Here is a 56,566-nt window from a genome sequence, read left to right as displayed (position 1 = left end):
CGGGAGATTCTGCTGGAGACCTTTATCCTGTTCGAGGACAAGGTGGGCCATGAGCTGCAGCGCATCCTGATCGAGGCGGCGCAGCGCGGTGTAAAGGTGGTGGCCAGCCTGGATGGCTTTGGCTGCGGCGAGCTGCGCCCATCGTTTCTCGGCGAATTGGCCGACGCGGGGGTGACGGTGCAGATGTTCGACCCGGCGTCCAAGACCCTGGGCTTTCGCACCAACTGGTTCCGGCGCCTGCACCGCAAGATCGTGGTGGTGGATGCAGCCGTGGCGTTTATCGGCGGGATCAATTTCTCGGCCGACCATTTGGGCGATTTCGGCCCCGAGGCCAAGCAGGATTATGCGGTGCAAGTGACGGGCCCGGCAGTGGCCGACCTGCACCATTTTGCCCTCGCGCAAAGTGGCCGCCAGGTGCGCACGCGGCGTGGTTGGCGGCGGCGCCAGCAACGGCCATCGGCGTGGTCCACCGAAGGCGAAGGCCTGGTGCGTTTGATTTATCGCGACAACGTGCAACACCGCGATGATATCGAAGAGGCCTATATCCACGCCCTGAGCAAAGCGCAATCGCGTGTGGTGATCGCCAACGCTTACTTTTTCCCCGGCTATCGCCTGCTGCGGGAAATCCGCAACGCCGCGCGCCGTGGCGTAAAGGTGCAACTGATCATGCAGGGCCAGCCCGATGTGCTGCTGGCCAAGCTGGCGGCGCGCATGCTGTACGACTACCTGCTCAAGGACGGCGTGGTGATCCACGAATATTGCCAGCGCCCGCTGCACGGTAAAGTCGCGCTGGTGGATGACCAATGGAGCACCGTGGGGTCAAGCAACCTGGACCCCTTGAGCCTGTCGCTGAACCTGGAAGCCAATGTGCTGATTCGCGACCGCGCCTTCAACCAGCAACTCTACGAGCGCCTGCAAACACTCGCCCGCGATCACTGCCAGACCATGCCCGAAAACCGCAAGCCGCGCTTGTGGCTGTGGCGTTTGACCGTGGGTTTTCTGGTGTTTCATGTGATGCGCCACTTCCCAGCGATGACCGGATGGTTGCCCGCGCACAAACCCCGGTTGAAACCGTTCGAGGGCCAGGCCCATGACCACTGAATCGCGCTTCAAGCGTTGGAAGAAACCGCTGACGGTGGTGTTTTTTCTGGCGCTGATTGTGTTGTTCACCTTGCTCGCCCGGCGCATCGACTGGAGCGAAGTGCTGCAGACCCTGGGCGATTTCAAGGTGCGCACCCTGCTGATCGCAGGCGCGGTCACGCTGTGCAGTTTTCTCGTGTATGCCAGCTTTGACCTCATTGGCCGCACCTACATTCGCCAGGACCTGACCTGGAAGCAGATTTTGCCGGTGGGCATCATCAGCTATGCGTTCAACCTCAACCTGAGCGCGTGGGTAGGCGGCATCGCCATGCGGTATCGGCTGTATTCACGACTGGGGGTGAGCACCGGCAATATCGCCAAGATCCTGGGCTTGAGCCTGGCGACCAATTGGTTTGGCTATATGGCCCTGGCCGGGGTGATTTTCAGCAGTGGCCTGGTAACCATGCCTCCGGGATGGAAGGTCAGTACGGTTGCGTTGCAGGGTATTGGGGCGGTGTTGGTACTGCTGAGCCTCGGTTATCTGGCGGCCTGTCAGTTTTCGAAAAAGCGTGCGTGGTCGGTGCGCGGCATGGAGATCAACCTGCCGTCGGTGCGCATGGCCTGTTTGCAGTTGGCGTTGGGTGCGCTGAACTGGTCGCTGATGGCGGCGGTGATTTTTACGCTGCTGCCGGCCAAGCTGGATTATCCGTTGGTGCTGGGGGTGTTGCTGATCAGCGCCATTGCCGGGGTGATCACCCATATTCCGGCGGGTCTTGGGGTGTTGGAGGCGGTATTTATCGGGTTGCTGCAACATGAGGCGTCGCGGGGCAGCCTGCTGGCGGGGTTGATTGCGTATCGGGCGATCTACTTTATTTTGCCGTTGTTGATTGCGTTGGTGATGTACCTGGGGGTGGAGGCCAAGGCGAAGGCGCTTCGGGTGAAGAAGGCGCCGGCTTGAGATTGGGGTGACTGGTCTGGCTTGCCCCCTCCCACATTGACGGCATTCACACATTCAGATTTGTGAATACCGTCAGTGTGGGAGGAGGCTTGCCCCCGATAGCAATTTCAAGAACCGCCCAATCATCGAGCCTGGATGATGCTCAACCGCTCCCCCACCACCATCTCAGTTATCCAGTCCACCAAGATGGAGGTGTACGCCTGCTGCGACACCGGATCGCTCAGCGAATGATCAGCCCCATCGATAATCCGATGGGTCAGCGAGTGTGTCTGCTGGCACGCTGCGCGATAACTCATGATGGTGGCGTGGGGCACGTGGTCATCTGTCTCCGACTCGACGATCAACACATCCCCGGTAAATTTCGCACAGGCATGCAATGCCCGGTTGGTCTCGGCATGGACCAACGTACTGCGGTAATCCATCAGGTCGATCTTGTCCAAGTCACGCTTGGGCTTGAGCCATTCCTGGTCGCGATACAGCGCCGGCACCCGCAGCGCCAGCCAACGCACGGGGCGCAATGACGTGAGGATTGCCGCCAGGTAACCGCCGTAACTGGTCCCCACGACTGCAACCGCCGAGGTGTCGATGGCCGGGTGGGACAGCAGCCGGTCGTAGGCCGCCAGCAGGTCGCGCAAGTTGTCTTCGCGGGTCACGCGGGACAGCGGGATACCGGTGCCGGCATGGCCGCGCAGGTCGAACGTCAGGCATACACACCCCAGGCCTGCAATGCCTTTGGCGCGCTCAAGGTCACGTTCCTGGCTACCGCCCCAGCCGTGCACAAACAACACGCCCGGGACTTTGGATTTGGGGCTCAGGAAGGTGCCGCTCATTTGTTCATCGTCGATATCGATCGCAATGCTTTCACTTCTAGCCGTCATAAGATTGAACCGTCACGTACTTGAGAAGAAAGTCGCTGTTTTCCGCAGGCCCCCGGTATACCTCGATGGCATCGGCCGGCAGGGCTTGGTCCACGTAGGTTTCTACCGAGGACACATGAATCGCGCGCAGGCCAGGGTTGTTGATAAAACTCTGCAGCGCCGCGACTTCCGCGCTGCTGGCCCCGCCCATGCGCCAAGACTGTTCGAGCACGCCGCTGCGGCGCTGGCCGTTGCTGTCCAGGCCCTGGGCGATGTCGTAATTGCGCCGTGAGGCGTAGAAGCCGGGGTAGGCCTCGTCGGCGGCGTTGTCGAACACTTGGGCTTGTTGAATAGCCAGGCGCACGTCCTCGGGCAAGTTTAGCTTGAGCAGGTCTTCGTAATAGCCAGGCACCACCAAAAGGTTGGAGCCGCCGTAGACGTCTTCGCCCTGCCCGTCTTGCGTCAGGTACTGATCGCCGCAGTAGCTGATGATGTGATCGCCGATATAGCTTTGACCGACGCTGTGGGTGATCACATCGTGCAGGTCTTGCTCGAAAACCACGCCGTCGCGCAAAAGCTCTGCCGCACCCGGTCGTGCCAGCACGGCGTTCAGCTCGTCCAGGCTGTGGATAACTTCCTGACCCCGCCCAGCGCAGGCGTGTACCGGTTTCAGGCGGACAGGCCCTTTGTCGAGCAGGCACATGGCAGCAGGCTGGGCGTCTGCCAGGGCGAAGACACTCACGCCATCCAGTACGACGTTTCGCACACGCTGGCAGAACAGCGGCGACCAGCCTTCTGGAGCATGCGCGTCTGGGCCGAGCAGCCCATGGCTGATGGCTTTGGTGGCGATGAAGTCGTGGTCCACATAACCGCCCCATAAGTCTTCCGGGCCTTTGATGTGGAGGCTACGGGCTTGCCCAGGGCCAACCAGGGTTTGTGTTGGCAACAGGTACAGGTCACGGCCTGCGTGCTGGTCCAGGTCGTAGCTGCCACCAAACTTGAGCCCAAGAATCTGCGCCAGCCAGCGCGCCAGGGCCCGATTGGTTTCAACCTCGTGCAACGGCGCGCCCTCTCGCGTGGAGTGGGCCACCACCAACTTTTTGCGGTGAGTCGGGGTCATGCGTCCCCCTTGGCCATCAGGCCAGCTGTGTAGGGACGACGTTGCAGGGATCACGCCAACGGGCTGTGGATAAAAATCACCCGAGGATCAGACAGTTGTCGCAAAGATGATAGCAATGGGCCTGTTTGATTCTGCACGAAGCCGCCGCTGGTCGGCGGCGTTCTGCACGATTTATACGCCAAACCGGCTGCGGTAATCGCTGGGTGCCAGCCCGGTGATTTTCTTGAAGGTGGCGCGAAATGCGCTGGGGTCCTGATAGCCCACGGTCCAGGCGATGTGGTCAATGGTGCCGTTGGTGAACTCCAGCATCTGCCGGGCCTTGCCCACCCGCAGGTGCTGGCAATACTCGGTCGGTTTCAACCCTGTGGCATGGCGAAAGCGCCGCAGGAACGTGCGCGCCTCCAGCCCCGCCTCTTGGGCCATGGCCGCTACCGACACATCCACCGCCCCACTTGCCTGCAACCCGTGCTGCACCTTGAGGATCGCCGCGTCGCCATGTCCAAGGATCGGCGCAAAGTTGCTGCCGCACTGGCTGGCACTGTCACTGTGTTCGATCACCAGGAACCGCGCGGTATCGGCCGCAATGCTCGGCCCCATCAGGCGGTCCACAAGGCGCAAGCCCAGTTCGGACCAGGCCATCAGGCCAGCGGTGGTAATCAGGTCGCCGTCATCGACGATGGGTTTATCGGCCTCCAGCCGCACCGCCGGATAACGGCTGGCAAAGGACTGGGCAGACGACCAATGGGTGGTGGCGCTGCGCCCGTCCAACAGCCCACTGCGCGCCAGCATGATCGAGCCGATGCACACACCCCCCAGCACAGTGCCGGCCGCGTGTTGCTGGCGAAGCCATTCCAGCAACGTCGGCGGCGCTTGCTCTTCGGTGAACTCGCCAATGGAGGGCGGTACCAGCACGGCCATCATCGCTTGCGCAGGGCCGGGATGGCTGGCAAATACCCGCGCCGGTTGGCCCGTGGCGTCCACTTGCCAATGACTGACCCGCAGCAATGGCAGCTGTGCAGATTGATGCTCGGCGGCAATTCGGTTGGCCACCCCAAACAGGTCAGTCAGACCGTGCACAGCAGCCAGTTGCGCCCCCTGGTAAATCAACACGCCCAGCTCAACAACCGCCATTGTCAGTTTTCCCCCTGTTATTGTCGGTGCAGCCAATCCCCGGTGCAGGCGCCAGCTAAGATACTGGGCCCTATCAACCCATCACGAGGCAGTACCCATGGCCAAGCAAGCGCTCATCCTAATCGATATCCAGAACGACTACTTCCCCCAGGGCAAGTGGCCACTTGACGGCGTGGAAGCCGCGGCGGACAAGGCTGTGCAGGTGCTGCAAGCGTTTCGCCAGGCCGGGGATGCCGTGATTCACGTGCGCCACGAGTTCGCCTCTGAAGATGCGCCGTTCTTTACCCCAGGCTCCGAAGGTGCGCATTTGCACAGCAAGGTGCTGAATGAAGGCAACGAACCGGTGGTGTTGAAACACTTTGTGAATGCGTTCCGCGAAACCAACCTGCGGGCGCTGCTGGAACAACGCAGCATCACGGAACTGGTGGTGGTCGGCAGCATGAGCCATATGTGCATCGACGGCGTTGTGCGGGCGGCGGCAGACCTGGGCTACACCGTTACGGTGATCCACGACGCATGCGCCACGCGGGATCTGGAATTCAATGGACAGGTGATTCCGGCGGCGCAGGTGCACGGTGCGTACATGGCATCGCTGGCGTTTGGGTATGCAGGTGTGGTGTCGGCGGACGACTTTTTGAAGGCACAAGCAACGGCATGACCGCCGCTTGTGTTTGGGGGCTTAGCGGGTCGCAATGATGAACAGGCGCGGGAATGGCAGCAAGACAGTGCCATCGCCCAGGGCCGGATAAGCCTGGGTAATCCGCGCCTGGTATTCCTGCAGGAAGGCTGTTTTTTCGCTATCGGTCAAAGGCGCCAGAAATGGCCGAAGGGCTGACGCCTTGAACCATTCAACCACCGCAGCGTGATCCGCCAAGGGATGCAGGTAGGTGGTACGCCACACATCCACGGTGCTGCAGTGCTTGCTCAGCAACTCGTAGTAGTAGCTCGCCGGGTGGCGCTCGTTGTGTTTTACCGTGCCGATCTTGGCCGCCCATGGGCCATCGGCCGCAACTTCGCGGGCAAGGCGGTGGGCAGGCTCATCGAGGTTGTCCGGCGTTTGCACCGCCAGCGTACCGCCCGGCGTCAGTTGGTTGACCAAATGCGGATAGAGGCTGGCGTGGTTCGGCAGCCATTGCAGCGAGGCATTGGCCAAGATCACGTCGAACGGTTGCACAGGCTTCCAGGCACCGATATCCGCGAGTTCAAAGTTGAGTGCCGGCAGGCGCTTGCGAGCGTCGATGAGCATGTCATCGGAGCTATCCATGCCGGTGACGTGAGCCTCTGGAAAGCGTTCGGCGAGCACCTGGGTGGAATTGCCCGGCCCACACCCCAAGTCGACGGCGGTGCGCACTTGGGTATTCGGGATGGCCGCCACCAGATCACGGACGGGACGGGTGCGCTGCTGTTCGAACATCGTGTATTGCTTGGCAGACCAGGTCATCACGGCTTTCCTTCGGACTTAAAGGTGGCCCACAGCCTAAATCCAATGGGCCTGGAGAACAAACGCCTGGAGTTGGCGGGTAATAAAAAACCCCCGAGGCCTGGGCCATCGGGGGTTTGCTCGTTCCAGGCCTTGGACCTTAGAACGGGATATCGTCATCAAAGCTGTCGAAATCCGGAGCCGGCTGCGGCGCGGCCTGCTGTGGCGCTGGACGCGACTCACGCTGTGGCTGCTGGCTTGGCTGCGGACGGGACTGCTGTGGACGCGGTGCCGAGTTGGACATGCCGCCCTGGCCCTGTTGGTCGCCCTGTGGACGGCCGCCCAGCAGTTGCATGGTGCCTTGCATGTCGACCACGATTTCGGTGGTGTAACGCTTGATGCCGTCTTTTTCCCACTCGCGGGTTTGCAGCTTGCCTTCGATGTACACCTGCGAACCTTTGCGCAGGTACTCACCGGCGATCTCTGCAACCTTGCCGAACATCGACACGCGGTGCCATTCGGTTTTCTCGACCTTCTGGCCGGTCTGCTTGTCGGTCCACTGTTCGCTGGTCGCCAGACTCAGGTTGGTCACGGCGTTACCGTTAGGCAAGTAGCGAACTTCGGGATCCTGGCCGCATGTACCGACCAATATGACTTTGTTAACCCCACGGGCCATAACGTTCTCCTAAGTGTAGAGGGACAAAAGAATTTCTCCCAGGGCCAAAAAATTTGTCTATATTTCTGGAAGGGGCCAAAAGAATTTCCAATATGCGCCGCTTGATGGACGATCTTAGGTAGCAACGTGCCATGGCGTACGCGTCTTCACGATCTCCTAGTTTAACTCACCCGGCTACGGAACGAAGCCTTTATGATCGAACCCAGCTACCACTCTGACTACCGATGATTTCCTAGCTCAATCTCCCTCGCTCAGCGGGCGCGGGATCGCCGATCAGGAGGCGGTATGGCAGGTACGAAATGCAGAGCACCAAATCCAGATTTGGTGGACAGGTGGATAGCAGCCGGTTACGGGCAGGGTGACGGTGCCGGCTATAAGCCGTTCATGTACGTCCGAGACGTTCCTTCCACCGGGACGTCGAGTATGGTCAAAAGCCGGCTGACCGGACGCACGCATCACTATCTATCTCGGCAAGAATTCAAGGTCCATCTTGAAGCCGAGTATTCAAGGTCCACGAGAGACATTCGTGAACAGTACGCACTGCTCCCCTTGGCGGAAACCCAGCAAATAGCGGCAGATCTCGGTGTGCGTCATCCAACATACCCTGCGACAAAAACACCAACAGTGATGACCACTGATCTTTTACTCACACTTGATCGGCCGAATGGGGATCAACTCCTAGCGATCAGCGTGAAGCTGACCAAGGACTTAACGCCTCGTAACCTCGAAAAACTGCTGATAGAAAAGGTTTATTGGAATAATCGGGGCGTTAAGTGGGTTCTTATCACCGAGAAAGAGATTTCAACTCATAGGGTTAATAATCTCTGCTTTTTTGAATTGTCACTTTCGGACGATTGCCGCCTCAGATCACTAATCACGCCGGAAGATTTCAGCCGGCGGTTTGAGGAAAACTGCAGTCGTCAGCTTTCCTTCAACGCAATCATGACAAAATCCATTAGGGAAATGGGCATCGACGTGCATACCGGCCACACCCTCTTAGGCCAAGCTGTCTGGAGACATCAAAGCCGACTTGACATAGAAAGAAATACGTTAAGACACCGAGGGAATGTGCTTTTGAGGGAGGTGGCCTGAAATGTACGAGATACACGACGTGTACGTAGCAACAACGCCATCCCATATGTTCGACTGCCCGGTCAGAGTGTTGGAAACCGTTGAGCTAAAAAAGGTCATACTCATAAAAATCAAGAAGAATAAAGCCACTAAGCCATTCAGCGTTGATTATTCAGAGTGGATTGACCTGCTCGCTTCCGAAAGGTTAGTGAAAGTATCAGACCCGTTAGGCGATCTCCCTTCGATACCTCCCAAACTTCCGCAAGCTGCAGAAAAAAGGCTGAAACAGGTATCTGACATCACTTCCGCGCTTTCTGTCATGCCTGAGTTTCTCACAAATAAAAAAGCAGCCAACTCAAAGATAAAGCAGATTGCTGCGTCGTTAGACCTGACAGAGAAAACTATTAAACTTTGGGTGAGTGACTGGCTTCAAGCAGGTCGTAATACGGTCGCAGTTGTTAGTAAATTCGTTGTGAAAGATGCCAGGGTATTTAACCCGCCTACATCTGGTAAAAAAAGGGGAGCAAAACCAAATCTGTTATCAGCCGACACTGAGGTACCATCGTACGAAGTGGAGCCCCAAATAAAAAAAGCTTATGAAATATATATAGCTCAGCAACGGATGACTTGGAAGGATGCTTTTCATGAAATGCTTTTAACAACCTACAAGCTTCCGCCTGAGGCCATATCCGACGGGACCGACGGATTACTTTTAAACCCTGCGCTTGCTAAAAAACACAAAGTTCCTACATGGCGGCAGTTTAGATATCGTTGCCGAAAACTAAAGAAAGCCAATGACGAATTAGAAGCAGAATCACCTAGAGGATCAAGAGGCAAGGCTAGCGACAATGTGCCTGGCCCAGGCTTTTACGAAATCGACGCGACTCACTTTCAAATCCAGCTTGTTTCAAGGATTACAAAAAGCCTGCTCGTTGGAAGGCCTACAGTCTATCTAATAGTTGATACCTATGATGGGGCCATTGTAGGTTACGCCGTAAGCTTGGAAAACCCTAGTTGGGCCACTGCGGCGCTAGCATTGTACAATTGCTTCAGCGATAAGTCTCTAGTCTTTGAACGACTAGGACTGCCGTACTCCTCAGCAGATTGGCCGTGCCACCATTTGCCAACATTACTGCGGGCAGACCGCGCAGAGTTGATCTCCAACATGGGGCATAACTTTCCTCAATCGGGAATACGTGTAGAAATCACACCTTCTATGACACCGATCGCGAAAGGTACCGTGGAGGGCAAGAACGCCGAACTTAAAAAAAACAGAAGCAGCAGATTCGATTTGCCTGGTAGGTTTTCAAAGAAAAGAGAACGACGGTCGCCCGACGGAAAAAAAACAGCTGCGTTGGATATATTTGAATTTGAAAAGATCCTAGTAGAAATAATCATGGACTTGAATAACACGGCGGTTGATCCCAAAAAAATACCGCCTGATGCTCTAGCCGAAGGTCCGAGGGTAGCAACTCGCATTGGACTACACCGTTGGGCACTATCGAACCGAGCCGGCTTCACCCGAAATATGGGGCCACATTTCATATATGAATATTTACTGACAAATGGTAGTGGCCGAATTTCTCCGCTTGGCATACTGTTCCAAGGAGAGACCTACATTTGTGACCATCTCAGAACATCCGGCCTACTGAGCGCCTCAGTCAATCAGTCTATAAAAGTTAAAATTTCGTACAACCCGCTGCTTGCTAGCGAAATATATTTTTATGATTCGAGTATCAACTCATGGCTACCGGCGCTCAATACAGACCCGGAAATCTATGACATTAGAGCGTCGTTCCCTGAGGCTAAAGAGTTTCGAGCGATCCAGAAGCAATTAGTCAGCCAAGCCGAACTCATCCACTACAGCAAACGCAGGGTTAGTGTACGAGCCGTCAAAGCCGCAGTGCAAAAATCTGTTGTGGAGAAACGCAATTCGCCTAAGGCGGGTCACGGAGTGGATATTCGCCAAAATCGGGCGCAAGAAAGGGCAAATGAGCGCTCTCCGGGATTAAACGGAGGTATACACCCAAACCAGACACCTGAAGCAACTCCACATCCGAACCTGTCCGCTGAAAACATGGATACAGAGCATAACCAAAACGAGATATCCATTTGGGATGAAGTCGATGCAGTCAACATCATTAAATGACATAATATATCAAAAATCTGGCGCAGCGGAAATTGATGACAATCCGTTGATAGCACATTTGAATCTTCCGCCAGATAATGATCGCCAAGCTTTCATAAGACTTGGGTTAAAACCTGAGTACGATACGTTAGACCGTGAGCTTCCCACGTATCTTAGAAGAATAAAAATCAACCGACTCAGGCACTTTTTCGCACCAACACATCCTGTGCATCGAAGAGCGCTTATTGGAATTAGCTCTCAGCTATTTGACGGATATATCCCTCGAAACCCTATGTCAGCCGAGGGGCAGAGGGCACTTTACGGTGGCAAGGCAGACATCACCATCCGCCCAACTATATCGCTTATAGCTGGACATTCTGGAATGGGTAAATCGACCTTACTCGACCGAGTGCTTGAGAGCGCAGGGCAGCAGAGTTATCAACATGCGTTATTTCAAGATCAACCCTTCCCAGAACGGCAAATACTGTGGCTTCGTCGTAATGTACCCGAACACTGTACAGTTAAAACTTTATGCGCATCTTTTGGCGACTATACGGATCGCATTCTTGGCTTAAAGCTGTACCATGGCATTTTTCAGGATGTGCGTGGAGGCGACAGAAACTTCTACCTCTCTGAAATACGAAAAATCATAACCACTCATCATGTTGGGTTGCTAGTCTTAGACGAATTTCAAAACCTTTCACTGATGGGAGTCGGTGCTGCAAAAGTCATAGCATTTCTTGTAAACCTCCGCGATGAACTCGGCATTCCTATCGTGATCGCGGGTACCTATAAAGCCCTTAGGCTGTTAGAGGGTGATCTTAGCATCTCTCGGCGATTGGTAGAGGGTGGGTACTATGACCTGAAACGGCCGCTTTCTGCCGATGATGAAAGTTTTAATCAATTATGTAAGATTGCTTGGAAATACCAATGGACCAAAGAACGATCCGAAATAAGCGACAGAATTATTGACGCTCTTTATGATGTTAGCCAAGGCATAACAGGAATTATGCTCAGCGTATTTGCTAGCGCTCAACTCGCTGCAATCGAAGACGGCTCTGAGAAAATTAATGAAAATACTATAATTGAAACGTACAACTTGCGAATGACCCCGCTTCATCCTGCAGTAAACATCCTGAAGTCCAACAGCCCACGTTTGATAGATAAATTTGACGAGGCACTTTCGAACGCGCTCTCGCCCAATACAGGACTACCTGAAAGCCAGCTACTAACCCAACAGAACACACTAAATCCTATACGAGAGCGCCAACCCTCCAGCCGAGTAGAGAAAGCAAATAGCAAAAGTGAACCGCTTTCAAAGGAAGAGATTAAACAAATGGTGCTGAATGAGAACCCTGACGATCTAAGTAAGATCTTGGAGCGCCCATGAAAGTCCCGGGTTTTCCTATACCAGTGGCGGGCGAATTATACTCTTCAGTTGTGGCACGTTATTTACACCGCACTGCTGGTTATACTAAGCGCAATCTTGGCTTAATCGGACTTGATAGAGCTAGCGCCGCAGCCATAGTGCCCATCGCGGTTGTGGAACTTGCAGGCAGAATGGCTGATGGACACCCTTGGTGTAACAATCCAAGAAGGATTGTTGAGAGCCACACTATAGTTCCACTTTTCCTGCACTCATCAGGCCCAGAGTTTTACGAAAGTAAAATGGAAGAAATAAGTCATGGACTAAATGGAAATCCTTCAGCGACTTTAGGACTAACCAAACGAAAAAAAACAACTGGCCAAAATGGCCGGCACAATTCTAAATTCTGTCCTAGCTGCGTCACTGAAGACATCGAGAACCTGGGATTTCCTGTCCTGTATCGACAACATCAGCCAGCGTTCGTAAAGTATTGCGCACGCCACAGCTGTCCGCTGCATTTCAGCTGTGTAAATTGCAACAGTCGGACTAGGGCAATCATGTGGCGAATGGCCGGACAATGCGATTGCGAAACGCCTATTCATCCTATGGTCGTTGAAGCAACAGATGAAACCTCAAAAAACACTCTATTATGGGTGGCGCTGCAGGTTGATCATCTGCTGAACAGCAGTTCTCTGCATACAGACATAACATCCAAATTACGACAGCTGTTAAAACTGCATGACTTTATAATGCCATCAGGAAAAATTAGAAATAGCGTCCTAATACACGCTTTGGAGAAAGAAATTGGGTCCAGCCTATTATACGAGTTTGGCTTTATTGTCGAATGCTCTCGCAGGGGCTCGGTCCGGCATGATCTTGCTCGTGTTTTTCGTACCAATCATAATGGAACCAATATTATATATAACTTATTTGTTGCAAAGCTGTTTTTCGACGACATACGCGACATCAGCAAAATATGCGACTTACCAAAAGTTATAGCTCTTAACCCATCGAAATCTCTCAGCAAAAAACACTACCCCGACAAGGCGGCAGTTCAAAACGCACTGAGCCAAGCTAAAGGCGCGGTAGTTACGGCGGCAAAAAGCTTAAACATAAATGAAGGCATTTTCCGTACCGCTGCGCGCTATCATCAAATAGCCATACCACTAACTGAAAAGCAGTGTGACCGTATTGGTTGGCACGTGCTAAAAGAGATCAGAGAAGCAATCAAGAATGGTACGGGGCTCAGAGAAGCTTGCAGAGTTTTTGACTTAGGTAAATATACCATATCATTAATTTTTGGCGACCAGCCTCATCTTCTTCTCTGCGGAAAATCGAGCAAGGAAATCTCAAAAACTCAGCACGCCAAGGAAAAGCTTTTGGCACTCGTAGAATCACAACCCGACATCACCCGCACTGAATTGCGCCAGACCCTTTCGTCGTACATTGATACTGTATTGATTAACGACTCATTATGGACAAGCGAGAACATCCCAAAACCTATTAGAAAATATCATGGCCCTACCAATAGAACAGCCTGGGGTGAACGTTTTCAGCAAATTCGACTCGCCATTGAAGCCGAAAAGAAAAAAGAATTTAACAAATCTGAACGACCAGCCCGTCTCACCGCAACACGCTTAAGACAAGACTGCGGAGTAACTCAACCACAATCATTTCCAGAGCCCTACAAATCGGAGATATCACGTATTTTTGCAACAGCAGCTGAGCCTAAGGAAAGCTTTCAGGATCGTTTGATTAAATGGGCGGTAGCAGAATACGCAAAACTACTAGTTCCCGTTTCATCAAACAAACTTCGCCGAATAGCAGGGTTACCCATCCAAGAATTACTGGGCTGTCGCGACTTAGTCATCAAATATGTAAAGATTCATAACTTGAGTTATCACTCAAAGTGCTCGCTATCACCATTTTTCAATCCTAGCCCATTCTAAAACAATGCGATCTGAATCCAGACCGCGAGCAGGTGTAGTGATCATTGCGTGGTGCCGTCGCGACCGCCGAGTACCTCTTCCTACCACATCACAGCGCCATTAGATCGCTGGCTTTGCAAGGCCGCCAGTACAAGGTGATTTACAACAGCTCGAGCTTGGCAGGCCAACTAGCTGCAGTCGAAAGTGGTCTGGCTGTCGCCGTACTGACTCGATGCAGTGTGCCAGATCATCTTGAGATCCTCGGCGCTGAGCATGGCCTAGGCCCACTTGAACCGATGGAGGTTGCCGTCTACCGCAGTCACGCCTCGCTCGGGTCAAAGCCGGTCGACAGCTTGTACAGCCTGCTATTCAAGACGCTAAGGATTTCGGCCACCTAATCTCCAGGAGCCCAAGATGGAGAACATACGTGTTGTGAGGCGCAGGTGCTTAAGACGAGCTTGGACAATGAGGCCAAAGATAGTGGACAGTGCGTCTGTGTTTGTTTCTCTGAGAACTGACCCAGAGCAAAGCTTCACTGCAACGATGCCCATCATATCTTTATCGCAACGCCCCGTCGTGACTCTATTCAAGCCGGGGGAAGGGCCTTCAGTGCACTGCACACAGCTTTGATCACGCAGGTGGCAATCACCGCAAGAGCCCAATCTAGTTGCTCCAACTCAAGCATTGATGGTGCGATTCTAAGCTGTGAATCGGCGAAATCGATTCCGTAGGGAAAACACGATCCTGGACTCGCGAAGATAACGCCTGCCTTTGCCGCCAGCTCGACGACCTTAGTGGCGGTGCCGGGCAGCACCTCCAGGCTGACAAAATAACCACCATTAGGCCTGGTCCAGCGAGCAAACCCATGCCGACCCAGCTTCCATCTGAACACAGCCTCCACGCGATCAAACCTGGGTTTGAGTAGCAGACGATGTTGCTCCATCAACGCCTTCATAGTTGCCAAATCTTTTAGAAACCGCACTTGGCGTAGCTGATTTAATTTGTCAGGTCCAACACTTCGCAACGATGCTGAATTCAACCACCACTGAGCCTACTCTGCCAATAAGTTAAATTTCTAATAGTCGAGCTCACGTGTGCTGTGGAACACCTTACACATATGTAATATTCGCGGCAGCTTTCTGAAAGGCATCACTGGTTATCCTCTAGTCAGAAGTAAGTGAACACTAGGAGAAAATCATGAAATCACTAAAAGTTTTTTTTGCCGTTACCATCTTGACCATGTCTTCTTTGGCCATGGCTGAAGGAGGTGGTGACCGCGTTTATGGTCGAATGATGCAAGAGAACCAGAAGGCGATGGAGCAGTACGCCTTAGAAAACGGAAAGACGACACCTGAAGTTGTTCATTATGAATATGGAATGAACCTCGATGTCCAAAAGGTAATCAGTACCACTCAAGCCAATAAAACCTGTGGCGTAGCCCCTTCGCGCATGACCTATGAAGATTCGGCGGGCAAGCTCAACACCCTGGAATACAAGGTTATGGGTACTAACTGCCCTCACGGAAGCTAGTTAGCGTTGGCCCTAACTGCGCAAGGTTGTTCGGTATTTTTTGAGCCTGCTTACTGTTCGCTGACATAGAAGTAATTTTCAGGTCACGCTGGAGTTATCTATTGTATGAAATTATGTCTGCCGGCACGTAGGATAAATCCTCACGTGCTGGTGGCTTTTTATAATTATAAAAAATTTCATAAAGAAACTCTGCCAAGCTAAAGCCTGGAGTGTTAAATGAACAATAAAAGCATTTATGGTCTTTCTCTCATTGCCCTTAGCATGAGCATGGGGCAAGTTGCAGTGGCTGTTGAGCAAAGACCTGAAGGATTCATTGAGGGGAGCACCTTTAGTATTCTCAATCGGAATCTCTATCTCAATCGTGATTATCGAAAGGGCCAGTCAAGCCCCACGGGCAATGGTTACTCAGCCGAATGGGCTCATGGCATCATTGGCCGATTCGAATCAGGCTTTACTCAAGGTACAGTAGGCTTCGGCATTGATGCGTTTGCAATGGAAGGCCTCAAGCTCGATTCAGGTGATGGTCGCTCGGGAGCTCGTAGCTCAGTCGATGTCTTGCCGCACAATAGCAAAGGCCAACCTGAAGACTCCTACTCAAAAGTAGGCGGAGCCGCAAAAGTGCGTTTCCTGGATACAGTCGTCAAGGTAGGGGACGTATTTCCATCGACGCCTGTCGTGGCCTATGGGGATTCCCGACTCCTCCCTGAGAGTTTTCGTGGTGCAACGTTTACCAATACCAGCATCAAAGACCTTACCCTTCAGGGTGGTCGGCTGCATGCGATGAGCCAACCCAATTCCAGTGGCATGCGTGACGGCTTTTCGACTTTCTACGCTGGTGCGGTAGATGCTCCGTGGATCGCTTATCTAGGGGGCGATTACACAGTCAATGAGCACGTAGGTGTGAGTCTTTACACCAGCCAATTCAAGGATGTGTGGAACCAGTATTACGCAGGCACCACATTGAGCTATCCGCTCTCAGATAGCGTATCGCTAATCGGTGGTTTTAATTACTACCGAGCGGTGGATGAGGGTAAAAAACTTCTGGGAAGCTTCGATAACAACATCTGGAGCGGCAAGACCGGGGTCAAATTCGGAGCGCACGTCGTGACCGTTGGGTACCAGCGCAATAATGGTAACGACGACTTTGACTACCTTCGCCAATCCGACTCAATTTTCTTGGATAACTCTATTCAGTACAGCGATTTCAACTCACCGAAAGAGCAATCCTTGCAGCTGCGCTACGATCTAGATATGCAGGCCTTCGGCATCCCCGGTCTCAGCTTCATGACCCGCTACGCTAAGGGTTGGGATGCGGACTATTCCAACGCGAACAGCGTGTACATGCGTCGTGGAGCGGATGGCGCCCCATTGCAGAATCAAAAGCGTTGGGAACGAGACATCGAGGCTAAGTACGTCATCCAGTCAGGTTCTCTGAAGGACATGTCTTTACGTGTTCGCCAGGCAACGACACGAGCCACGGATTTCGAATCTGATTTGGACGAGGTCCGACTGATTGTCGAGTATCCACTGCAAATGCTTTAACGGACGCTGGCCGTAGGCATCAAGCGTCCGATTGCCAGATACACCCCGTCTCTTTTTTCTCCTTTGGTTTTGGAGACGGCTTAGGCGCCCTAGTGGCGCCTTTTTTTATGGATATTGACATAACTATCGGTATATCCCCGGCCGTCATTCCAGTGCTGATGCTGCCCCTCATGAGCTCTCGCACAATCTATTGCGTACACAGGTTCTGCACGAGCAGGTGTATTTCCGTCCTGGGTTGTATGGCTAGGTGGAACGTGTGATTATACTTCAACTATAGGTAGGGGGGGTATGGTATGGGGCATATGAGATCGAGCAAAGACAATCTTCTTAAGCGCGTAAAGCGGATCGCTGGGCAAATCCAGGCGATTGAGCGAGCACTCGACTCTGATGATGACTGCTCGAAAACCTTGCTTTTGGTCGCTTCGACTCGTGGCGCGATCAATGGGCTCATGGATGAAATCATCGAAGACCACGCTCGTGAACACGTCGCGAATCCAACACTCAGCAACGAAGAAAGAGCGAAAGGCGTCGATGAGCTTCTCGAAGCCATTCGCCGCTATTCCAAATAGGATTTGCCCAGATGAGTAATTCGTACACCGACTATTCCCACGACCATATGTTCCTTGGGAAATCACATGAAGAAAACGCCAAGCGTACCTTGTGGGTGGTGGCCCTGACCGTCGTAATGATGGTTGCTGAAATCACCGCAGGTTATCTCACTGGCTCAATGGCGTTGCTTGCCGATGGTTTTCACATGGCAACGCATGCAGGTGCACTGGGCATAGCCGCAGCTGCTTACGGTTACGCGAAAAGACATGCCTCAAGTGCTCGCTACAGTTTTGGAACTGGCAAGGTGGGAGACTTGGGTGGCTTCGCTTCTGCTCTGATTTTGGGACTGGTTTCCTTGGGAATTGCTGGAGAGTCGCTGTTTCGTCTCTTTCAACCGACTCAAATGCAATTCGGGACAGCGACTCTAATCGCAATTGTCGGACTAGCAGTGAATGTGGTGAGCGCGCTTTTGCTGTCTGGCGGTCATGATCATCACCATGGGCATGACCACGGCCACGATGAGTCTCACCATGCGCATGGTCACGACAATAATTTGCGCTCTGCATACGTTCACGTCATTGCAGATGCACTGACTTCGGTTCTGGCCATCGCAGCCCTTCTTGCTGGTCGATACCTTGGTTGGGTATGGCTCGACCCTGCAATGGGGATTGTGGGTGCCGTTGTGATTGCACGCTGGGCTTGGTCGTTGATGCGGGTGACTTCGGGTGTATTGCTCGACCAGACAGATGATCATGTCGCTGAAGAGATTCGTGAACTGGTTGAGCGACCGGGAGATGCTTCGATCATTGATCTTCATGTCTGGCAGGTGGGGCCGCAAGCCCGCGCCGCGATTGTGAGTGTTCTGGGCAGCCCAGCAGTGAATGCAGAAAACATACGAGAACGGCTGGCGACGGTTCATGAGATCACTCATCTGACAGTTGAGTACCGCACGAAGTTGGGCGCTGACTCACCCGATCAGGTCGCCGTTCTGGCTTAGCAATGAACCCGTAGCACGCATAAGTTCGACGAGGAATTGAACAATGGCCAAGGACATCGAAAATCCCTGTATTTCTGTTTGCCAGCTGAACAGCGAACTATGCGTCAGCTGCGGTCGTACCAAGGAAGACATCAGAAAATGGAAACGAATGAAACGTCCAGAAAAAATGGCCGCTGTACAACGCGCCACCCTGCGTCTGAAAAGCCTGCAAAAAAAGAACTCTTAAACCACAGTCATTTACCTTTTCTACTTTTTCAGCCGAGACAGATGCCCTAATTCGAAAGGGCAAGCTGAGAGGCAACGCCGTTCCCAAACTTAGCACTATCCCGATCAGCAATCTGCTGCCCAATGCGTGGCAGTATACGGAGCATGGCGTCATCTCAAATTGTTATTGAGGACAGCAGTACGGGGTTATCAAATTCGGTGCAAGAGCGCCTTTACAATTGTTGCTGATGTCCTTAGCGAATGGTTTGAGAATGAAATCGACAGAGCATGTCCCGCTGCATGGCCATGAACGGTGACCATGCTGTGACGGGATGGACGGGGTGGGATTAGTTTTCGGGGTATTCAGCAATCACCTGATCTGTGCCAGCTTTGGTCAGGCCGATTATCTGGTAGGCCTCATGCACTCCGTCGACTTCCATTCCTGGAGAACCTGCTGGCATGCCAGGAGCAGCGATCCCGAGAAGGTCGTCACGCTTACTCATCGCAATTATTTGCTCAACTGGCACATGACCTTCAACAAACTTCCCGTTGATCATCGCAGTGTGACAAGACGAGAGTCGTGGAGCGACACCTAGATCTTGTTTGACAGCACTCATGTTGGTTTCTACATGATCAATGACGGTGAAGCCATTGGCCTCAAGATGCTGAATCCATTTTTTGCAGCATCCGCAGTTTGCATCTCGATGCACATCGATGGTCAGGGCCTGCGCCGCTTGAGCCGTTGAGCCGATGAACAGCGCAGCGAATGTTGCAATACGCAGAAATCGACTTGAAAGTCGGAAGCTACCTGTCATGAATATTTCCTTTTCCCTTGGAGACGGCGAGATGTTCTACGAAGCAATAGAACCCCACTCAAGCGTTCATGCCGCTGCAAAGGTTACATTGAAGGATCTACTTTAGAGTCGGGGAGCCAACTCCCCGATCATTTGAATTCGTAGGGCTAGTGCTCAAATCGCTCAGAACCATATCCGAATACCAGCTACAAACCGGGCCTCGTTTGTCTTTTCCCCTTCATCGCTGGCCAGGTCAGCCGTCTTACCATATGAGCGATTCCAGCTAACACCAATGTAGGGTGCGAATTGACGAGTAATTTCGTAGCGCAACCGCAGGCCTAGTTCAGTGTTGGCCAATCCAGATCCTATGCCGCGCTGAGGATCATTTTTCCCGTACAAGTTTACTTCGGCGGTCGGCTGCAAGATCAGGCGATTGGTCAACAGGATGTCGTAATCGCCTTCAAACCGAGCTGCGGTTTGACCGTTCTCACCAATATAAGCAGTCGCTTCAGCTTCAAAGTTATAGAGGGCCATGCCCTGAATACCGAGCGCTCCCCATGTTTGAGGTGACCCAGGTTTGAAGTCTTGTCGAATGCCGGTGACGACATCCCACCAAGGACCGATGGCGTGTCCCCACAGAGCCTGAAGTTCAGCGTTCTCGGTTACGCCATTGGTACGTTCGCCTTCCGAACGCAACCATAGGCGATCGACGTCACCGCCGATCCACCCTTTTGCATCCCAAGCCAGCGCACTACCGTTGTCAGCGTCTTGGTACTCAAATTTATCCAGGAGGATGAACGAGTTAATTTTTTTATCGTGCACACCATGGCCTGGTAAGTCTGGAAAAGCGGCGGCCCGGTCAGCGTCGGTAAGTACGGGGATCGGGGTTCGGCTTGTGGTAGTCGCCCCTCCATCCATGCTTTCCATACCGTCCATTTGCCCGTTATCCATGCTCATCTTGCTGTGATCCATAGCCCTCATCTTGCTATGGTCCATGGATCCCATTGAGCCGTGGTCCATCTTGGAGTGATCCATCGCGGCATCTTTCGCTTTGGCTGGTTTGGATTTTTGTGCAGTTGAAGACTTTGCGTCCGCACTTGATGGCATCGCCATCGACGGATCCATCTCTTCAGCGGCTTGAGCCATGAAAAAGAATGCTGGACCGGTAGAGACTGCAAGTGCCATCAGCGTTGGGCGTAAAAACTTACTGGTCATGATCTCAATCTGCCTTTTTGGTTTTTTGGTCATGATCCATCGACTCATGGCTCATCTGGCTATGGTCCATTGCCCCGTGATCTAGCTTCGAATCGTTTGCCGTTGCTGGCTTGTCCGTTGCTGTAGCAGGAACAGTGGTTGAATGGTCGCTGCCATTTTCCTCTGCCAGCACCGTGGACGAGAGTCCACTCAGCAGGACAGCAGCAAAGAGGCAACCCACGAGGGAATTACGATTTAGGTATGTGCTCATAGATCGTCTCCTTTACTCATCTACCCGTACTTCACGGAACATGCCCATTTCCATATGGAAAAGCAGGTGACAGTGATATGCCCAACGGCCTAAGGCATCAGCGGTGACTCGATAGCTGCGTTTGGTACCTGGTGGCATATCGATCGTATGCTTGCGCACCATGAACTTGCCGTTCTCATCCTCGAGGTCACTCCACATGCCGTGAAGGTGGATGGGGTGGGTCATCATGGTGTCGTTCACCAAGGTGATGCGCAGACGCTCGCCATACTTCAGGCGCAGCGGTTCGGCGTCAGAGAATTTGATGCCGTTGAACGACCATGAAAACTTCTCCATGTGACCGGTCAGATGAAGCTCAATGGTACGATTTGGCTCGCGGCCGTCAGGGTCTTGGAAAGTGCTTTTCAAGTCGGAGTAAGTGAGCACTCGACGACCATTGTTCCGCAAGCCTATGCCCGGATCACTTAGCTTTGGCGTTGGATTCATGGCTTGCATATCAACCAGGGGGTTGTTGGTTTCAGAGGCAGGGTGTGTCTGCATTTCTCCACCCATACCACCCATGCCAGCCATCCCTGACATATCACCATTGCCCATCCCAGCCATCTTGCTGTGATCCATGCCCGCCATGTTAGTCATGTCACCGCTGTCCATGCCGGTCATCCCGGTCATGTCACTTTGGTCCATACCGGTCATCTTGCTGTGGTCCATGCCAGCCATGCCGGACATGTCACCTGGTGTCTTCTCTGCGCCGCCCATACCAGCCATGTTGCCATGGTCCATACCAGCCATACCGCCCATCCCCATGTCATCCATAGTGACGATTGGACGTGGATCTATAGCAGGTACCTGAGCAACTAGCCCTTCACGAAGAGCGAGGGTTCCGCGTGCATAACCCGTCCGATCCATAGACTGGGCGAAGATGGTGTAAGCCTCTTCACTGGCAGGCTCTACGATCACGTCATACGTTTCAGCTACGGCGATGCGGAATTCGTCAACGCTCACTGGGTTGACGTGTTGGCCGTCGGCGGCCACAACGGTCATTTTCAAACCAGGAATGCGGACGTCGAAATAGCTCATCGCCGAGCCGTTGATAAAGCGTAGTCGTAGCTTCTCACCCGGCTTGAAAATACCGGTCCAGTTACCGTTTGGCGCCTGGCCATTCATGAGATAGGTGTAAGTATCTGCGCTGACGTCTCCAAGGTCGGTTGGGCTCATGTTCATTTCAGCCCACATCTTCCTGTCAGCTACTGTTGCTGACCAACCTTGCTTACTGACATCGTCGATAAAATCACCAACGGTGCGTTTATGGTGGTTGTAGTAGCCCGACTGTTTCTTAAGCTTGGCCATGACGCGACTAGGATCTTCATCGGTCCAGTCAGTCAACATCACCACATAGTCGCGGTTGTATTGAAAAGGTTCAGGCTCTTTCGAGTCGATAACGATTGGCCCGTAAACCCCTGCCTGCTCCTGTAAGCCCGAGTGGCTGTGGTACCAGTACGTACCATTCTGATGAACCTTGAACTTGTACTCGTACATGCCGTCGGGTGCGATGCCATGGAAACTCAAGCCAGGTACACCGTCCATATTGGCCGGCAGAATGATCCCGTGCCAATGGATTGAGGTGTCTTGGTCCAAGCGGTTTTTTACACGCAGGGTGACTGTCTCTCCTTCGCGCCAACGCAGCAAAGGCCCTGGCAATGATCCATTGATGGTCATGGCTGTTCGCGGTGAGCCGGTAATGTTTACAGGGGTTTCACCAATAAACAGATCAAATTCATTGCCAGTGAGTACGCTCGGCAGACCTGGACTTGTCACCGCCCATACAGGAGTGCGCCAAAGGCCAAAGCCGCCGAGAATGCCACCAGCGGCCAAGCCTTTTACGAATGTCCGTCTAGAGGTTTTGGAATGCATGCCGTTTATTTCCAATCAGTCAAAAGGGAAGCCGTGCGAAACAACCGATCATGAGTTGCCCGGATCAGCTTTGCCCGCCGTCACAAAAGACAAACTCTTACGGCAAGCGAGTTCAGAAATTGCCACATTTAAACCACCGCAGTGATTACATTTCTGTCAGCTTGGAGGGCCCAGCTATTTAGCAATTCTTGTGATCCATCGCCTTGGCTTTGCTTTCAGCGACGGGAGGTTGGGCATTTTGCGTTTGAGCTACTCGGTACGATTCCATCGAATTATTCCTGGCCACTTCCATGCGTGCGAAAGTCCGGTCACCACCGCCTTCAGCCATAGCCAAAGAAGAGACGGTCAGAGCCGCGATGACGAACAAGGTTTTGATAGGGTTCATTTGGGGGGCCTCGGATGATTATTGGTAACCCCTGAATCCACATCAGTCGTTGACTCTTTGGGGGTGAGCTTGAGGCTCAATAGGACTATAAGACTCATCCCCTGTCAGGAAGCTTAGGCCAATATTACAGTTGTGTCAGGTTGCGATATTTCTCTTGAGATACAGAGTGATTAGTCCGTAAGGTCTAAGCTATCCAACGACACATAACCTCCATCCACCATCTAAAATTTACCTGTGCGGTGTTGTAAGTTTCCGGTCACTGCACGATGGCGTGGCGTTTTTTGAGTTTTCGCTGAAATCATACATCGGCTCGGACGCACTACGTTAAGAACTTGAGTGTTCGATAGGTGGGAATTAAATGGCGGCGTAACTAAAGGTGGCCACCGGTGAGTATTAATTTTGAAAAAGCGCTTGGCTCCGCAGAAAGAGCATTACTTTTTCGCAGCCAACGAGCTGAGGTACTTAGCAATAACATTGCTAATGCCGACACTCCTAACTTTAAGGCCAGAGACTTGGACTTTTCTGCTGTACTGGCTAGCCAAACAACGGGAGGTTTGGCTACTCCGTTCTCTTTAAAAACAACAAACCCGAAACATATTGCCGTAAACGAATTAGCAAGTGATATTCACAGCGGTGCTTTGCTTTACAGTACGCCGAACCAACCTTCCATTGATCAAAATACTGTGGATCGACAGGTCGAGGTCGCAAAGTATACGGAAAATGAAATTCATTTCGAAACCGCCTTTACTAGATTAAATGGAGCATTTAAGGGGCTACTTAAAGCTCTGCGAGGTGAATAATAAACTTTACCCAGCGAGGGAATCAGCGCCTCAGGCGCTGATTTGGGAAGGGAACCCGAGTGCTTCGACAGTTTTACGGACCTGCTCTGGGTTTTCGCTACTTTCGACGCTCACTTTACCGGCAGCGCGATCTACGGAAACCGTAGCCTCGCTGTCCAGTGACTGGATCGCTTTGGTGATTTTGCTGACGCAGCTACCGCAACCAATGCCTGATACGTTTAAGACGAACATGGTTATTCCTCTTGTGCTGGGCGGTCTCTTTTCACCGCAACAACAGCATCAACGTTGACACCACGGTAAGGTCAAGAGTTATATCTTGCGGGCTGCGAGCATCGGTTACTCTCAATCTATTCGGGTATTCCTCAATCTCAAAGCATTGAAAACTACAGATGCAGAACTGACGCTCATGGCTAACGCAGCGATCATTGGCGACAGAAGGTGTCCCGTCAGTGGATAGAGCAGGCCTGCGGCGAGGGGAATACCCATTGAGTTGTAAAGGAAGGCGAAACCTAAGTTTTGCCGCATGTTTTTTACCGTTGCAACCGAAAGTGCCCGTGCCCGTAAAATCCCCATCAGGTCGCCTTTTACCAGCGTGAGCTGCGCGCTATTCATCGCGACGTCAGTCCCTGTCCCCATGGCAATGCCCACATCAGCTCGCGCCAAGGCCGGTGCGTCGTTGATACCGTCGCCGGCCATGGCAACCTTTCGACCGTATTGCTGGAGGTCGGCTACCAGACGCTCCTTGTCCTGAGGTTTCACTTCACCATGAACCTCTTCAATACCCATCTCCCTGGCGACAGCACGTGCGGTGGTGATCCCGTCTCCGGTGGCCATGATGATTTTTACGTTATCAGCCTTAAGCTTGGTGACTGCTTCTTTAGAGGTTGGTTTTATCGGGTCTGAGACCGCCAGTAACCCCGCCAAGACCCCGTCAACTGCTAGATAGATGATGCTGATGCCTTCAAGGCGCAACAACTCTGCACGGTCTTGTAAGACCTTAGTGCTCACGCCGGCAGCTTCCATAAGTGCAGTGTTGCCCAGCTGTACTTTCTTGCCACCAACGAGGCCACTGACTCCAATCCCTGATCCGGACTCAAACGATTCAGGCTTGGTGAGCGCAACATTTTCAGTTCGGGCGTGATCGACGATGGCATGAGCCAAAGGATGTTCGCTGCCTTGATCAAGGCTAGCGGCCAGTTGAAGCACATCGTGTGGGTTGAAATCTGGTGTGGCCTCCACACTGTGAAATACCGGCCGTCCCTCTGTCAGGGTCCCCGTTTTATCGACAATCAGTGTGTCGATCTTGCAGAGATTTTCGATGGCACTGGCATCCCTGAACAGCACACCCATACTGGCGGCTTTACCCGTCGAAACCATGATCGACATGGGCGTTGCCAGACCCAGTGCACAGGGGCAAGCGATGATAAGTACGGCGACAGCGTTGATCAGGCCGAAGACCCAGCTGGGTTCAGGGCCGAACAGTCCCCAGCCTAAGAGGGTCAGCAACGCAATCGCGATAACCGCCATCACAAAGTAGCCGGCGATCGAGTCGGCCATTCGTTGCATGGGCGCTTTGGAGCGTTGGGCTAGTGCGACCATTTGTACTATCTGCGACAGCATAGTGTCAGCGCCGACCTTTCGCGCCTCCATCACCAAGCTTCCATGAGTATTAAGCGTGGCACCGATCAGACTATCCCCCGCTCTTTTCATGACCGGCACAGGTTCACCAGTGAGCATGGATTCATCCACCGCACTTTCTCCCTCGAGTACAGAGCCATCTACTGGCACTTTTTCACCAGGTCTGACCCGCAAATGGTCTCCCAAGTGAACATGGGTAAGAGGAATGTCTTCCTCCTGACCATCATCATTGATCTTGCGTGCAGTTTTGGGAGACAGGCCTAGAAGGGACTTAATGGCGGCAGAGGTTTGTGAACGTGCTTTGAGCTCAAGAATTTGCCCAAGCAAGGTGAGCGAGATGATGACCGCAGCGGCTTCGAAGTATACGCCGATGCGTCCATCTTGCATGAAGGTGGTGGGAAAACTTTGGGGAAATAGGGTTGCCGCGACGCTGTAAAGATAGGCTGCGGCAGTACCTAAACCAATCAGAGTCCACATGTTTGGACTGCGATTTCTAACAGATGCTATGCCTCTTACAAAAAAGGGCCAACCTGCCCATAAGGTGACCGGAGTGGCAAGAGCGAACTCGATCCAGTTTTGAATCGAACCATGGAAGAGTTGTAATGAGTGACCCGCCATGGCTAGAAGGGCCACCATTACGGTTAAAGGCAGCGACCACCAAAAGCGGCGGGTGAAATCCAGGAGCTCGGTTTTGTCATCGTCATCAAGCGCGGGCATGACCGGCTCTAATGTCATGCCACATTTAGGGCAATTGCCGGGCCCTGGCTGTCTTATTTCCGGGTGCATAGGACAGGTAAACTCAGTGGCTACCTGTAGCGCGGGCTCTATAGCGGCGCTGCTGGGTTCAGCGCTGGGATGATTACCAATGTAGCGTTCTGGATCTGCCCGAAATTTCTCTTGGCATTTCTGGCTACAAAATTGATACGTCTGTCCTTGGTAAGACTCGCCAAATTTACTTGGAGGTGTAACCGCCATACCGCACACCGGGTCACGTAGATCACCGTCATGGGGCGAGGCAGCGTGGGCGGGACCGTGATCGTGGTGGCTCGGTGTAGTGGGCATAGCTATTTCTCTTCCTCGTTGGTTCCTGCCTGATCGCCATGGGCATGTCCGCCATGTCCATGCCCAAAAAAATGCATCAATGGACAGATCAACAGGATGAGATAGGGCAAATACGGATAAACGTGGGTGAAATGTTCCCGCACCCCGTAAAAGGCACCGATCGCAACGAGCATGATCAGTACAACGCCTGTTTTGCGCCTCCAAAATGGTGGGGAGGTGCTTCCAGCCGGATGCTGATGGTTATCCATGATCTAGACCCAGTGTGTGAGCGTGTTGCTCTGATCTCTGCCTCAGAGCATAGCGAACTCTTGCGTCGACGCGGTTTTTGCGGGCGGTTCAGGCTTACTTCAAGTCAAATTGACCGACCATCCCCGACTGGTAATGACCTGGCACGTTGCAGGCAAATTGGAGTCCAGTTGTGTTGTTGAAGGTCCAGATCAACTCCTTGGTTGCCCCTGGCTCGATCAGCACGCTATTCGGGTCGTTGTGTTCCATTCCAACCATCTTCATGCCTCCCATGCTATGGCCCATGTTGCCCGACATTTTTCCAGTTCCGGTGGGTGTAAGCGTTCCATTCTGGAACATGCTCGCCATTTCTTTTTGGTGCGCCGCGTGAGCAGCGGCTTGGCCGATATTGAACTCGTGGAGCAACGCCCCTTTGTTGTGAAGTACAAAGCGAACTGTTTCACCGGGCTTTACGTCGACGCTTTTAGTTTTGAAGAAAATATCGCCCATCTCCACATCAACCGTGCGAGTGACCTCTGAGGCGACTCCAGGCTGACCGATATCCTCTTTCCCATGACCTACGCTGGCCATCGCCGTAGCGCCGAGGAGTAGGGTGATTGCCGCAATAACTGGGGTAATGAGCTTAGTTTTCATGGTGACCTCGAGAGCAAGTGGAAAACACTAGCTATGCTAAAGGGATAGAGCTGCCCGTTAACTGACTTGAACACTACATTTCTGTCAGTTTTCCTGAGAAAACACGGCGCCCAGATGACGCCGTGTCTAGCAGGGCGGTTCAAAGAGCCCCGTGGGAGTTATTCGGTTACTGATGGTTCTCAGAAAGCATCAGTTTGTGCTCGCGCTGCATTTGGTTCAAAACGTCATCAACCATGGCGTCGTGTTTTTCCATCCAGGCGAGATGTTCCTGAGGTGACATTGATGCTTTTGGATGATCTAGATGAAGCTGGTCCATGATCTCGCCCAGTATTTTCATATGCTCGGCCATGTGCACATGGCGTTGCCCTTCAGGAGCTTTTTCAGCTTGTACCAAGGTCGCTTCGGCTTTGTCGCGCAGACTTTCCATGCGCTCCAGAATCCGATCTGCACCACCTTCAGCCAACGCAGACGCAGAGATGAGTATCGAACTAACAAAGAATAGGGCTTTTAAACGGTTCATGAGGCAGCTCCTTTTGATTTGTTCTCCGGCTCCTCTAGGTTTCATGCTGAAGAGTCGGTCGAGCACCAGGAAGTACTCATGCTCGAACCCTAGACAGCACTCGCTGACATCTACCTGAAGCCAATATTACTTTTCTGTCAGCTGCTGGTTGGCAGAGGCATTTCATTGCAGACTCAGCCTCACAATTATTCGAGAGCCATCCTCATGAGACTTCTGGTTGCGGAAGACGAACCCAAAATAGGTATTTATTTGCAGCAAGGACTCACTGAGGCGGGGTTCAATGTTGATCGCTTTACCAATGGCAAAGACGCGCTTCAGCACGCATTGAGCGAGGCGTATGACCTGCTGATTCTCGATGTGATGATGCCTGGGCTGGATGGCTGGGAAGTACTTCAAAAAGTGAGAGCATCCGGAAAAAATGTACCAGTGCTTTTCCTCACGGCGCGAGACCGCGTTGAGGATCGAGTAAAAGGACTTGAGCTGGGCGCAGACGATTACCTGATCAAACCCTTCGCATTTTCTGAACTGCTGGCTCGCGTCAGAACGCTGCTGCGTAGAGGCACCACTGCACCCTCCCAAACCCATATGAAATTGGCTGATCTGGAGGTGGACCTCCTCAAGCGCAGGGTTATCCGCGCAGGCAAACGTATAGATCTAACGGCCAAAGAGTTTGCGTTGCTCGAATTGCTGCTCCGTCGTCGAGGTGAGGTTCTGCCCAAGTCGCTTATTGCTTCCCAGGTCTGGGACATGAACTTTGACAGCGATACTAACGTCATCGAGGTTGCTGTCAGGAGGCTCAGAGCAAAGATTGATGATGATTTTGAGGTCAAGCTTATCCACACCTCTCGAGGCATGGGGTACATGCTGGATGCGCCGGATTCGGGGACGGGGTCGGAATGAAGCGAATGTCCCTGACTACGCGCATGAGCCTGATGTTCATGCTAGCTGTAACGGCTGTGCTCACCGTCGCTGGACTCAGTTTTAACAACCTCAGCCGGCATCATTTCAAGATGCTGGATCAGCAGGCGCTGAACGAAAAGCTTCACTCGACGCAAAGAATTTTGACTGGGTTGAACAGCATTGATCAGTTCAGTGATGTTAAGCCTGAGCTGGAGGCACTGCTTGGTGCTCATCGTGATTTGACAGCCCTTATCATCGATGGTGACGGTAAGCTCCTGTTTGCTGACCCAGGTCCAATCGTGGTTCCTGAAGACTTCCGAACAATCACAAACAGCAATGTCTGGGAGTGGCGAGACCAGGAGCAGATATTTCGAGGCGTGACGGCGCAAGCCATTGTGACGGGGCAGGATAAACCATTGACAGTGATGTTGATCTTTGATGTCACTCAACATATGGCCTTCTTCGAGACACTTGAACGATGGTTTTGGATAGGGCTGGTGATAAGCGCGCTGGTCAGTGCTGCACTGGGCTGGATGGTAGCGCGTAGTGGACTGCGACCTATTCGCCTCGTCACTCAGGTAGCAGCTTCAATGTCAGCTAAATCGCTCAAAGAGCGTATTCCATTAGGTCCCGTTCCCCAAGAGCTCCAGCAGATGGTGCTCTCGTTCAACGCAATGTTATCTAGACTGGACGATGCGTTTGTTCGTTTATCGAACTTCTCTGCGGACATTGCTCACGAATTACGGACACCCGTTAGCAATTTGATGACTCACACTGAAGTGGTTTTATCTAGAAAAAGAAATATTGAGGACTACGAGGACAATCTGTACTCAAATCTTGATGACTTGAAACGTATGGGGCGTATGATTGATGAAATGCTTTTTCTAGCGAAATCAGATAACGGTCTAATTACACATGAAAACAAACCGATAGACCTGGTAGCAGTAGTAGAGAAATTACTCGAGTACTACCGTTTGCTGGCTGATGAGCGAGGGATCGACCTCAAGGTTACAGGCAGGGGTAGCGTCCGAGGTGACGTACTTATGCTCGACAGGGCCATCTCTAATCTGCTCTCAAATGCGCTCCGGTACACCCCCGAAGGAAAGTGTATTACTGTCGATATACGGCAGAAAGGAACTTCAATATCAGTGTCTGTGGAGAACCCGGGAGAGCCCATTGCGCCCGAGCATCTTGAAAAGCTGTTTGATCGATTTTATCGCGTGGACCCAGCTCGCAGAGAAGGAAGTCCAAGTAATGCAGGGCTAGGTTTATCGATTACTCGATCAATTATTGAAGCGCATGACGGAAAAATATGGTGTACGTCGTTAAACGGAAAAACAGCCTTTCATATTGAACTCCCATGTGCTGATGCAAGAAAGGCCTAAGACACCTTGTTCATATGTATGCAGGCAACATGTGGTTAGCTCAATAGGATCGTTTTTGGATGAAAAAAAACTCTTGGAGCGTTCCAAAGAGAGTCGCGTATTTGGCGCCGTATCCGGGCAGATCAGTGCCAAAAACCCGCCCCAAGCTGACTGAAATGTAATCGAACAGTTTGCGTTCATGTGGCATCGTGTACTCGCACTGTGACGTTGGAAATCTTGTGATTCCTCCCTGTCCAGCCGGCCCTAGGACACGGAATTTGCTAGGTATTCGTCAGTGGTTTTAACGAGCGTCAAAAAGTAAAAAACTAGATATTCCCTAAAAACCTAGAACCAACAGCTTTTGCTGTCAGGAGTCTTGCATGTCATTCCTTAAAACTACCACCGTAGCTGTTGCGCTGACTGCGGGTTTGCTTCTGAGTGCAGTTGCTCAGGCGCATCCAAAGCTGGTTTCTTCTACTCCCGCTGAAGGATCGGATGCGGCGGCTCCGTCTAAAATTGAACTGCACTTTTCTGAGAATCTAACGACTCAGTTCTCTGGTGCAAAACTGATCATGACCGATATGCCTGGTATGCCGAATTCACCTATGGGCGTAAAAGCTAACGTTGCAGGTGGCGGTGATCCGAAAACGATGGTTATTACACCCGCATCGCCATTGACCACGGGTACTTACAAAGTCGAATGGCGTGCCGTTTCCTCGGACACTCACCCGATTACCGGCAACTTTTCTTTTAAAGTGAAATGATTCATGAGCGACTCAATAAATATCGTTGTTCGCTTTGCTCTTTATTTCGACCTGATGCTGTTATTTGGACTGGCAATTTTTGGTCTTTATAGCCTCAGGGGAAAAGAAAGAATATCGGGAACAGTTTTGAATTTTGAGTCGCTTCTTTACAGTACTTCTGCTGTAGGCGTAGCTCTGTCCCTTGCCGCGATGTTGTTGCTTGCGAAAGCAATGAGTGGCGTGTCGGGTTTCATGGAGCTACATCACCATATTTTTCAAATGGTTCTCATGGGGACTGACGTCGGTTTGACCTGGATGGTCCGAATAGGGGCGTTGGTGACGGCCATTATTGGCGTTTCCCTAAACAAGCGCTTTCCGACACTCAGTCTGTGGATTGTCACCGTGTGTGGCGCGATTGCGCTAGCAACCTTGGCATGGACAGGGCACGGAGCAATGGACGAGGGTAGCCGTCGCTACTGGCATTTTACTAGCGATATCTTCCATCTTTTGGCCGCAGGCGGTTGGTTGGGTGCGCTAGCGGCATTTGCCCTGCTTCTGCGTTTAAAATCCCTAAAAGGTGATCAGGAAGCACGAATTCTTGCTCGGGTACTGACAGGGTTTGAATCGGCCGGCGCGGTGATTGTAGTGATCATCAGCATTACGGGAGTGGCGAACTACCTATTTATCGTTGGGCCAAACCTCGATGAGGTGATGCTCAGCACTTATGGCGAGTTGCTATTTTTAAAGGTCCTGTTATTTGCCGGGATGATCGTATTAGCGACGCTAAACCGGTTTCACCTAAGCCCGCTCTTGGAACGTTCTGTTCGAAATGGAGACTATGCTGTCGCGGTCAATGCCTTGCGCCGTAGCATGAAGCTCGAATTTTCGATGGCAGTCATCATTGTTTGTCTAGTCGCATGGTTAGGTACTTTAAGCCCGGTCATGGAAATGAGCGCGGCATAGCGGTTGGTGACAGCCGACAAAGGAGTCTCAAGGGTGAATTGTAAGGGCCATTTGCACCGTCTACACTCCAGCTCATGAAACGCTACCTGCGGTTTTGCCTAATTTTCCTGATTAGCTTGGCGCTTCCCCTCAGCGGGATGGCGGGTGTTCAGGCATCGACTGAACCATGCCCGATGAAAACCATGGGCATGGCGATGATGGATGGTATGGGGCAAGACTGCTGCCACGACATGAAAAGTCCCACCGAGCATGGCAAACCTTGTAAGCCGGGTCAGGAATGCAAAACTGGCGGCATGCTGCAAGTATCGATCATCAAGCCTCCTATCACCCTGTCCAGTCCTCTCGCTCTATCATTCTCCAGCCATCTCCCGCTCGTACAAACCTCTTCAGGGGTATGGCGACCCCCACGTACTTGATTCCTGTACCACACTGAGCCTCATTCCGCGTTAGCGGGATGGCATATCTGCGCGCATGTCTTATGAAGCGCGCGGTGGATCATCACAGGAATCGTGAACATGAACTCCAAGTGCTGTTGCACAGGTTGGTCCTTCCTGGCCGGCCTGGCGGCAAGCGTACTGGCATTGCCGAGCTTCGCTAGCGCATTGACATTCGATGAAGCGCTGCGGCTGGCCGAAAACAATGCACCATCGTTGACCGCACAAGACGCCAAAATTCAAGCAGCCACTAGCGCGGCCATTCCCGCCGGCGAACTACCCGATCCCAAGCTACTGCTGGGCGTGCAGAACTACCCCATTGGTGGTCCCGACAGATGGAGCATCGACCAAGATTTCATGACCATGCAAGTGGTCGGGATTAGGCAGGAGATGCCCAACAGCGACAAGCGCAAAGCACGTATTGAGGTCGCGGATGCGGCTGTTGATCGAGCGTCCGCCGAGCGTCGAGTGGCGCGTCTGAACGTCCGACAGTCCACGGCATTAGCCTGGATCAGAAGCTACTCGGTTGAGCGTAAAGATGCGTTGTTCCAGGACTTCTACAAAGAAAACCGTCTTCTGACCGATACCGTCAGAGCTCAGGTTGCGGGTGGCCGAGCCCAACCCGCCGATGCGGTCACACCTAAACAGGAAGCTGCTCAACTGGCTGAGCAGCAGGATGATTTAGTTCGCCAACGTGCACAGGCCCGGGCCGCCCTCAAGCGCTGGATTGGCCCTGCCGCCGATGACAAACCGGTAGGCAACTTGCCTGATTGGCCTATTGAGACCTCAGGTTACTCCCATAAGCTGCAACATCACCCCGAATTAGCGGCTTTTGTGCCGATGACCCGTGAAGCACAAGCCAAGATCCGTGAAGCTGAGGCGGAAAAGCAATCTGACTGGAGCTGGGAATTCGATTATCAGCATCGAGGCCAACAATTCGGTGACATGGTCAGCGTGCAGTTTTCATGGGATCTCCCGCTGTTCCCTAACTCTCGGCAAAACCCCAAGATTGCGGCCAAGCACGCCGAACTAAACCAGCTTGAGGCTGAGCGCGAAGCCCTGTCACGCGAGCATACCCAGCTATTGGAGGATGAGTTGGCTGACTACGAGCGCCTCAATCGTGCAGTCAACCGTAATCAGGAAAGCTTGTTGCCGTTGGCTAAAGAAAAGGTCGAACTCACGATGGCCAGCTACCGCTCCGGCAAGGGTGACTTGAACTCGGTTGTTGCCGCCCGACGCGAACTTATCGAAGCCCGTCTCAAGCAGGTTGACGTTGAAGAGCAACGTGCCCTGACCAGCGCTCGCCTGTATTTCTCTTACGGGGAGTCCGCTCAATGATTTTTAAATTATGGAAAGGGACTTTAATCATCGGCATCTCGATTGCCTTGGGTGTTGCCGGGGGTTACTGGTTAGCCCAACCGCGAATGAGCGGAGTAGCTGGTGTCGTACCGGATCATGAACCCAAAGCCTCTGCCGATCGAAAAGTTCTGTATTGGTATGACCCCATGTACCCACAACAGAAATTCGATAAACCGGGTAAGTCACCCTTCATGGACATGCAGATGATCCCTCAATACGCAGATACCAAGGGGGACAGCGCTGCCATTCGAATTGATCCAAGCCTGACTCAGAACCTTGGTGTGCGACTGGCTAGTGTCAGTCGAGGCGTATTTGCCTCGACACTGAACGTGGTAGGTGTGCTGGCCTTCAACGAACGGGACGTTGCAGTCATTCAGGCCCGTACGGCGGGTTTTGTCGAGCGTGTGTATGCCCATGCACCTGGTGATGTACTGAAAGCGAATGCCGCCTTGGCAGACATCTTGGTGCCGGAGTGGGCAGCTGCTCAGGAGGAATTTCTCGCCCTCAAGCGTAGTGGCGATGCTGGCTTGCTGACAGCGGCCCGGCAGCGATTGCGGCTAACCGGAATGCCACCTACGTTAATTGCTCAAGTTGAGCGCACTGGCAAAGTTCAATCGAACCTGACGCTGACCAGCCCTATTGGTGGTGTGCTTCAAGAGCTGAGTGTGCGTGAAGGTATGACGGTGGCCGCAGGCGAGACGTTGGCTCGTGTTAATGGTTTGAGCAGTGTCTGGCTGGCCGTGGCTGTACCAGAGGCGGAAGCTGGGTCAATCGTAGTAGGGCAAGCAGCTGAAGCGCGTTTATCCGCATTCCCTGGAGTTGTGCTCAAGGGCGTCGTCAGTGCGATTCTTCCGGAAACCAGTTCGGACAGTCGCACACTTCGCGTTCGAGTTGAGTTACCCAATCCAGATGGCCGACTCAGACCAGGTTTGACCGCACAGGTAAGCCTCAATCGTTCAACGGAGCAAAGTGTTCTGTGGGTGCCGAGCGAGGCCGTCATTCGTACCGGTCGACGTGCGTTGGTCATGCTCTCTGAAGACGCTGGTCGATATCGCCCGGTGGAGGTGCAGCTAGGCCAGGATAACGATGGCAAGACGGCGATATTGAAAGGCTTGGAAGAGGGGCAGAAAGTGGTGACCTCTGGCCAGTTCCTGCTCGACTCGGAGGCCAGTCTCAAGGGCGTTGTCGCAAGCTCATTGGACGTTTCGCCATCTACTATGCCCGTTGGCGCTTTGCATGAGGCCGATGGTCAGATCGTTGAGATCAACGACAAAGAAGTCACGCTCGCCCACGGTCCCTTCAAGACATTGGGTATGCCAGGCATGACGATGACTTTCCCTCTCGCCACGCCAGCTCTGATGAAAGGCCTAAAAACGGGCGACAAGGTTCGGATCGCTGTTAGCCAGACGGATGATGGTCTGCGTGTTGAACGTCTGGAACGCTCTGGGGGCCAGCCATGATTGCGGCCCTTATTCGCTGGTCGGTGGCCAACCGCTTTCTTGTGTTGCTGGCGACGCTGTTCGTCACGGCATGGGGGATCTGGGCGGTTCAAAGTACGCCCATCGATGCATTGCCAGACCTGTCGGATGTTCAGGTAATTATCCGTACACCTTACCCAGGCCAAGCCCCACAGATCGTCGAAAACCAGGTGACCTATCCACTGGCAACCACCATGCTCTCAGTACCTGGGGCCAAGACTATGCGCGGTTACTCCTTCTTTGGCGAAAGCTTCGTTTATGTGCTGTTCGAAGACGGAACTGACTTGTACTGGGCCCGCTCGCGGGTGTTGGAATACCTGAGCCAGATACAAAGCCGCCTACCAGCCAGTGCTAAGCCAGCCTTAGGACCTGATGCCACTGGCGTTGGCTGGATTTTCCAGTACGCGTTGGTTGATCGCAGCGGTGGGCACGATCTGGCGCAACTGCGAGCCCTACAGGACTGGTTTCTCAAATTCGAGCTCAAGACGCTGCCGAACGTTGCGGAAGTGGCCACCGTAGGTGGCATGGTCAAACAGTATCAGGTCCAGCTCGATCCGCTAAAGTTGGCGAACTTGGGTATCACGCAGTCTGAGGTGACCGAGGCGATCGGCAAAGCCAATCAGGAAACCGGTGGAGCCGTGCTGGAAATGGCGGAGACAGAGTTCATCGTACGAGCTTCCGGCTACCTAAAGACGCTCAATGACTTTCGCGCTATCCCGCTCAAACTGGGCACGGGCAGTGTGCCGGTCACGTTGGGCGATGTTGCCACGATTCAGTTAGGGCCTGAGATGCGTCGAGGCATTACCGAACTCGACGGTGAAGGTGAGACCGTCGGCGGCGTGGTGATTCTGCGCAGCGGGAAGAATGCTCGTGAAACCATTGCGGCGGTCAAGACCAAACTCGACGAGCTGAAAAGCAGTCTGCCGGCGGGGGTTGAAATCGTCACCACCTACGACCGCAGCAAGTTGATTGATCGTGCCGTGGAAAACCTCAGCCACAAGCTGATCGAAGAGTTCATCATCGTCGCGTTGGTTTGCGGAATCTTTCTCTGGCACCTGCGTTCATCTCTGGTGGCAATCATTTCCCTGCCGGTTGGGGTGCTGATCGCCTTCATCGTGATGCGCTATCAGGGTATCAACGCCAACATCATGTCCCTTGGCGGGATTGCCATCGCCATCGGCGCTATGGTCGACGCTGCCGTGGTGATGATTGAAAATGCCCACAAGAAGGTCGAGGCTTGGCACGTGGCCAATCCTGGGGAGGAACTGAAAGGTGAACGTCATTGGCACGTGATGACTGAAGCGGCTGCCGAGGTAGGACCTGCATTGTTCTTCTGTCTGCTGATCATCACCCTGTCGTTCATTCCGGTGTTCACGCTGGAGGCCCAGGAAGGACGTCTATTCGGCCCGTTAGCGTTTACCAAAACCTACGCTATGGCCGCAGCGGCTGGACTGTCGGTAACTCTCGTACCGGTGTTGATGGGGTATTGGATCCGTGGACGAATTCCCAATGAGCAACAGAATCCGTTAAATCGCTGGTTGATCCGGATCTACGAGCCCGCTCTGGACGCCGTATTACGTCGACCTAAAATAACACTGCTGGTTGCGTTGCTAGTCTTTGTCAGCGCGTTGTGGCCGATCTCTCGTCTGGGTGGTGAGTTTCTTCCCCCGCTGGACGAAGGCGACCTGCTCTATATGCCATCAGCTCTGCCTGGATTATCGGCGCAGAAGGCCGCGCAACTGCTTCAACAGACTGACCGTCTGATAAAGACAGTTCCAGAGGTCGAACACGTTTTCGGAAAAGCCGGCCGCGCTGAAACCGCGACTGACCCCGCACCTTTGGAAATGTTCGAGACCACCATCCAATTCAAACCACACGAACAGTGGCGCCCAGGCATGACCCAAGAAAAGCTAGTGGAAGAGCTGGATCGAGTGGTGCGAGTTCCTGGGCTGACCAATATCTGGATACCACCGATTCGCAACCGAATCGACATGCTGGCTACGGGGATCAAGAGTCCTATTGGGGTGAAAGTTGCCGGCACCAACCTGACGGAGATCGATGCCGCGACTCAGGCGGTCGAGCGAGTGGCTAAGGGCGTACCCGGTGTCAGTTCGGCTCTGGCCGAGCGACTGACCGGTGGTCGCTATATCGATGTGGATATCGACCGCAAAGCCGCCGCCCGCTACGGACTGAATATCGCCGATGTGCAATCCATCGTGGCCGGTGCTATCGGCGGTGAGAACGTCGGGGAGACCATTGAAGGGCTCGCACGTTTCCCGATCAACGTGCGTTACCCTCGGGAGTGGCGTGACTCGCTCGGCGCCCTGGAGCAGTTGCCGATCTACACCCCGCTAGGGAGCCAGATCACCCTCGGCACTGTGGCGAAGGTCAAGGTCAGCGACGGCCCACCGATGCTCAAGAGCGAGAATGCACGGCCCTCCGGTTGGGTATACATCGACGTGCGTGGCCGGGACATTGCCTCGGTAGTCGCCGACCTGCGTCGGGTCGTCAGTGAACAGGTCAAGTTGCAGCCCGGCATGAGCCTGAGTTACTCAGGGCAGTTCGAGTTTCTCGAAAGGGCCAACGCACGACTCAAATTGGTGGTGCCTGCCACGCTGTTGATCATCTTCGTGCTGCTCTACCTGACTTTTGCCCGCTTCGATGAGGCCCTGCTGATCATGGCCACTCTGCCATTCGCCCTGACTGGCGGGGCATGGTTCCTCTATCTGTTGGGGTTCAACCTGTCGGTCGCCACCGGGGTCGGCTTCATCGCCTTGGCCGGTGTTTCTGCCGAATTTGGCGTGATCATGCTGCTCTACCTGAAAAATGCCTGGGCCGAGCGTCAAGACCTCGGTGACAACACAGAACGCGGGTTGATGGCCGCGATTCGTGAAGGCGCTGTGCAGCGCGTTCGACCCAAGGCCATGACCGTTGCGGTGGTTATCGCTGGTTTGTTACCAATACTTTTGGGAAGCGGTACCGGCAGCGAGGTGATGAGCCGCATTGCCGCCCCGATGATTGGAGGTATGGTTACGGCGCCCTTGCTATCGCTGTTTGTGATCCCGGCGGCCTATCACCTCATGCGTCGTCGACACTTGTCCGTTGAGTCTGGCAAGCACTGACGCGTAAAAATGCATACAAAAGGGGCTGCGCTTGCAGCCTCGTTTGAGCTGCACAGCCCGTTTTCATCGGTCCTACGCGCGGTATGTATCGAAATTAGCAAGTTTATGTCTTTTGCATAAACTCGCTAATTTCGATACATACGCTGTGGTCAGTGCCGTTACCCACCTGCACTTGCCAGAAAAACGAACGCTGCCGCCACTGCGTTTCGATGAGCCAAAAACAGCATCCTGCTCAAAGCCGACTCAGCATTCGTCACCCTCAGATCACTCTTGAAATCGAGGCGAATGACCTTAATATGATTTTATCTTGCCATCATCATTTTCAATCATGGATGTTTCTCTGGGGTCGGTCGGAATGGCAGAACAAGAAGACGCTAAACCCGCAAGCGGGCGTTTCAACACAAATGATGAGACGAAGCGGATCGTATGGACACAGACCGCTGGTCATTGTGAACTGTGCGGCACGGATCTGACGTTCGATTATCGTGCCGGCAAGCCAATGAAATGGGGCGAAGTGGCGCATATCCTGCCCGCCAGTCCCAAAGGCCCTCGGGGACGCGCGGATCATGATGCTGAGGCGCACACGAACGATACTGCTAACCTGATGCTCCTGTGCCCAGGCTGTCATGACAAAATTGATCGTGACGCAGACGGTTATCCTGAAAATGATTTGAGTGGTTTACACCAAGCATACCTAGAGCGCATCCGAATCGCCGCAACGACCCCTGATGGTGGCAGAGCGATTCCTCTCATTGTCCAGAGTCAGCATTTCCAGACGATCAACGATATTCCCGTTCGCGATCTGTTGACTGCGATGTCCGCCGAGGGATTAACCGCCTTCGATCAAGGCATCAAAATCACTTTCCCTGCGCCCGGACCACGCGGCCGCGACACTACCTATTGGCAGAACGTCAAAGACAGCATCCAGTATGAGCTGGAACAGCAACTCAAGCGTCGCGGCGGCACCTACGGCGATTCGCCTGCGCTGGCAGTAGTCGGCTTGGCCGACATCCCGGCTTTGATGATGCTGGGCCAGAGTATCGGCGACCGTTCCAAGCGCTTGATCTTCTCCTTTCACCGCGAACATCGTTTGCGCTGGCCCGATCAGTCCGCAGAGCCGCCCGCTTTTTTGTTTACACCTCCCCCCGAAGGCGACGGGCCACTGGCGCTGGTGCTGTCTATTTCTGCGCAAGTCCCAGTTCGCGACGTGACTGACGCTCTGCCCGGTGCACGTATTGCAGAGCTGGCGATCCCAGAACCAAGCTATGCGATGGTACAGAACCGTCGAGTGATTCATGCCTTTCGCGACACACTTCAAATACGACTGAGCCAGCTTGAAGCTCTGACTCCTGACCCTATCCACGTCTTCGCCGCTATTCCTGCGGCATTGGCCATCGAGTTTGGCGCGTTGCTCACAACGCAGCATCAACATACGTACCTGATCTTCGATCGGGACAAAGAAAACCATGATCGGTTTACGCAAACACTGCAATTGGGCTCGGTGGCCCAGGAGGCTAGGTAAATGCTATTGAGCAACGAACAGACCAAGCGCAGCAGTTGGGAATATTTTCTGCTTCGCGCCGCGCGGGAGATCTCGCTGTCGGAAGCGCAGTACGAAAAAATCAATGACCGCTACTCCCAACTGGAAAAAATCCTCTCGGCTTCCGACAACCCACTGCTCGCTGAGGCCCATATCTTCGTTCAAGGCTCGATGCGGCTGAAAACGACTATCAAGCCAATCCCCGGCGCGCCTGCGGATCTGGACACCATTGATGCGGACGCGATTATCTGGCTCCCTCACGCTCAAGGCGCTAGTGCGAAGGAAGTTCTAGAGGCGATTGAGCAGCGTTTTAGGGAAGGCTCCCGCGTTCAGGAAGAAGTTAAGCAGTTACGTCGGGGCATCCGCATCGTTTATGCCGACGAAAATCCAGGCTTCCACATCGATGTCACGCCTGCCCGCGCGATCAACGGAAATGGCGAAGCAAACGGCGAGGGAAAGCTGGAGGTTCCAGATCGGGTCACAGGGTGGAAAGCAAGCAGCCCTATCCCGTACTCGAATTGGTTACAGGTTGCCTCCGCCCAGGAAATCTCTCTGGAAAGCTTGGTAGTCGCCAAAAGCCAGCGAATGCTCGATGCCGCGACACAAGATCCTTTGCCGCATTATCAGGATTACATCGATCAAGATCCCCTGCGTGCGACCATAAAGCTGCTCAAGCGGCATCGCGATGAATGGGCCATCAACACAAGGAGCGCTGATACTCGCCCCATATCTGCGGTCATCACCACCCTGGCCACTCACGCATATCTGGATGTCGTGAAGGAATCGCAGTCGAAGCCTTTGGCTCCGCTCGATGCAATTTTGGAAATCGTCCGCAGAATGCCGCAGCACATCGCGCATAGAGGAAACGATTGCTTTGTCTGCAACCCTGCCGATAACGGCGAAAACTTTGCAGAAAAGTGGAATCGACCAGGCGAAGGGCAAGGCTATCGCCAAGCATTTGCCAAGTGGCATGCGGACGCCAGTGCATCCGTATCACTGGGTTTGGAAAGTTTTGAATCCAATGATTCCTTTGCCGAAGCAGTGAAAAAGAATTTCGGTATTGCACCGGCACTCATTACGGCAGTGAACAATGAGATCCCTGCGAATTGGACCATGCCCGGCCGACCGGATGGCACTACTCGAAACTCTGCTTCGATGGGTTCGCTCTTCGGAGGGGCCAGCGGTGGCGCAACCTCTCAGTCGAGCGTAAAGCCAGTTGGACGCCTTGGTTGATCCTATTACGACGCCATTGCAGCGCGGAATCGCCGCACTGCGAAATACCCTAGGTCAGGACGCTGCCGATGCATTGCTCCAGCCCGCACCCATGCAGGCTGACGAAGCGGCGTCCTTTTACTTTCCCTTGCCCATCGATTACACGGGGCAGGAGCGGCGACTGCGTATTGGTTTCCCCTCCAATTTTCCCCGTGGGCTTTTGCGGCTGAACGTCGAACCCTCTCCATGGCTGGTTTGGCCGCATGCCACCAGGTCGGGGCTTTGCCTTCATGGCTTTCAGGAACGCCCCATCATGGGCTCCCCGGAGGTTGTGGTAGAGGACAGCCTTGCTCGCTTGGCACAGATCGTTTCGTTGTCCAAGCTGGGATCAAGCCAGGCAACGCGCGATATCGAATTTCAGAATGAGATCACTACCTACTGGTCTTTTCAGCACGGTCAGTCATTCCAGAACCTTTTACTGTTGGATCGACCTCAGGCTGCCTCGCAGTTGTTTGCACTCAGCGATCCGCGCCGGGCTGTGCCATCCGGTCAGGAAACGGTTTGGTTAGCATCGAACGTAGCTGCACTCAAAGGGCATTACCGACGGGTTGTCGGGCGTTCCGCTGTCATTCGCGCGGCCGAAACTCCCGGTTTTTACGTCAAGCTTCAGACTTATCCGGATATCCGCACCCCGGATCCAGAAGATTTATTGCCGTGGCTAACGCCCCACCTTAAACCCGACGATGCCGAGCAATTGCTGGCATGGTTTGAGCAGAATGGAACGTTGGCGAGTCGATGGATTGTTCTGGAGCTTCCAGGAGGGGCAGATGCTCCAACATATTGCCTGAATGTGCACTCGCTCGGCGTACAGCAGGAGCGGGGGGCAAAGTTTGGCCTGCGTACAGCGCGGCGCCGGCCAGCTATCGCAAATGCACATCCACCGGCGCTCGTTCGAGCAACTACCCTGGACGTGCTTGATCGAGCGTCCATTCTGTCCCGCGATATAAGCGGCACAGCACAGCGCCTCGAAAATGCTCGGGTAGTTTGCGTTGGTGTTGGCTCGCTAGGCAGTGCGGTAGCAATACAGTTGGCACGATCCGGTGTTGGCCACCTTACTCTCATCGATCCTGACACCTTGGTGTCAGCCAATCTGGGGAGGCACGTTCTGGGAGCGGATAGTCTAGGGAGACTGAAAGCTTCAGCGTTAAGGGGCAAGATTCTGTTAGATCTTCCAACGACAGAATGCACCGCATATTCGACTTTTGCCGAAGTGGTAATGAGCAGCAAACCAGAAGTGTTCGATAACGCAGATCTGGTGGTGATCACGACAGCAGACTGGCAGTCGGAAGTCACTGTATGGCGAGTCAAATCCAGCGGTGCTCCTTGGGGGCTTGTACAAGCCTGGAGCGAACCGCATACCCAAGTAGGTCATGCGCTATTTGCACCAGCCGGCACCTTTGATGGCCGTCATCTATTCACGGACGTCGGCGATTTCGTGCATAGATTCACAGAATGGCCGGGAGGAGGTGTTGTTCCGCTGCCCGCCTGTGGGGAGAGCTTCATCCCAGGTGGCTCACTGGGGATGACCAATATCGCCTCTATGGTGTCGCACACGGCCCTACGCGCATTGACTGGCAACATCGCCACTGCATCTTGGATCAGCAGCATTTACAGACCTGAAGATGTGCTGAGCCTGGGAGGCCAATACCAAGGGCCCAAACTGCCAGAGGGGGCGCAGCAAATCCTACTCGAGCGTGGATGGCCGGAAGATAAGGACGAAACGGTATGACGGATATCGCATGGCGCTGGCGATGGCCGGAGGTGAATTCCGAGCTATTGGTGTCCCAAGCTGTCGCGGACATCTTGGTTAGTCATCGGCAGGGCCTTTTTGGCGTGGAGCGAGGGGGACAGTTATTTGTCAACCCGGTTGATCCGAAAGGGTTGCTGCTGGCCTTGGCCACGGTGCCTCATCGCGCCGATCGGTCAGGCTGGTCTTGGCTAGAGTTGGATGCGGAGCGTTGCCGCCAGGAGATCCAGGCTGCCAACGAACAAGGGTTACGTCTAGTGGGGTATTGGCATACGCATCCCCAATCCGTTCCGGTGATCTCTCCGGCAGATATCGGCAGCTTCTCAAAATTTGCTGCACGTTACACGCAGGATCTGCCGCGCCCGATAGCCGTTATTGTCGGCAAGTCCGAAAAACCCGAAGGTATCAAGGCGTGGTCGTTCAGGGACGGCAGATATGTAGAGGCAACCTGGGTCAGATGAGCTTTAAGTCCGTGAGGGTGGAAGGCAGGTCAGCGTTTAGCTTTACCCGCTAGCATCAGGGCGAATAGCTCTGCCTGAAAGCGAGCATCATCCAATGCGTTATGGTTCGGCTCGCTGAGTGGCTTCAGCGCAGCGGTCATTTTAGATGATTTTGTTTCCTGCCAGCTGCAACCTACAGCGCCCATAAAGTAGGCCTTCATGTCGATAGCGGTAAAACCAAAGGGGTTGGTTTCCAAGTATTTATGAAAGTAGTAGTTGACGAATGACCAGTCAAACGGTGCATTGAGTCCTACGAAAATGACCTTTTGCCCCGTTTTGCAGGACGACTTCAGCCACTTATCAAATGTCAGCATCGCCTGTTGCGGAGCGAGGCCATCGCGCTCCAGCTTCTCCAAACTCAGCCCCGATACTGCCAGCGCTTCGGGGTCGTGTTTCGGACTGTCAGGTCGTAGTTCAAGATAGATGGACGTTTCAGGTTGGGCTACAAGACAAGCTCCAATGGAAAGCAGACTGTATTCGCCTGGTATAGGTCCAGAAGTCTCGACGTCGACCGAAACATAAAGCTCATCAGGGTTCATGTCATATCCTTTCGTGTAGTTGCTAGATCACGCTCAAGCTCTTAACCATTTGTTGGTGGTAAAGCGGCGAAGCCATTGACCAATTTTGCTTTTATCCGGCGTTCGAGCAGCGGCAGTGCATGCCTCCTGGGAATTGCACGTTCCTTTGGTCAGCTTTGCGCCCGAGCATAATGATGTGTGTCATTCTCTAATGGCGGATGAGGGCCGGACGATCATGAGCGAGCGTTGGATAGTCAAGTGCCAGAATACTGAGGACGGTACTGGCGACATCATCATTGATCTGCCTCAAGAGTTGCTTGACCAAATGGGGTTAGGTGTTGGGGACGACCTGGAACTAACGGTAGCGAATGACACGTTGGTGCTGACGCCCGTGCACAACGCAACATCAGTGCGGCCCATGTTTGCTGGCGTCCTGCGTCATGATGTTTATCATGCTTACCGCATGCGTCTGGATGCGCTTCTTCATATCTCTGTCAATGCTTCGGATCTGGACATTCACGACATGATAGTAGCTGGCTTCTCGGTCAGCCTGATCAAAATGCTTTGTGATGATGGAACCCTAAGCGAAGAAGAACGCGACAGAATCATTCAACCCAAAACGCTGAAAACAAAACTGTCAGCCAACCAGCGCTTAACGCTGCATGAGAGCGATCGCCTGTTCCGGTTCGCACACATTACCGCCATGGCTGAGGTGATTTTCGGTGACAAAGGGAAGGCCAAACAATGGCTTTCCAAACCCAAAGCCCGTTTTTTGGGAGAAAGCCCATTGGCGATGGTCACTACAACCTTTGGCACACATTTAGTCGAAGAAATGCTGACTCAAGTGTCGGAGGGCATGTCATTTTAATCCAGCCGCAGCCGAGTAGAATCAACCCAAGCGAGTACGCGATCGCAGTTGGCATTATTAAGGCGGCGCGCTCCGTTAACTCGGGTGCCCACGGAATTGCTGAATATTTTTCTAACCTATCTTCAGATGGAGCGCTGATTCACCCGTTTCGACAGCTCTTCAGCCGACTCTTTGCGTTCCGAGTAACGGTCTACCAGGTAATCCTGACGGTCACGCAATAGCAGGGTGAACTTCATCAGTTCCTCCATCACGTCGACCAGGCGATCGTAGTAGGACGAAGGCTTCATACGTCCATTCTCGTCAAACTCGGTAAACGCTTTGGGCACTGAAGACTGATTGGGGATCGTCACCATGCGCATCCAGCGACCCAGTACCCGCAACTGATTCACCACGTTGAAAGACTGAGAGCCGCCGCAAACCTGCATGACGGCCAGGGTTTTACCTTGGGTCGGACGTACCGCGCCCATCGCCAATGGCACCCAGTCGATCTGAGCTTTAAAGACGGCGCTCATCGATCCATGACGCTCTGGGGAACACCACACCTGTCCTTCAGACCACTGCATTAGCTCGCGGAGTTCCACGACTTTGGGGTGGGTATCCGGAGCATCATCAGGCAGTGGTAATCCTGACGGGTTGAAGATTCGTGTTTCCGCACCGAAGTGCTCCAACAACCGCGCGGCTTCTTGGGTTACCAACCGGCTGAACGAACGCTCGCGGGTCGACCCGTAAATCAGAAGGATGCGCGGTTTATGCGTGGACGGCTCACGAGGAGTGAGTCGCTCCATGCTTGGGATGTCGATGAGATCTGCTTCGATGTTTGGAAAATGGTCTTTCATAGTGACTCCTGGCTCCAGCCACACATGGCCTACAACGTGCCGATGCGGGCTAGCTCAGTTTTAAGGTCTTCTGTGCTCAACGTAGCAATAGGCAACGAAATGAAGGCGTTTACCCGCTCCTGAATTTTGCTCAGGGTTTGCTGGAATGCCGCCTCGATTTGCGCTTCAGATCCCGTAGCTTCGGAAGGATCTGCCAGCCCCCAATGAGCCTTGAGCGCCGGGCCGAAGAAGATCGGGCAGGCTTCGCCGGCAGCCCGATCGCAGACCGTGATCACGATGTCTGGTGGCGATCCTTCAAAGGCATCGGATGCTTTACTGCTAAGGCCGTCAGTAGGGATACCTGCTGCTTTGAGCGTTTGAATCGCTCGCGTGTTTACGCGGCCACTTGGGAAGCTTCCGGAACTGACGGCTTCCATTCCTTCAGGAGCAAGGTGGTTGAACACCGCCTCGGACAAGATGCTCCGGCAGCTGTTGTGGGTGCACATGAATAGGACTTTCATCGTGATCTCCTGGAATCAAAAGCTGACGCGCAAAGCCAAGGCGCTCAGGGTGGCAATGAGGATTGGAAGCGTGAGCACCACACCGGTCTTGAAGTAGTAACCCCAACTGATGGTTATGTCTTTTTTAGCCAGCACGTGCAGCCAGAGCAGTGTGGCCAGGCTGCCGATAGGTGTGATTTTCGGACCAAGATCGCAGCCAATGATGTTCGCGTAGACCATGGCCTGATGAACTACGCCAGTCGCTTCCGTTGCATGGATCGAGAGCGCGCCGATGAGCACTGTTGGCATGTTGTTCATGATCGAAGAAAGCACGGCGGTCAGGAGTCCTGTACCCAGCGATGCCCCCAAAATGCCATATCCAGCGAATACGTTGAGCAATTGAGCAATGTGGTCAGTCAGTCCGGCGTTCTTCAAGCCATACACCACCAGGTACATGCCCAGCGAGAAGATCACAACTTGCCACGGGGCGCCCTTGAGCACCTTGCTGGTGTTGATGGCGTGACCTTTGGCGGCGATGACGTAGAGCACCAATGCGCAGGCGGCGGCGATAGCACTGATGGGGATACCCAGTGGCTCGACAACGAAAAAGCCGACCAGCAACGCGAGCAGCACCCACCATCCAGCCACGAAGGTTGCACGATCCCGGATCGCATCTTCAGGGGTATGCAGTTGTGCCAGGTCATAAGTCTTGGGCAAGTCTTTGCGGAAGAACCACAAGAGCATCCCCAGCGTTGCAGCGATGCTGACCAGGTTGACCGGCACCATAATTGCGGCGTACTCGCTGAAGCCAATGTTGAAGTAATCGGCCGAGACGATATTCACCAGGTTGGAGACCACCAGCGGCAGACTTGCGGTGTCGGCAATGAATCCTGCGGCCATCACAAATGCCAGAGTTGCTGCGGGGGAAAAGCGCAGGGCCAGCAACATGGCGATCACGATGGGAGTAAGGATTAGCGCTGCACCGTCATTGGCGAACAGCGCTGACACTGCGGCTCCCAACAAGATGATGAAGGCAAATAACTTGCGGCTGCTGCCACCTCCCCAGCGAGCGACATGCAACGCAGCCCACTCGAAGAAACCAGCCTCGTCGAGCAGCAGGCTGATGATGATCACAGCGATGAACGTCGCCGTGGCGTTCCACACGATATTCCATACCACCGGGATGTCGCCGAGACTGACCACCCCGCTCAGCAACGCGAGCATGGCACCCAATGAGGCACTCCAGCCAACACCCAGCCCTTTGGGCTGCCAGATGACCAGAACGATGGTGACGATGAAAATAAGTAGCGCGATTAGCATGCGAGCGGCTCGTTTCGAAAGGTTGGATCAGCCGCACACGGTCTGATTGACTGGACGATCGTTCATTCCACAGAGCCGCTTGGTTTCTGTGTCCAGCCACTGCTGGTTGGCATCAACGACACCCTTAAGCACTTCGGTGACCCAGGTCGGCAGTTCGGGATGGAGTCGGTAGTAAACCCATTGGCCTTGGCGCCGATCCGCCAGTAACCCGGAGGATCTCAGCAGTGCGAGATGTCGAGATATTTTTGGTTGGCTCTGCTTAAGAGCGGCGGTCAGTTCGCATACACAGAGTTCTCCCTCGCGGGCGATGAGTAGCGTTATTTTGGTTCGAGTGTCATCTGCCAGGCTTTTGAACAAAACGGTAGGAGTAATTGGCTCGTTCATGAGGCCTCCAGGTGTATGGTTTTCACCAATACAAATAATTTGATCCGTACGTGGATATCGTGAAGTGCATGCTTCTTCCGCGTACGGAAAATGAATATACGACAATTCGGATATACGGTAAATTGAATATATATAGAAGATCCGGCGTAATCCTGTCCAAGTCAGAGCGAGCTGCTTTGGTGCGTTGGCTCTGAAACGTCTTCGGCCAATAGTCGATGAAAACTTGAGGGAGAGAAGCTACTGCCTATCAATTCAGCAGCATTTGCTTGGCAGAAAGTCGTCACGGCTAACGGCACTATTCTTGGCGAAGGTTCTCGGTGGCAAAGACGTCGTCGTAGATATCCCGCAGCCTGGTCTCCACGAGCAGAAACTCCCAATTCAGTGAACGGTGCTCTCTGCGGTACGTGGATGCGGTGAGCCCGTTTGAGGGAAAGCGCACGGTTCTATCGCGACATTCTGAAGGGCCGAGCCTTGCATGGGTCAGCCCTTCAAACACAATTCTTTACAGGGGCAGCAAGGAAAGAAATGAATTACAACGTGAGGGTTGCCACACCCGCTGATGCCTCCGCCATCCAGGCTATCTACGCGCCAATGGTTTTGGACACGGTCATCTCGTTCGAGCTGATACCACCGACTGTTGATGAGATGGCCGCACGAATAGCCGCAACACTGCCGACGCATCCCTATCTGGTGGCCGAGGTGGAAGGCAAGGTCGTTGGATACGCTTATGCAAGCCAGCATCGAGCGAGGGAAGCCTATCGTTGGTCGGTGGATGTCACCGTGTATGTCGACCCGGTTGTGCACCGAAACGGGGTAGGTCGTGCGCTTTATCAGCAGCTTTTACCACTTCTAGAGAAACAGGGGTTTCATGCCGCCTATGCCGGTATTGCCTTACCCAACGCGGGAAGCATAGGCATCCATGAAGCGCTCGGCTTCACCCACATTGGCACATACCCTGAGGTTGGGTTCAAGCACGGCCAGTGGCATAGCGTGGGTTATTGGCGTAAACCGCTTTGTGCTGCGATTCCGCCTATAGAAATCATCCAGTTCAGTGAGGTGGAGGGATTGTAAACGTGCAGACTGTGAGGTGAGGTTGCTGCTATTCGTCGGCATTGGAACCAAGCGACTCACTGGAAGCTATGCTGATGGATGATTCTCGTTCGAGTCGGTGTTTTGATCGACTGGAGGAACGAATGAATTTGGCTGGGTTTATTTCACTTCTCTCCGCAGGTGAGGAAATAGGCGGGTGCCAACTCGCGCCCTCAGATGCTGTGGCACTCGCCCATCTGCATTTTCCTTCACGTGCCTATTGTCTTGTTGCTGAATGGGCAATATTAGATCTCGACGTTACAACCCTTCAGCGGAAAGCGATCACCGATAGAGAGCTAATCCCTGCTCTGGTTTACGCTTTAACTGTTATCAAAGACAGCAAAGGCCGCTTCCAACTTGGTGATTGGGTCAGGACAACGCTCGGGGTTTCGTTCACCCACGCTTGCTTATTTGAGACGAAAAATACGGTTTATGTGCTTATGGGAACCGGACGTAGGTTGCGCACAGATATAGACATCGCATTGAGCTTGTGCTGAAGATCGCATCTTATGCGCTCCGTCTTCATGACTGCTGCCTCTAAATGTTCGTGTCAAACTATGATGTGAGCAGCCGGGCACTATATTTGAAGCTCAGCCCATCTGTGTCAATCTATGTTGCTGTAGCCTTCACCCAAAATCATCCTACAGACCCCGGTTTACGGGAGGGGTTGTGTCAAACTATGTTGTTGGTAACCAATGACCATCAGTCCTGTAATCCCGGTGTTTGAGTGTCCACGTGATATCGCCTTGAAGGGGTCGTCTTAGAAAACGGAAAATAAAGCACGTTAAGCTGGCTGCAGCGGCCGTAGCGGCCTGAACTTGCCCGCGCCGATCTTGGCGTTGCTGCGCCAGAGGTAATCGCCAGTCAGGTTGATGTGCTCCCAACCCAGCGGCGACAGATACTGCAATAGAGAGTCATCAACGGGCTTGCCGTGTCCACGCAGGGCATTCGCGGCCCGTTCCAGATAAACCGTGTTCCACAGCACGATGGCTGCCGTCACCAGGTTGAGGCCACTGGCCCGGTAGCGCTGCTGCTCGAAGCTGCGGTCGCGGATTTCGCCCAGCCGGTTGAAGAACACGGCGCGGGCCAGCGCGTTGCGGGCTTCGCCCTTGTTCAGCCCAGCGTGCACGCGACGGCGCAGCTCCACGCTTTGCAACCAATCCAGGATGAACAGCGTGCGCTCGATACGCCCCAGCTCGCGCAGGGCCACGGCCAGGCCGTTCTGGCGCGGATAGCTGCCGAGCTTGCGCAGCATCAGCGAAGCCGTCACGGTGCCCTGCTTGATCGACGTGGCCAGCCGTAGAATTTCATCCCAATGGGCGCGAATAGCCTTGATGTTCAGTCTGTCGCTGCTAATCATCGGCTTGAGCGCGTCGTAGACAGTGTCGCCCTTGGGGATGAACAGCTTGGTGTCGCCCAGGTCGCGGATGCGCGGCGCAAAGCGGAAGCCCAGCAGGTGCATCAGGCCAAATACATGATCGGTGAATCCTGCCGTATCGGTGTAGTGCTCCTCGATGCGCAGGTCGGACTCGTGGTACAGCAAGCCGTCGAGCACATAGGTCGAGTCGCGCACGCCGACATTGACCACTTTGGTGTGGAATGGCGCGTACTGGTCGGAGATGTGGGTGTAGAAAGTCCGCCCAGGACTGCTGCCGTATTTCGGGTTGATGTGGCCAGTGCTCTCGGCCTTGCTGCCGGTTCGGAAATTCTGGCCGTCCGACGATGACGTGGTGCCGTCGCCCCAGTGCTCGGCGAAGGGATGCCGGAACTGCGCGTTGACCAGTTCGGCCAGCGCCGTCGAATAGGTTTCGTCGCGGGTATGCCAGGCTTGGAGCCAGGCGAGCTTGGCGTAGGTCGTTCCGGGGCAGGACTCCGCCATCTTGGTCAGGCCCAGGTTGATCGCGTCGGCCAGGATCGTGGTCAGCAGCAGGTTCTTGTCCTTGGCCAGGTCGCCCGATTTCAGGTGCGCGAAGTGCCGGGTGAAGCCTGTCCATTCGTCTACCTCCAGCAGCAGTTCGGTGATCTTGACGTGCGGCAGGATCATTGCTGTCTGGTCGATCAGCGCCTGCGCGGTGTCGGGCACCGCCGCATCGAGCGGCGTGATCTTCAGGCCCGACTCCGTGATGATGGCGTCCGGCAGCTCGTTGGCCAGCGCCATGCGGTTGACGGTGGCGAGCTGCGTTTCCAGCAGCGTCAGCCGGTCATGCAGGTACTGGTCGCAATCGGTGGCCACGGCCAGCGGCAATTCGCTGGCCTGCTTGAGGCTGGCGAATTTCGCGGGCGGCACCAAATAGTCCTCGAAGTCCTTGAACTGGCGCGAGCCTTGTACCCAAATGTCGCCGGAACGCAGCGCGTTCTTCATCTCCGACAGGGCACACAGTTCGTAGTAACGCCGGTCAATGCCGGTGTCGGTCATGACCAGTTTCTGCCAGCGCGGCTTGATGAAGTCGGTCGGCGCGTCCGCAGGCACCTTGCGGGCATTGTCGCTGTTCATGCCGCGCAGTACCTCGATGGCGTCGAGCACGTCCTTGGCGGCGGGCGCGGCCCGCAGCTTGAGCACGTCGAGGAATTCCGGCGCGTAGCGGCGCAGCGTGGCGTAGCTCTCGCCGATGCGGTGCAGGAAATCGAAATCCTCGGGCTGTGCGAGTTTCTGCGCCTCGGTGACGCTCTCGGCAAAGGCATCCCAGGACATGACGGCCTCGATGGCAGCGAACGGATCGCGGCCAGCTTGCTTGGCCTCGATCAGCGCCTGGCCGATGCGGCCGAACAGCCGCACCTTGGCGTTGATCGCCTTGCCGGACGCCTGGAACTGCTGCTGATGCTTGTTCTTGGCGGCGTTGAACAGCTTGCCCAGGATGCGGTCGTGCAGGTCAATGATTTCGTCGGTGACGGTGGCCATACCCTCGATGGCAAGCGCGACCAGGGTCGCGTAGCGGCGCGGCGCCTCGAACTTGGCCAGGTCGGCGGGCGTCATCTGGCCGCCCTCGCGGGCAATCTTGAGCAGCCGGTTCTGGTGAACCGACCGCTCGATGCCGGAAGGCAGGTCGAGCGCCTGCCACGCCTTGAGGCGTTCGATGTGTTCCAGCATGTGCCGCGAGTTCGGTTTGACGGGCGACTGGCGCAGCCAGGCCAGCCAGGTCGTTTTGCCGTTGTCCCGGCGCTTGAGCAGATCGTCGAGGCGGCGGCGATGCGCGTCCGATAGCGGTTCGGCCAGGGCATCGTAGATGCGCCGGTTGGCGCGGGTAATCGCTTCGGCGGTCGCTCGTTCGACGGCGTTGATGGCAGGCAGAATGACCGACTGCCGCCGCAGATGATCGACCAAGGCGCTGGCCAGCACGACGCCCTTGTCGGTTTGCATGGCCAGCTCGGTCAGCCACTGGACGGCCTGCCGGTAGTGGCTCATCGTGAAGGGCTGGAAGCCGAACACCGTTTGCAGTTCGACCAGGTGCTCGCGCCGGGTCTGTTCCCGCTGGCCATACTCGCCCCAGCGTTCGACGCCAACCTTGAGCTGGTCAGCGACCAGTTTCAGCAAAGGCGGAAACGGCGGCTCATCGACGCCAAGGATGACACCGGGAAAGCGCAGGTAGCAGAGCTGCACGGCGAAGCCCAGGCGGTTGGCCGGGCCGCGCCGCTGCCGAATGATGGACAGGTCGGTGTCGCTAAACGTGTACTGACGAATCAGTTCTTCCTTGGTATCTGGCAATGCCAGCAGGCTGTCACGCTCGGCAATGGACAGGATAGAACGGCGTGGCATGACAAGGCTTCCCTGAGTGCTTTTGATCACCTGATCCGAGCGTAAGGCCTGCAACTAATAACCCATGAGCAATCATGGGTTATTTTTGGCTGAGTGCTGCTACCGAAAGCCCGGACGCGACGAAGGTCAGTCCGGCGCCGACATTCAGGCCGTTGACAACTTTTGGCTTGCGCTGCAGCCAGGTCGACAGGCGCGTTGCAAAAATTCCCATGAGCGCAAAGCCCAGGGCGGTCAACGCGGCGAACCAGGTGCCGTAGACCAGCATCTGCACAGTGACCGAGCCCAATGATGGGTTGACGAACTGTGGAATGAACGCAAGCACAAACAGTCCCGGCTTAGGGTTAAGCGCCGCAGACAGGAAGCCGGTGAGGAAGATGCTTTTGAGCGATTGCCGTGCCGCCGGTTTGAAGTTGATCAGGCTGCGCGAACGCAAGACCTTGATACCCAGCCACACCAGGTAGCTGGCGCCGATCACTTTTACGACCCAGAAGGCCACGGCGGATGTCTGCATCAATAGGGTCAGGCCCAACGAGGCGGTGGCTACGTGAAACAGAATCCCGGTGCCCGACGCAACCCCCGAAATGGCCGCCGCCATGCGCCCCTGGCTCAGGCCCCTGGCGATGGCCAGCAGGTTGTCCGGCCCGGGGGAAAGCACCAGCAACAGGCAGGCGGCGGTATAGGTCAGCCAGATGTCCAGAGGGAACATAACGAGATTCCTTTCGTCAACGGTTCAAGGCAGCCATCGTGTTCCAACTGGAGGTCCAAGATCAAGATTAATCCAGATGCCTATGCGCTAGCGCTTTAGAACGCGGTCTTCACTTGCAGGCCCAGCATCAGTGCATGGTCGATTCCCAGCCCGGAAAGCGCCCCCAGCTTGATGATGTATCGGGGCAAAGGGGCAGCCAGGAGATGGTCTGGTAGCCGTAACGCAACGCTGTTGATGCTGGTCGCCAGGGCGTTGCCGGCAAGCCGGCTCCTACAGGTCAGTGGGTGCTTTCAGTGGTTCGCACCTGAATAACACGCTTTGGCTGGCACGCAGTTGCTCGACACAATTGAACGGCTGCAAGCCCTGGATGCCTCGCTTGAGGTCACGTACCCGACGGGCGATGTAAAAGCTGCGGTCAACGGGCAAGGTAGCCAAGTCCTCGACCCGGCGTGCCTGCCCCTGCGTATAGAACTCCCCCGAGTACGAGCGCCGGCCCCAGTAAAAGAGGGTTCCGGGACGCTCTGCCTGCAACTGCTGCCAGGCCCTGGCGAGCTCACGTTGGTTATTCGGCCGGTCAAAGGCGCGGCCGTCGATGGCAGCGATCAGCAGCCATACCGGCAGCAGCAGCGCGAGGATCAACCCAATGATGGTTTTGCCGGTTTGCCAGGGCACAGCCTTGAGTGCGCCAGCCAGCAGCAGGCTCCAGGCCGGCAGCGATGGCAGCAGGTAAGTCCACAGGATATTGCCGGAGAACGTGAAAAATACCGGCGTAGCCAGGGCCCACAGGGCGATAAAACCATAGTAGCGACCCGACAGGGCCGAGCGGCGCAGGGCGAAGTACACCGCTGGCAACAGCAGCGTCCAGGGAAAAAGCGCGAGCATCAGGTCCATCCAGATGGCGCCCGTGGGCCGGGCATGGGCGCTGCCGTACAAGTCTCCGGCCCATTTGCTGACCACATAACGCTTCCAGTGCTCGCCGATCAGGAAGTAATCGAGAAACCCCGGCGTGCGCTGTTCAGCAATCACGTACCAAGGCACGGCAATCACCAGCATCAACGCAAGGCCCAGCAGCCAGGGCAAGTGCAAAAAGGCACGCCATTGTCGGTAGTAAAGCGTCCAGATCACAGCTGGAGCCCCCACCAGCACCAGCACCAACGGCCCCTTTGCCAGCAACCCGAGGCCCAGGCCGGCAAATCCTGCCAGTGCCCAACGGCGGTCGCCCCGTGTCATGCCGCACCAGAAGCCATAGCTGGCCAGCAGTACCGAGAAACTCAATGCCGGGTCGGTCAACACCACACCTGCTGACAACAGGCCGAGGGTTGAGCTGGAAAAGATAATTGCCGCCAATACCGCCGTTTTTTCATCGGCCTGCTCACGGGCAAACCGGATGATGATCAGGCAACTGGCGACATGCAGCAGCCACGCCGGAAAGCGAATGGCGAATTCATTGATACCCAGCAACTTCATGCCCAGCGCCTGGGTCCAGAACGACAGTGGCGGCTTGCCCCAAAAAGGTACGTCCAGCTCGAACAGCGGGGTTACCCAGTTGCCGAGTACCAGCATCTTGCGGGCCATTTCCGCGTAGCGGGCTTCCGAGGTGTCCATCAGCGGGTACAGCCCCAGGCTTGCCAGGCGCAGGGCCAAAATGGCGATCAATACCAGCCATAGCGTACGGGTCGTTATCATCAGTGGTTTTCTTGTTCGCGAGGGTGTATCGGGCAGGGGTGCTCCGGCCGTTCAGGGGCTTCGCCGAGCAGGTTGTCGAGTAGATAGATGGGACGCTGCCTGACTTCGCTCAACGTTGCCCCGAGGTATTCGCCGATCATTGCTATGCCCACGGTAATGAACGCAGCAATGCCCATGATCACGTGATGGGCATTGGCGGTGTTTACGCTCATCTGCTGGATGATGAGCACCATGGTGGCGATGAAAATCATCAGGCTGAGCAGGCTGAACCAGCGCAACGGCTTGCGCGACAGCGCCAATACGCCTTCGATACCGAGGTCGATCAGCGCCAGCGGCCCCCATTTGCTGAGACCGGCGCTACGCGGCTCACGGTCATAGGGCAACTCGATGGTATTGAACCCCAGCCAACTGATCAGGCCCTTCATGAAACGCGTCCGTTCCGGCATACCGCGCAGCGCTGCCAGGGGCGCCGGGCCAATCAGGCGGAAGTCGCTGACGTCTGCGGGAACATCAAACTTGTCGGCCAAAAAGTTCATCAGTTTGTAATAGAGGTGGGCACTGATACGTTTGCTTGAGGTATCAGACAGGCGACTGCGGCGCTGCATATTGACGATATCGCTACCGGTCAACCAATGATGAACCATGAGTGGAATAAGTTCGGGCGGGTCTTGCAAGTCGGCATCAATAAATAACAACGCATCCCCGACCGCATAATCAATACCGGCGACCATGGCGGCTTCCTTGCCAAAGTTACGGCTCAGGTTCAAACAACGAACGCCAGGCGTCTGGCAATAACCATCCAGTAGCGCCAGTGTTTCATCGCGGCTGCCGTCGTTGACATACACTACTTCGTAGCGAATGCTGAGTGTCTTAAGTACAGCCATTAGCCGCTTATGAAAAAAAGGCAGTACCTTGGCTTCGTTATAACAACAGACAATCACACTGAGCATCGGACGTGGGGAGCGCTCAGCTCTTGATCGATTCATGGCGAAAGCTCCAGTACTGGTTGATTTGGTAAGTGATCAACGTCAGGGCACAGGTGGTGATCACCTGCATCAGCCATAGGCGCTGGGGCCAGTGCTCCAGCAGGGTCGCCATCAGGGCCAGGTTTGTACCGTTGTAGACCAAGGCCGTGATGCTGAAGCGCAGCCATTGATAAGTGTCGGATGGGCGAGCCTTTGTAAACGTCCAGCGCTTGTTGCCCTGATAACTAACAACAGTCCCGACTATTGCTCCCAGTAACGTCGCAATGAGTGCGGGCAGAACCAGAGACAATAACAAAAGTGTTATGTAATGAGCGCCAGTGGCAAATATTCCAACGATCAGATAGTAAGGCAAGGTTGTAGAGGGTGGCGATATCATTGAGAGAACTGCATGTGTTCAAGAGGCTGTATGGTGTTGACTTTAACTACTCATGGGAGCCGGCGTGTGAAAAAAATGTTTAAGAGCGTCGATATTACCAAATTGTAATTTTGGTGTTGGGTAGTTGTAAGGGC

The 56,566-nt window shown here is 54.2% G+C and carries 54 protein-coding genes and 1 pseudogene (1 of these 55 cut by a window edge); 29 read left to right on the top strand and 26 right to left on the bottom strand.

Annotated features, from left to right (window positions below; translation table 11 throughout):
- Positions 1–1,101 carry the 3' portion of a cardiolipin synthase ClsB gene (gene clsB, locus DYL59_RS16395; RefSeq protein WP_135290095.1) on the top strand. Its footprint begins 159 nt before the window's first position, so the window shows 1,101 of its 1,260 coding nt (coding positions 160–1,260); its start codon lies beyond the left edge, outside the window; its stop codon occupies positions 1,099–1,101.
- Positions 1,091–2,038: a lysylphosphatidylglycerol synthase domain-containing protein gene (locus DYL59_RS16390; protein ID WP_135290094.1), complete on the top strand. Its 948-nt coding sequence runs from the start codon at positions 1,091–1,093 to the stop codon at positions 2,036–2,038. Before clsB ends, DYL59_RS16390 begins: the two co-directional genes overlap by 11 nt.
- Positions 2,039–2,160: 122 nt before the next feature.
- On the opposite strand, the gene DYL59_RS16385 is transcribed toward DYL59_RS16390, so the two are convergent.
- The 3 genes from DYL59_RS16385 to DYL59_RS16375 all read right to left on the bottom strand — a co-directional run bounded on the left by DYL59_RS16385 (position 2,161) and on the right by DYL59_RS16375 (position 5,146).
- Positions 2,161–2,916, bottom strand: coding sequence for an alpha/beta hydrolase family protein (locus DYL59_RS16385; RefSeq protein ID WP_135290093.1), 756 nt, complete (start codon positions 2,914–2,916; stop codon positions 2,161–2,163).
- Positions 2,906–4,015: a DUF3182 family protein gene (locus tag DYL59_RS16380; protein ID WP_135290092.1), complete on the bottom strand. Its 1,110-nt coding sequence runs from the start codon at positions 4,013–4,015 to the stop codon at positions 2,906–2,908. Before DYL59_RS16380 ends, DYL59_RS16385 begins: the two co-directional genes overlap by 11 nt.
- 171 nt (positions 4,016–4,186) lie before the next feature.
- Complete coding sequence (locus tag DYL59_RS16375) at positions 4,187–5,146, bottom strand: GlxA family transcriptional regulator (protein ID WP_135290091.1); 960 nt, start codon at positions 5,144–5,146, stop codon at positions 4,187–4,189.
- Positions 5,147–5,243: 97 nt separating this feature from the next.
- Here DYL59_RS16375 and DYL59_RS16370 point away from each other — a divergent pair, with 97 nt between their 5' ends.
- On the top strand, positions 5,244–5,804 hold the full coding sequence (locus DYL59_RS16370; protein WP_135290090.1) for a cysteine hydrolase family protein: 561 nt from the start codon (positions 5,244–5,246) through the stop codon (positions 5,802–5,804).
- A 21-nt stretch (positions 5,805–5,825) separates the two neighbouring features.
- On the opposite strand, the gene tam is transcribed toward DYL59_RS16370, so the two are convergent.
- Both tam and DYL59_RS16360 read right to left on the bottom strand, forming a co-directional pair.
- Entirely contained in the window at positions 5,826–6,587 is a 762-nt protein-coding gene (gene tam, locus DYL59_RS16365) for a trans-aconitate 2-methyltransferase (protein WP_135290089.1), read from the bottom strand.
- 139 nt (positions 6,588–6,726) lie between these two features.
- Positions 6,727–7,242, bottom strand: coding sequence for a single-stranded DNA-binding protein (locus DYL59_RS16360; protein WP_003232445.1), 516 nt, complete (start codon positions 7,240–7,242; stop codon positions 6,727–6,729).
- A 285-nt stretch (positions 7,243–7,527) separates the two neighbouring features.
- Here DYL59_RS16360 and DYL59_RS16355 point away from each other — a divergent pair, with 285 nt between their 5' ends.
- The 5 genes and pseudogenes from DYL59_RS16355 to DYL59_RS31695 form a co-directional block, all read left to right on the top strand.
- Positions 7,528–8,334, top strand: a complete 807-nt coding sequence (locus DYL59_RS16355) for a TnsA endonuclease N-terminal domain-containing protein (protein ID WP_099456567.1) — start codon at positions 7,528–7,530, stop codon at positions 8,332–8,334.
- A gap of 1 nt (position 8,335) precedes the next feature.
- Positions 8,336–10,462, top strand: coding sequence for a hypothetical protein (locus DYL59_RS16350; RefSeq protein ID WP_099456566.1), 2,127 nt, complete (start codon positions 8,336–8,338; stop codon positions 10,460–10,462).
- On the top strand, positions 10,440–11,831 hold the full coding sequence (locus DYL59_RS16345) for an ATP-binding protein (protein WP_167496686.1): 1,392 nt from the start codon (positions 10,440–10,442) through the stop codon (positions 11,829–11,831). Before DYL59_RS16350 ends, DYL59_RS16345 begins: the two co-directional genes overlap by 23 nt.
- Positions 11,828–13,756, top strand: a complete 1,929-nt coding sequence (locus tag DYL59_RS16340; RefSeq protein ID WP_135290088.1) for a TniQ family protein — start codon at positions 11,828–11,830, stop codon at positions 13,754–13,756. Before DYL59_RS16345 ends, DYL59_RS16340 begins: the two co-directional genes overlap by 4 nt.
- 86 nt (positions 13,757–13,842) lie before the next feature.
- Positions 13,843–14,133 (top strand): annotated as a pseudogene (locus tag DYL59_RS31695) (type 2 periplasmic-binding domain-containing protein); the annotation flags it as partial.
- 188 nt (positions 14,134–14,321) lie between these two features.
- Here the strand turns inward: DYL59_RS31695 and DYL59_RS16330 are convergent.
- Positions 14,322–14,759 carry a PLP-dependent aminotransferase family protein gene (locus DYL59_RS16330; RefSeq protein WP_255032559.1) on the bottom strand — a complete coding sequence of 146 codons (438 nt, stop codon included), beginning with the start codon at positions 14,757–14,759 and terminating at the stop codon, positions 14,322–14,324.
- Positions 14,760–14,932: 173 nt separating this feature from the next.
- Here DYL59_RS16330 and DYL59_RS16325 point away from each other — a divergent pair, with 173 nt between their 5' ends.
- The 5 genes from DYL59_RS16325 to DYL59_RS16305 all read left to right on the top strand — a co-directional run bounded on the left by DYL59_RS16325 (position 14,933) and on the right by DYL59_RS16305 (position 18,579).
- Positions 14,933–15,265 carry a DUF2790 domain-containing protein gene (locus DYL59_RS16325; protein WP_033902856.1) on the top strand — a complete coding sequence of 111 codons (333 nt, stop codon included), beginning with the start codon at positions 14,933–14,935 and terminating at the stop codon, positions 15,263–15,265.
- Positions 15,266–15,481: 216 nt separating this feature from the next.
- Positions 15,482–16,807 (top strand): OprD family porin, encoded by a 1,326-nt coding sequence (locus DYL59_RS16320; protein WP_034139900.1) that lies wholly within the window; start codon positions 15,482–15,484, stop codon positions 16,805–16,807.
- 293 nt (positions 16,808–17,100) lie between these two features.
- Entirely contained in the window at positions 17,101–17,376 is a 276-nt protein-coding gene (locus DYL59_RS16315; RefSeq protein ID WP_034139899.1) for a metal/formaldehyde-sensitive transcriptional repressor, read from the top strand.
- 11 nt (positions 17,377–17,387) lie between these two features.
- Positions 17,388–18,353 (top strand): CDF family Co(II)/Ni(II) efflux transporter DmeF, encoded by a 966-nt coding sequence (gene dmeF, locus DYL59_RS16310; RefSeq protein ID WP_034139898.1) that lies wholly within the window; start codon positions 17,388–17,390, stop codon positions 18,351–18,353.
- A gap of 43 nt (positions 18,354–18,396) precedes the next feature.
- A complete protein-coding gene (locus tag DYL59_RS16305) occupies positions 18,397–18,579 on the top strand; it encodes a DUF1289 domain-containing protein (protein ID WP_017341650.1) in 183 nt (60 codons plus the stop codon).
- 325 nt (positions 18,580–18,904) lie between these two features.
- Here the strand turns inward: DYL59_RS16305 and DYL59_RS16300 are convergent, their stop codons facing one another.
- From DYL59_RS16300 to DYL59_RS16280, 5 genes are all read right to left on the bottom strand, one after another.
- On the bottom strand, positions 18,905–19,372 hold the full coding sequence (locus DYL59_RS16300) for a DUF411 domain-containing protein (RefSeq protein WP_095039783.1): 468 nt from the start codon (positions 19,370–19,372) through the stop codon (positions 18,905–18,907).
- Positions 19,373–19,534: 162 nt separating this feature from the next.
- Positions 19,535–20,599 (bottom strand): copper resistance protein B, encoded by a 1,065-nt coding sequence (locus DYL59_RS16295; RefSeq protein ID WP_193557556.1) that lies wholly within the window; start codon positions 20,597–20,599, stop codon positions 19,535–19,537.
- On the bottom strand, positions 20,571–20,816 hold the full coding sequence (locus DYL59_RS16290) for a hypothetical protein (RefSeq protein WP_135290087.1): 246 nt from the start codon (positions 20,814–20,816) through the stop codon (positions 20,571–20,573). Before DYL59_RS16290 ends, DYL59_RS16295 begins: the two co-directional genes overlap by 29 nt.
- Before the next feature lie 12 nt (positions 20,817–20,828).
- Entirely contained in the window at positions 20,829–22,724 is a 1,896-nt protein-coding gene (locus tag DYL59_RS16285) for a copper resistance system multicopper oxidase (protein ID WP_095039782.1), read from the bottom strand.
- Between the two features lie 178 nt (positions 22,725–22,902).
- Positions 22,903–23,109: a co-regulatory protein PtrA N-terminal domain-containing protein gene (locus DYL59_RS16280; RefSeq protein ID WP_010565102.1), complete on the bottom strand. Its 207-nt coding sequence runs from the start codon at positions 23,107–23,109 to the stop codon at positions 22,903–22,905.
- A gap of 386 nt (positions 23,110–23,495) precedes the next feature.
- Between DYL59_RS16280 and flgB the strand changes: the two genes are divergently transcribed.
- Positions 23,496–23,909: a flagellar basal body rod protein FlgB gene (gene flgB, locus DYL59_RS16275; RefSeq protein WP_082461819.1), complete on the top strand. Its 414-nt coding sequence runs from the start codon at positions 23,496–23,498 to the stop codon at positions 23,907–23,909.
- A gap of 30 nt (positions 23,910–23,939) precedes the next feature.
- Here flgB and DYL59_RS16270 read toward each other — a convergent pair whose 3' ends face one another.
- The 5 genes from DYL59_RS16270 to DYL59_RS16250 form a co-directional block, all read right to left on the bottom strand.
- The gene (locus tag DYL59_RS16270) at positions 23,940–24,140 is read right to left on the bottom strand and encodes a heavy-metal-associated domain-containing protein (RefSeq protein ID WP_034116564.1); all 201 of its coding nucleotides are present in this window, start codon (positions 24,138–24,140) and stop codon (positions 23,940–23,942) included.
- 111 nt (positions 24,141–24,251) lie between these two features.
- A complete protein-coding gene (locus DYL59_RS16265; protein ID WP_080761503.1) occupies positions 24,252–26,609 on the bottom strand; it encodes a heavy metal translocating P-type ATPase in 2,358 nt (785 codons plus the stop codon).
- A gap of 2 nt (positions 26,610–26,611) precedes the next feature.
- The gene (locus tag DYL59_RS16260; RefSeq protein WP_085057430.1) at positions 26,612–26,857 is read right to left on the bottom strand and encodes a DUF2933 domain-containing protein; all 246 of its coding nucleotides are present in this window, start codon (positions 26,855–26,857) and stop codon (positions 26,612–26,614) included.
- A gap of 94 nt (positions 26,858–26,951) precedes the next feature.
- Positions 26,952–27,488, bottom strand: a complete 537-nt coding sequence (locus DYL59_RS16255) for a cupredoxin domain-containing protein (protein WP_016963497.1) — start codon at positions 27,486–27,488, stop codon at positions 26,952–26,954.
- Between the two features lie 166 nt (positions 27,489–27,654).
- On the bottom strand, positions 27,655–28,008 hold the full coding sequence (locus tag DYL59_RS16250) for a co-regulatory protein PtrA N-terminal domain-containing protein (protein WP_016963496.1): 354 nt from the start codon (positions 28,006–28,008) through the stop codon (positions 27,655–27,657).
- Between the two features lie 204 nt (positions 28,009–28,212).
- On the opposite strand from DYL59_RS16250, the gene DYL59_RS16245 reads away from it, so the two are divergent.
- From DYL59_RS16245 to DYL59_RS16190, 12 genes are all read left to right on the top strand, one after another.
- Entirely contained in the window at positions 28,213–28,908 is a 696-nt protein-coding gene (locus tag DYL59_RS16245; protein WP_008437429.1) for a heavy metal response regulator transcription factor, read from the top strand.
- On the top strand, positions 28,905–30,293 hold the full coding sequence (gene copS, locus DYL59_RS16240; RefSeq protein ID WP_032905000.1) for a copper resistance membrane spanning protein CopS: 1,389 nt from the start codon (positions 28,905–28,907) through the stop codon (positions 30,291–30,293). The genes DYL59_RS16245 and copS overlap by 4 nt, the downstream gene beginning before the upstream one ends.
- Positions 30,294–30,652: 359 nt before the next feature.
- Entirely contained in the window at positions 30,653–31,036 is a 384-nt protein-coding gene (gene copC / locus DYL59_RS16235) for a copper homeostasis periplasmic binding protein CopC (RefSeq protein WP_008437424.1), read from the top strand.
- Positions 31,037–31,039: 3 nt separating this feature from the next.
- Entirely contained in the window at positions 31,040–31,978 is a 939-nt protein-coding gene (gene copD, locus DYL59_RS16230) for a copper homeostasis membrane protein CopD (protein ID WP_016963494.1), read from the top strand.
- Between the two features lie 74 nt (positions 31,979–32,052).
- On the top strand, positions 32,053–32,394 hold the full coding sequence (locus DYL59_RS31690) for a hypothetical protein (RefSeq protein ID WP_080761501.1): 342 nt from the start codon (positions 32,053–32,055) through the stop codon (positions 32,392–32,394).
- Between the two features lie 99 nt (positions 32,395–32,493).
- Positions 32,494–33,750, top strand: coding sequence for a TolC family protein (locus DYL59_RS16220; RefSeq protein WP_020302971.1), 1,257 nt, complete (start codon positions 32,494–32,496; stop codon positions 33,748–33,750).
- Positions 33,747–35,231 carry an efflux RND transporter periplasmic adaptor subunit gene (locus DYL59_RS16215; RefSeq protein ID WP_020302972.1) on the top strand — a complete coding sequence of 495 codons (1,485 nt, stop codon included), beginning with the start codon at positions 33,747–33,749 and terminating at the stop codon, positions 35,229–35,231. Before DYL59_RS16220 ends, DYL59_RS16215 begins: the two co-directional genes overlap by 4 nt.
- Positions 35,228–38,371 (top strand): efflux RND transporter permease subunit, encoded by a 3,144-nt coding sequence (locus DYL59_RS16210; protein ID WP_034139895.1) that lies wholly within the window; start codon positions 35,228–35,230, stop codon positions 38,369–38,371. Before DYL59_RS16215 ends, DYL59_RS16210 begins: the two co-directional genes overlap by 4 nt.
- 355 nt (positions 38,372–38,726) lie before the next feature.
- The gene (locus tag DYL59_RS16205) at positions 38,727–39,893 is read left to right on the top strand and encodes an SAVED domain-containing protein (protein WP_033897208.1); all 1,167 of its coding nucleotides are present in this window, start codon (positions 38,727–38,729) and stop codon (positions 39,891–39,893) included.
- Positions 39,894–41,144, top strand: a complete 1,251-nt coding sequence (locus tag DYL59_RS16200; protein WP_033897209.1) for a nucleotidyltransferase domain-containing protein — start codon at positions 39,894–39,896, stop codon at positions 41,142–41,144. It begins immediately after the preceding gene.
- A complete protein-coding gene (locus DYL59_RS16195) occupies positions 41,128–42,912 on the top strand; it encodes a HesA/MoeB/ThiF family protein (protein ID WP_135290086.1) in 1,785 nt (594 codons plus the stop codon). Before DYL59_RS16200 ends, DYL59_RS16195 begins: the two co-directional genes overlap by 17 nt.
- Complete coding sequence (locus tag DYL59_RS16190) at positions 42,909–43,391, top strand: Mov34/MPN/PAD-1 family protein (RefSeq protein WP_054068364.1); 483 nt, start codon at positions 42,909–42,911, stop codon at positions 43,389–43,391. Before DYL59_RS16195 ends, DYL59_RS16190 begins: the two co-directional genes overlap by 4 nt.
- Positions 43,392–43,420: 29 nt before the next feature.
- On the opposite strand, the gene DYL59_RS16185 is transcribed toward DYL59_RS16190, so the two are convergent.
- Positions 43,421–43,969, bottom strand: coding sequence for a 3'-5' exonuclease (locus DYL59_RS16185; protein WP_099456562.1), 549 nt, complete (start codon positions 43,967–43,969; stop codon positions 43,421–43,423).
- 214 nt (positions 43,970–44,183) lie between these two features.
- Here DYL59_RS16185 and DYL59_RS16180 point away from each other — a divergent pair, with 214 nt between their 5' ends.
- Complete coding sequence (locus DYL59_RS16180) at positions 44,184–44,816, top strand: antitoxin Xre/MbcA/ParS toxin-binding domain-containing protein (RefSeq protein WP_235654486.1); 633 nt, start codon at positions 44,184–44,186, stop codon at positions 44,814–44,816.
- A 122-nt stretch (positions 44,817–44,938) separates the two neighbouring features.
- Here the strand turns inward: DYL59_RS16180 and arsH are convergent, their stop codons facing one another.
- The 4 genes from arsH to DYL59_RS16160 are packed head-to-tail and all read right to left on the bottom strand — an operon-like array spanning position 44,939 to position 47,835.
- On the bottom strand, positions 44,939–45,652 hold the full coding sequence (arsH, locus tag DYL59_RS16175) for an arsenical resistance protein ArsH (protein WP_099456560.1): 714 nt from the start codon (positions 45,650–45,652) through the stop codon (positions 44,939–44,941).
- A gap of 29 nt (positions 45,653–45,681) precedes the next feature.
- Positions 45,682–46,152, bottom strand: a complete 471-nt coding sequence (locus tag DYL59_RS16170; RefSeq protein ID WP_099456559.1) for an arsenate reductase ArsC — start codon at positions 46,150–46,152, stop codon at positions 45,682–45,684.
- 15 nt (positions 46,153–46,167) lie between these two features.
- Positions 46,168–47,451 (bottom strand): arsenic transporter, encoded by a 1,284-nt coding sequence (locus DYL59_RS16165; protein WP_099456558.1) that lies wholly within the window; start codon positions 47,449–47,451, stop codon positions 46,168–46,170.
- Positions 47,452–47,478: 27 nt separating this feature from the next.
- Positions 47,479–47,835, bottom strand: a complete 357-nt coding sequence (locus DYL59_RS16160) for a metalloregulator ArsR/SmtB family transcription factor (protein ID WP_099456557.1) — start codon at positions 47,833–47,835, stop codon at positions 47,479–47,481.
- Positions 47,836–48,360: 525 nt separating this feature from the next.
- On the opposite strand from DYL59_RS16160, the gene DYL59_RS16145 reads away from it, so the two are divergent.
- Both DYL59_RS16145 and DYL59_RS16140 read left to right on the top strand, forming a co-directional pair.
- Entirely contained in the window at positions 48,361–48,906 is a 546-nt protein-coding gene (locus tag DYL59_RS16145; RefSeq protein WP_099456556.1) for an arsinothricin resistance N-acetyltransferase ArsN1 family B, read from the top strand.
- 74 nt (positions 48,907–48,980) lie between these two features.
- Positions 48,981–49,421 carry a DUF6957 family protein gene (locus tag DYL59_RS16140; protein ID WP_135290085.1) on the top strand — a complete coding sequence of 147 codons (441 nt, stop codon included), beginning with the start codon at positions 48,981–48,983 and terminating at the stop codon, positions 49,419–49,421.
- A gap of 287 nt (positions 49,422–49,708) precedes the next feature.
- Here DYL59_RS16140 and DYL59_RS16135 read toward each other — a convergent pair whose 3' ends face one another.
- The 5 genes from DYL59_RS16135 to DYL59_RS16115 form a co-directional block, all read right to left on the bottom strand.
- Entirely contained in the window at positions 49,709–52,678 is a 2,970-nt protein-coding gene (locus tag DYL59_RS16135) for a Tn3 family transposase (protein ID WP_019334889.1), read from the bottom strand.
- 79 nt (positions 52,679–52,757) lie between these two features.
- A complete protein-coding gene (locus tag DYL59_RS16130) occupies positions 52,758–53,384 on the bottom strand; it encodes a LysE family translocator (RefSeq protein ID WP_019334890.1) in 627 nt (208 codons plus the stop codon).
- A 270-nt stretch (positions 53,385–53,654) separates the two neighbouring features.
- Positions 53,655–55,070, bottom strand: a complete 1,416-nt coding sequence (locus DYL59_RS16125; protein WP_019334892.1) for an ArnT family glycosyltransferase — start codon at positions 55,068–55,070, stop codon at positions 53,655–53,657.
- Complete coding sequence (locus tag DYL59_RS16120) at positions 55,070–56,020, bottom strand: glycosyltransferase family 2 protein (RefSeq protein WP_019334893.1); 951 nt, start codon at positions 56,018–56,020, stop codon at positions 55,070–55,072. Before DYL59_RS16120 ends, DYL59_RS16125 begins: the two co-directional genes overlap by 1 nt.
- 16 nt (positions 56,021–56,036) lie before the next feature.
- Positions 56,037–56,432, bottom strand: a complete 396-nt coding sequence (locus DYL59_RS16115; protein WP_080034397.1) for a GtrA family protein — start codon at positions 56,430–56,432, stop codon at positions 56,037–56,039.
- Between the last annotated feature and the right edge of the window lie 134 nt (positions 56,433–56,566).

The organism is Pseudomonas kairouanensis (assembly GCF_004682055.1).
GTDB lineage: Bacteria > Pseudomonadota > Gammaproteobacteria > Pseudomonadales > Pseudomonadaceae > Aquipseudomonas > Aquipseudomonas kairouanensis.
The sequence above is the reverse complement of the archived record's forward strand: the minus strand, read 5'-3'. Positions and strand labels throughout refer to the sequence as shown.

What these genes read in the sequence shown, in the direction of transcription:
- dmeF (WP_034139898.1), top strand. Translation starts at nt 17,388, where the DNA reads ATGAGTAATTCGTACACCGACTATTCCCACGACCATATGTTCCTTGGG.
- DYL59_RS16145 (WP_099456556.1), top strand. Translation starts at nt 48,361, where the DNA reads ATGAATTACAACGTGAGGGTTGCCACACCCGCTGATGCCTCCGCCATC.
- DYL59_RS16295 (WP_193557556.1), bottom strand. Translation starts at nt 20,599, where the DNA reads ATGACCAAAAAACCAAAAAGGCAGATTGAGATCATGACCAGTAAGTTT.
- DYL59_RS16190 (WP_054068364.1), top strand. Translation starts at nt 42,909, where the DNA reads ATGACGGATATCGCATGGCGCTGGCGATGGCCGGAGGTGAATTCCGAG.
- DYL59_RS16350 (WP_099456566.1), top strand. Translation starts at nt 8,336, where the DNA reads ATGTACGAGATACACGACGTGTACGTAGCAACAACGCCATCCCATATG.
- DYL59_RS16320 (WP_034139900.1), top strand. Translation starts at nt 15,482, where the DNA reads ATGAACAATAAAAGCATTTATGGTCTTTCTCTCATTGCCCTTAGCATG.
- DYL59_RS16290 (WP_135290087.1), bottom strand. Translation starts at nt 20,816, where the DNA reads ATGAGCACATACCTAAATCGTAATTCCCTCGTGGGTTGCCTCTTTGCT.
- DYL59_RS16135 (WP_019334889.1), bottom strand. Translation starts at nt 52,678, where the DNA reads ATGCCACGCCGTTCTATCCTGTCCATTGCCGAGCGTGACAGCCTGCTG.
- DYL59_RS16270 (WP_034116564.1), bottom strand. Translation starts at nt 24,140, where the DNA reads ATGTTCGTCTTAAACGTATCAGGCATTGGTTGCGGTAGCTGCGTCAGC.
- DYL59_RS16205 (WP_033897208.1), top strand. Translation starts at nt 38,727, where the DNA reads ATGGCAGAACAAGAAGACGCTAAACCCGCAAGCGGGCGTTTCAACACA.
- copS (WP_032905000.1), top strand. Translation starts at nt 28,905, where the DNA reads ATGAAGCGAATGTCCCTGACTACGCGCATGAGCCTGATGTTCATGCTA.
- DYL59_RS16185 (WP_099456562.1), bottom strand. Translation starts at nt 43,969, where the DNA reads ATGAACCCTGATGAGCTTTATGTTTCGGTCGACGTCGAGACTTCTGGA.
- DYL59_RS16385 (WP_135290093.1), bottom strand. Translation starts at nt 2,916, where the DNA reads ATGACGGCTAGAAGTGAAAGCATTGCGATCGATATCGACGATGAACAA.
- DYL59_RS16360 (WP_003232445.1), bottom strand. Translation starts at nt 7,242, where the DNA reads ATGGCCCGTGGGGTTAACAAAGTCATATTGGTCGGTACATGCGGCCAG.
- copD (WP_016963494.1), top strand. Translation starts at nt 31,040, where the DNA reads ATGAGCGACTCAATAAATATCGTTGTTCGCTTTGCTCTTTATTTCGAC.
- DYL59_RS16260 (WP_085057430.1), bottom strand. Translation starts at nt 26,857, where the DNA reads ATGGATAACCATCAGCATCCGGCTGGAAGCACCTCCCCACCATTTTGG.
- DYL59_RS16245 (WP_008437429.1), top strand. Translation starts at nt 28,213, where the DNA reads ATGAGACTTCTGGTTGCGGAAGACGAACCCAAAATAGGTATTTATTTG.
- DYL59_RS16345 (WP_167496686.1), top strand. Translation starts at nt 10,440, where the DNA reads ATGCAGTCAACATCATTAAATGACATAATATATCAAAAATCTGGCGCA.
- copC (WP_008437424.1), top strand. Translation starts at nt 30,653, where the DNA reads ATGTCATTCCTTAAAACTACCACCGTAGCTGTTGCGCTGACTGCGGGT.
- DYL59_RS16220 (WP_020302971.1), top strand. Translation starts at nt 32,494, where the DNA reads ATGAACTCCAAGTGCTGTTGCACAGGTTGGTCCTTCCTGGCCGGCCTG.
- DYL59_RS16390 (WP_135290094.1), top strand. Translation starts at nt 1,091, where the DNA reads ATGACCACTGAATCGCGCTTCAAGCGTTGGAAGAAACCGCTGACGGTG.
- DYL59_RS16120 (WP_019334893.1), bottom strand. Translation starts at nt 56,020, where the DNA reads ATGCTCAGTGTGATTGTCTGTTGTTATAACGAAGCCAAGGTACTGCCT.
- DYL59_RS16300 (WP_095039783.1), bottom strand. Translation starts at nt 19,372, where the DNA reads ATGACAGGTAGCTTCCGACTTTCAAGTCGATTTCTGCGTATTGCAACA.
- DYL59_RS16340 (WP_135290088.1), top strand. Translation starts at nt 11,828, where the DNA reads ATGAAAGTCCCGGGTTTTCCTATACCAGTGGCGGGCGAATTATACTCT.
- DYL59_RS16170 (WP_099456559.1), bottom strand. Translation starts at nt 46,152, where the DNA reads ATGAAAGTCCTATTCATGTGCACCCACAACAGCTGCCGGAGCATCTTG.
- DYL59_RS16265 (WP_080761503.1), bottom strand. Translation starts at nt 26,609, where the DNA reads ATGCCCACTACACCGAGCCACCACGATCACGGTCCCGCCCACGCTGCC.
- DYL59_RS16355 (WP_099456567.1), top strand. Translation starts at nt 7,528, where the DNA reads ATGGCAGGTACGAAATGCAGAGCACCAAATCCAGATTTGGTGGACAGG.
- tam (WP_135290089.1), bottom strand. Translation starts at nt 6,587, where the DNA reads ATGACCTGGTCTGCCAAGCAATACACGATGTTCGAACAGCAGCGCACC.
- arsH (WP_099456560.1), bottom strand. Translation starts at nt 45,652, where the DNA reads ATGAAAGACCATTTTCCAAACATCGAAGCAGATCTCATCGACATCCCA.
- DYL59_RS31690 (WP_080761501.1), top strand. Translation starts at nt 32,053, where the DNA reads ATGAAACGCTACCTGCGGTTTTGCCTAATTTTCCTGATTAGCTTGGCG.
- DYL59_RS16325 (WP_033902856.1), top strand. Translation starts at nt 14,933, where the DNA reads ATGAAATCACTAAAAGTTTTTTTTGCCGTTACCATCTTGACCATGTCT.
- DYL59_RS16180 (WP_235654486.1), top strand. Translation starts at nt 44,184, where the DNA reads ATGAGCGAGCGTTGGATAGTCAAGTGCCAGAATACTGAGGACGGTACT.
- DYL59_RS16165 (WP_099456558.1), bottom strand. Translation starts at nt 47,451, where the DNA reads ATGCTAATCGCGCTACTTATTTTCATCGTCACCATCGTTCTGGTCATC.
- DYL59_RS16200 (WP_033897209.1), top strand. Translation starts at nt 39,894, where the DNA reads ATGCTATTGAGCAACGAACAGACCAAGCGCAGCAGTTGGGAATATTTT.
- DYL59_RS16370 (WP_135290090.1), top strand. Translation starts at nt 5,244, where the DNA reads ATGGCCAAGCAAGCGCTCATCCTAATCGATATCCAGAACGACTACTTC.
- DYL59_RS16210 (WP_034139895.1), top strand. Translation starts at nt 35,228, where the DNA reads ATGATTGCGGCCCTTATTCGCTGGTCGGTGGCCAACCGCTTTCTTGTG.
- DYL59_RS16255 (WP_016963497.1), bottom strand. Translation starts at nt 27,488, where the DNA reads ATGAAAACTAAGCTCATTACCCCAGTTATTGCGGCAATCACCCTACTC.
- DYL59_RS16115 (WP_080034397.1), bottom strand. Translation starts at nt 56,432, where the DNA reads ATGATATCGCCACCCTCTACAACCTTGCCTTACTATCTGATCGTTGGA.
- DYL59_RS16305 (WP_017341650.1), top strand. Translation starts at nt 18,397, where the DNA reads ATGGCCAAGGACATCGAAAATCCCTGTATTTCTGTTTGCCAGCTGAAC.
- DYL59_RS16285 (WP_095039782.1), bottom strand. Translation starts at nt 22,724, where the DNA reads ATGCATTCCAAAACCTCTAGACGGACATTCGTAAAAGGCTTGGCCGCT.
- DYL59_RS16315 (WP_034139899.1), top strand. Translation starts at nt 17,101, where the DNA reads ATGGGGCATATGAGATCGAGCAAAGACAATCTTCTTAAGCGCGTAAAG.
- DYL59_RS16140 (WP_135290085.1), top strand. Translation starts at nt 48,981, where the DNA reads ATGGATGATTCTCGTTCGAGTCGGTGTTTTGATCGACTGGAGGAACGA.
- DYL59_RS16380 (WP_135290092.1), bottom strand. Translation starts at nt 4,015, where the DNA reads ATGACCCCGACTCACCGCAAAAAGTTGGTGGTGGCCCACTCCACGCGA.
- DYL59_RS16130 (WP_019334890.1), bottom strand. Translation starts at nt 53,384, where the DNA reads ATGTTCCCTCTGGACATCTGGCTGACCTATACCGCCGCCTGCCTGTTG.
- DYL59_RS16250 (WP_016963496.1), bottom strand. Translation starts at nt 28,008, where the DNA reads ATGAACCGTTTAAAAGCCCTATTCTTTGTTAGTTCGATACTCATCTCT.
- DYL59_RS16160 (WP_099456557.1), bottom strand. Translation starts at nt 47,835, where the DNA reads ATGAACGAGCCAATTACTCCTACCGTTTTGTTCAAAAGCCTGGCAGAT.
- DYL59_RS16215 (WP_020302972.1), top strand. Translation starts at nt 33,747, where the DNA reads ATGATTTTTAAATTATGGAAAGGGACTTTAATCATCGGCATCTCGATT.
- DYL59_RS16375 (WP_135290091.1), bottom strand. Translation starts at nt 5,146, where the DNA reads ATGGCGGTTGTTGAGCTGGGCGTGTTGATTTACCAGGGGGCGCAACTG.
- DYL59_RS16125 (WP_019334892.1), bottom strand. Translation starts at nt 55,070, where the DNA reads ATGATAACGACCCGTACGCTATGGCTGGTATTGATCGCCATTTTGGCC.
- DYL59_RS16280 (WP_010565102.1), bottom strand. Translation starts at nt 23,109, where the DNA reads ATGAACCCTATCAAAACCTTGTTCGTCATCGCGGCTCTGACCGTCTCT.